We start from the raw sequence: 57,671 nt of genomic DNA on the forward strand, positions 1-57,671 counted from the left end.
ACGCTCCACCGTGCCCTGCGCCAGCTCGCGGCTGTCGCCGACGATCTGCGCAGTCTTGCCGGCACCCTCCTGCAGCTTGCCGATCATGCCGCGGATCTCGCGAGTCGACTCCTGGGTGCGGTTGGCCAGCGAGCGCACCTCGTCGGCGACCACCGCGAAGCCCCGGCCGAACTCGCCGGCACGCGCCGCCTCGATCGCGGCATTGAGCGCCAGCAGGTTGGTGCGCTCGGCGATGGAGTTGATCACCTCGATGATGCTCTCGATGGCCTGGCTGTCAGAGGCGACCTGCAACACCGCCTCGGTGGCCGACTCCAGCACCTGGGCCAGCTCGTGCATGGAGCTGGCGGTACCTTCGACCACGGTCTTGCCAGCATCCACTTCCTGGTCGGCCGCCTCGGAGGCCCGCGCGGCCGCGGCGGCGTAACCGGCGATCTCGTTGATCGCGGCCACCAGTTGCGACACGGCGCTGGCCATGTGCTGAGTATCGTCGCTCTGCTGCTGCATGCGCCCCTGGTTGGCGGCAGCGCCCTGGCTCATGCGGCTGGACGAGGCGACCAGGTCGGTCGCCACCTGGTTGACCTGGGCGATGATCTCGGTGAGGTGACGGTTGGTGGTGCCCAGCGCGCCCATCACGCTGTCCGGATGCTGGCTGCGTACGCTCTGGTCGATCTCGCCACGGGCCAGGCCACGCAGCAGTTGCGCCACTTCCTCGGGCTCGGCGCCCAGGGTCGAGCGAATGCTGCGGATGATCAGCAGCGAGGCGGCGACGCTGAGCAGCGCAGCCAGGGCCGCGGCCCAGAGCATCAAACCGGCAAAGCCCGAAGCGCTGTCACGCACGATGCCGATGTCGCGCACCACATCCTTTTCCTGCAGGTCGATGAAGGCGTTGATACTGCGCAGCCATTCCTTGTACGCCGGCGCGACCTGGGCCAGCAACAGCGCCTGAGCCTGCTCGAAGTCGCCCTTGTGGCGCAGCTCCAGCAACTGTGCGGTGGCGGCCTGGGCGGTACGCTCGATACCCTGGATCTGCTGCTGCAGGCGTTGCTCGTCAGCACCAGCCTTGGGCTCGCCGAGCATCTTGGCCAGCGGCACGGCGGAGGTCTGGTAGAAGTCGTCCAGGCGCTTGATGTCCTGGAGGAAGCCCGAAAGCTGGCCATCATCGTGGGTCAGCACGGCATCGCGGATGGCGATGGCGCGGTCATGCACGCTGCCGCGCAGGTTGATCGCATAGCGCTGCTTGACCGTGGTGTTGCCGCTGACCTCGGTGAGCAGCGCGTCGATCCCGCCCACCCGGTGCACGCCGATGGCGGTGATGACCAGCATCAACCCAACGACCAATGCAAACCCCAGCGCCAACCTCATGGTGATGCTGATTCCTCTGAACATGGTGTCCTCCCCCGAGTGCATAAAAGCTTTTTGCCATCATTTTTTGCATGCTTTATACCCAGAGAATGTGAAGCCTTCTAATCGCGTTGATTGATAACGACCATGAAATTAAATCATCAGGTCGGCTGCGTGACTGGCACGGGAAGTGGCCGGTTCAGCAGCAGCCCGACCACCACGGCGAACACCAGCGCGGCCACCCCGGCACTGGTCAGCACCGCTTCGAAACCGCCGACGAAGGCTTGGCGTGCCAGCGGCGCGAGGGTGTCGCGCAGACTCGGATCGACCACCGCCAGCGCCGCCGGCAGATCGCCCGCCGCGACCCGGGTCGCCATGTCGCCGACCTTGTCCAGTTGCCCCGGCGCCACGCCCGCCACCGCCTCACGCAACAACTGCGCACTGCGGCTGGCCAGAATCCCGCCCAGCACACCGATGGCCAGCACGATCGCGCCGAAGCGTGTGGTGGTGCTCAAGCCCGAGGCCATGCCGGTGCGCTCACGCGGTACGCAGGCCATGATGTTCTTCTGCGTATCGCCGTTGAGCAGCCCGGCCCCGGCGCCAAGCACCAGGCTGGCGAGGGCGAAGCGGGTATAACCGCCGTACGCGGCTGCGGCCGAACACAAGAGGTTGCCCAGCCCCACCAGCAGCAACCCCAGGGCGAACACGCGCGCCGAGCCGAGCCGTGCCGACAGGCGCATGCCCAGGCGGGGAGTCAGCAGCATCGCCAGGGCGAACGGCAGCATGCCTGCACCTGCGGCCAGCGCTGGCAGTTGCAGGCCGTTCTGCAGGTACAGCGGCAGCAAGGTCATCATCACCTGGGCGCAGGCGGCATAGGCGAACATGCCGAGCAGAGCGCCGATGAAGCGCCCGCTGCGCATCAGTTGCAGGTCGATCATCGGCCGCGACTGGTTGCGCTCGACCAACACGAAGAGGAAGAACAGGAACGCCGCGATCACCAGGCGCCCGAGGGTGGGGGCGCTGTCCCAGCCGACGCGGTTGGCATCGATCAGCGCCCAGATCAAGTAGCCCAACGCACCCGCGAAGGTCAGGCTGCCGAACGGGTCGAGGCGGGCGGCGGCGCTGTCACGCGATTCCTCGACACTGCGCCGGACCATGAACGCCAGCACCACCACCAGTGGCAGGTTGATGTAGAAGATCCAGCGCCAGCCCAAGGTGCTGGCGATCAAGCCGCCAAGCAGCGGTGCGAAGGTGATGGTCGCGCCCATGCAAGCCCCCCAGAACGCCCAGGCGCGCAGGCGCTCCTCGGGTTCGTGGAAGCGGTGACCGATGGCCGCCAGCGCGGCGGTGAGCAGCAGCGCCGCACCAAGGCCCTTGGCGGCCCGGGCCAGGTCGAGAAACATCAGTGTCGGCGCGGCGCCGCAGGCCAGCGAGGCCAGGCCGAACAGGCCCAGCCCCAGTTGCAGCATGCGCCGTCGGCCGAAACGATCGGCCAGGCTGCCGGCCGGGAGCAGGGCTGCGGCGAAGGCCAGCAGGTAGGCGCTGACCACCCATTCGATGTCGGCGAACGAGCCGGACAGGTCACGAGCGATGCTGGGCAGGCTGACCGCTACGATATTGGTGTCGAGGATGATCAGGGCGCACACCGCCGAGGCGGTGAACAGGGTGAAGCGGGCGGATGACATGACGGGGCTCTCGAAGGGGGTGATCTTCAGGGCCTCATCGCGGGGCGCAATGGCCCCCCGCCCCCCCCCCCCCCCCCCCCCCCCCCTTTGGGCCCCGGAACAGCCACCACAAGCCTGTCGGCCAAAATCGTTTCGCCGCAGGCTTTGCAGTGTTGCTACCACCCTACCCTCCCAGCGCCCAGCCCTTGTTAGCCAGGCGCCGCGTTGTCATTAGCCCGAAGCTAACGAACCACCACCGGCCTCCCGTCGTTCACGGCGCAACTCGCTGCCCAGCTCCCGCGCCAACGCCACAAAATTCACCGCCTGCGGCGACGGGTTGTCCTGCCGGCACAGCAGGGTAATCGGCGCCGCCAGCCGTGGCCGGGCATCGCGAATTGGCCGGTAGGCCACGCTGTGCTCATGAAACCCGCGCATCGAGGTCGGCACCACCGACACCCCAGCCCCTGCGGCCACCAGGCTGACGTTGGTCAGCATGCGCTCGACCTCGAACGCCACCTTCGGCTCGAACCCCGCATTGCGACAGGCCTGCAGCAAATTGGCGTACATCCCCGGCGCCCCCGGGCGGCGCACCAGGATGAACGGCTCGTCGGCCAGGTCCTTGAGGGCAATGGCCGCACCGCTGTCGAGCAGGCGATGGCCAACCGGCAGGGTCAGCACCAGTTCTTCGTTGAGCAACCGGTGATAGGCGATGCCGCGTGGGCGGTCGACCGGCGCGCGAAGGATGCCGATATCGACACTGTCGTCGCTCACCTCGTCGGTCAGTTCGCGGGCGTTGCCTTCGTGCAAGGCGATATCGACGTCCGGGTAGAGGTCGCGGTAGCGCCGGATGATGCGGGGGATCAATGGATGGGACGCCGCCGAGCTGGTGAAGCCGACCTTGAGGTTGCCTTCGATGCCCTTGGCCGTGCGCGCCGCCTTCTGCGCACCGTTCTCGACCCGTTGCAGGATGTCTAGGGCCTCTTGAAGGAAGACCTCGCCGCCAGCGGTAAGGTCGACACCCTTGGCATGGCGGATGAACAGGTCGAAGCCCAGCTCCTGTTCCAGTGCGCGGATCTGCTGGCTGAGTGGCGGTTGCTGCATGTTCAGCCGCGCGGCGGCACGGGTGAAGTGCTTTTCCTGAGCGACCATGACGAAGTAACGAAGGTGACGAAGTTCCATGCAGGCTCCGGGGGCGGGTGGCGAGGAGCATTGTGGCGCATGCGCAGTCCTCGCACCATTCACGCTAGAATCGGCAAACCGGAAAAAAACAAAAACTGCCGATGATCCGCAATCGCTCTCGCTCAGACCTTGCCCTGCTCCTGCTCGCCCTGCTGGCCGGTGCGCTGCTGGGTGTCTGGCAGCCGGACCTGGCGGTGCAGATGAAGCCGCTCAGTGACCTGTTCATTTCCATCATCGGCTTCTGTGCCCCGGTGGTGATGTTCATCCTGGTCTGCTCCAGCACCGCCGCCCTGAGCGACTACCGCGCCACCGCCCGCCTCGGCCTCAAGGCCATGGCTTACTGGCAACTGATGTCGTTGCTTTCGCTGCTGATTGGACTGGCGGTGGCTTTGCTGCTACGCCCTGGCGCAGGGTTGGAAAGCTCCAGCCATGTGTGGTCGGTGCCGCTGCTGGCCGGCGACGGTCCGATGCTCTCGCGCCTGCCGACCCTGCTGCTCGACTCGCTGGAAGAAAGCCCGATCCTCAAGGTGCTGCTGGCCGCACTGGTGTGTGGCCTGCTGCTGGGGCGCAGCGGCGAAACCGGCCGACGCCTGACCCGCCAGCTCGACCGGACCATGGCCTGGATGTTCCGCATCATGCGCCTGATCGTCAGCTTCGCGCCGCTGGCCGCGTTTGGTGCCATCGCCTTCATCATCGGCAAGTACGGCCTGGACGCCGCCATTCCCCTGGCCAAGTTCGTCGTTGCTGCCTACGCCGCGTGCCTGGCCTACCTGCTGCTGGTGCCGCTGCTGGTGATGCGTCTGCTCGGCTGTCGCCTGGCGCGGCTGGTGGGCTACATCAAGGAAGAATTGCTGCTGGTGATCTCGACCGGCTCGTCGGTGGCCGCCCTGCCGCGCCTGGTGGAAAAGCTCGAAGCGGCGGGTTGCGACAGCCAGACCCTGCGCCTGACCCTCACTGCCGGCTACAGCTTCAACCTCAATGGCTCGAGCCTGTACCTGATCGTCGCGGTGCTGTTTCTCGCACAGCTTGGGCATATCGACCTGACTCCCTCGCTGCTGGCGACCATCGTGCTGGTCAGCCTGTTCACCTCGCTCGGCTCGACCAGCGTGGCCGGCTCGGCCTTCGTCACCCTGGCTGCGACCCTGAGCGTGCTGGACATCGTGCCGCTGGAGAGCATCGGTTTGCTGATTGGCGTGGAGCGGCTGATGAAATGCCGGTCGGTGACCAATGTGGTGGGCAATTGCGTGGCGTGCCTGGCGATTGCCTGGTGGCACGGGAAGGTGGATCGAGGGCGGTTGCGCGAGGTGTTAGGCTAGGACAACTGTAGGAGCGGGCTTGTCGGGCGCCGAACCGCCGCGAACACCGGCACAGCCGGTGCCATGCATCGCGGTGTACTTTTCGCGGGCAAGCCCGCTCCCACAGGTGTGGACTGCCCCAGGAAGGTGGATCGCGGGCGGTTTGTAGGAGCGGGCTTGCCCGCGAAAAAAGCACCGCGGTGCATGGCACCGGCCTTGCCGGTGTTCGCAGCAGTGCGGCGCTCCGAATAGCCTGCTGGTTTTGCAGTCAAACCTGCTGGTTTCTGGCCACCTCAAGGTCGTTCAGCAAAGCCTTGGCCATCGCGCTGAGATACCTCAATGCCGTCAGGGCAGCAGGGGCGATGTCCTCGTCACTGCCCTGGCTCAGATCGCGCACGCAACCGAGCAGCAACGACACTTCGTCGAATGCCTGATCCACGGGAATACCGGGTTGTACGCGGAACATCCCGAGGGCCGTGGCGATGCCTGGCGTGGTGTTTTCATTCATGGACAAACCTCCATCACATCCGTTTGAGGGCGTGTTCGATCAAGGCCCGCGCTGTTTCGGCGGCATGCGCGGCGTTGGCGAGCATGTTCAGACCGGGAGCACCGGCCACGGAGCGACAGTGCTCGTCGAGGGTCTCGCTGACACCGCGCAACAGCTCGCTGGCGTGAGCCAGGGCGTCCGGGGGAATCAGGTCGGCGTGGATGGAGAAGTAGGGAGTATTGATGAGCTTGAGGCGGGGTGGATCGGGGACGATCTTTTTCATGGTGTTGCCCTGTGTTGAGTTGTCGAAAGCCGACTACTCCATCCCTCTCACAGGATAGGGTGGCAGCTGTGGTGGGGTGAGAGACCGGACCAACACAGAGCAAAAGCCGGCCAGGCATAAAGCCTGCCCACGCACAGCTGCCATGACAGCGTTACTCGGTGTTGTATAGCGGGCTCTCACACCCGGTCGCCATATGGGCGACCCGGGGAAGTTAGTCCCGATGCTTATCTTCAACAACAGAGAAACGGCTGCGTGACGCGTAGGATAATTCCCAAGCAACCTTGAACTGAAGGGATGCCGGCGAGATTCGGAATTTTCTGAGGTCGCTCGGCGGGGCGTCGAACCGCCCCGAATACCGGCACAGCCGGTGCCATACACCGTGGTGTACTTTTCGCGGGCAAGCCCGCTGCCAGATGGGTGGCAGCTGTTACGTGGGGTGAGAGACCGGTCCATAGAGATCAATCAGCCGGCCAGGCGTAAGCCTGCCCACGCACAGCTGCCATGACAGCGTTGAACTGCAAATAGATAGCGGGTTCTCACACCCTTCTGTTTCAAGGTGTTCGCATGTGATTGCGTGAGGGCTGACAGGTGCTTGCCAGAAGTTTTTCAGCGCCTGTGAGATCGAGCGCCGCCCACGCGGCGCTTCGCGGGCAAGCCCGCTCCTACAGTTTGTTTCGGGCCAGTTATGCCTGTGCCATAGGCGCGCGACCGCCTGGTGTGTACGACTCGGTAACGTGCCGTGCGCCAAAGGGGTCGCGCGAAAATGCCACAGGATTCATTGGCCCGAAACAAACTGTAGGAGCGGGCTTGCCCGCGAAGCGCCGCGCGGGCGGCGCTCGATCTCATAGGCGCTGAAAAGCTTTCGGCAAGCACCTGCCAGCCTCTACGCAAACATCTTGAAAGGCACGGCTCTCAAACCCGGTTCACCCTATGGCGACCCCGGGAAGTTAGTCCCGATGCTTATCTTCAACAACAGAGAAACGGCTGTGTGACGCGCAGGATAATTCCCAAGCAATCTTGCCCCCCCCCGCGAACACCGGCACAGCCGGTGCCATGCACCGCGGCGTGCTTTTCGCGGGCAAGCCCGCTCCCACAGGGGTCGGGCTGGCCTTTGGATTTTGAGCAGGCCAGTTTCTCCAAGGCGGCTTTACTGCCCCGCGAGCTTGTCGAACGCCTTGTCCAGCGCCACATCGGCATCCACCAGCTTCTGCCGGTGCAGCTTCATCCAGTCCTGGTCCGCCGCCAGGCGCTTGCCCGCTTCCATCAGCATGCGCCGCACTTCGTTCGGCTGTGGCCCGCCAGTGCCCTGGCGGCTCTCGACCATCGCCCGTGGCGACAGGCTGGCGCGGAAGGCGGCCTCGCTCAGCGGTAGCTGGTCGTCCTGCCATTTGTACTTCTTCGCCGCCTGGGTATAGAGCGCCTGGGCATCGGCGTAGGCGAAGTCCTTGGGCAGCGTGCCCTCGGCACGGGCCTTCTCGACGATCAGCGAGGCAAAGCTGTGGCCGATGCGGAACGGCACGTGGTGCTGGCGCTCCAGGGTGTCGGCCAGCTCCATCGACGTGGTCCAGTCTGCGTCCAGTTCCTCTTCGGCCCGAGCAGCGTTGATCTGCAGGGCATCGAGCACCAGGTCCATGCGCTCGAACATTTCGTTGGCCGACTTGAACAGCCCCAGGTCGTCGAACGCGGCCTTGTAGTCGGTCATACCGGTAGTGACGTTATGCGCTCGCACGGTGGTGGCGTTGGCCAAGCCGACCACATCGGAAGCCGACTCGCGGGTGCGCATCAGCAAGCCTGGATTGCGCTTCTGCGGCATGGCGCTGCTGGTGTAGGTCGAACCCTCGTCGAGCAGCAGCCACGGGCGGGTCTGGTGGTACTGGGTGTGGATATCGCCAATGATCGCGCCCACGCGAATGGCCGACGACGAGGCAATGCTCGCAGCCTCCAGCGGAATGTCGTAGGTCGACACCTGGCTGGCATCCAGCGAGTTCTCACGCAGGCCATCGAAGCCCAAGAGCGTTGCCAGGCGCTCGCGGTTGAGCGGGTAACCGGAATTGGCCAGCACCGCGGTGCCCATCGGGCTCAGGTTCAGGCGCGCATAGAGGTCGTGAATGCGCTGGGCATCGCGCTGGAACGACGCCTCATAGGCCAGCAGGTAGTGGGCGTAGCTGATCGGCATGGCCTGCACGCCGTTGGTGTAGGCCGGCACCAGAGTGTCGACGTTGACCGAGGCCAGCTTGAGCAGACGCTGGCGGGTGGCGTTCAGGGCGTCGCTGTAGTCCAGCACTTCGGCGCGCAGCGAGGCCAGGCGATAGGTGGCGTACATGTCCTGGCGGCTGCGCCCGGAGTGGATCAACGAAGCCTGCGGGCCAATCTTGTCGATCATCACCTGCTCGAGCTGCAACACATCGCTGGGGCGCTTGCCGTCGGGCTGCTTGGCCTGGTCGATGGCATAGCGCACGCCGCCGGCGATCACCTTGCCCTGGTCGGCTGGCACGATGCCCTGCTCGGTGAGCATGACGATGGAGGCCTTGTTGATGCGGTTCAGCCAGTCGAACTGGCTTTCCTGCTGGCCCCCCTTGAGCGCGGACTTGTCGACGGTGGCGCCGATCTTGCGCGCCTGCTCGGCGCATTCAGCGGTGGTCTTGCACGGCAGGTCGGCGGTGTTGGCGGCCTGGGCCGTGGCAGCGGCGAACAGGGCGTAGGCAATGGCCAGGTAGAGCGGGGTCTTTCTTGTTGTCATGGTTTCGGTTCCGCGAGTGTGTCGCTCAGGAGGGGCGAACATGGCGGGATGCTAGCGGCGGGTTTGGAAGATTAAAAATATATTAAAAATATCCAACCAATATCTCTCTAGTATGGAGAGCGGCAATGGCAACTTGATACTTTCAAGATATCAAGACACTCGATTCAAGATATTTTATCTCGGCAAAAACCGCTGCTAGGATCGGCGCCATAACTCCAATCAAACCGGCCGATCCCACACACTGCCACGGGATACGACCGGACCGCACGCTTACGAGGTGGTTACATGCCGCATCACGTTCTGCGCATACTCGCCCGCTCCCTGCTGCTCCTGACCGCCAGCCTGCTGGCCGTCCAGGCCGTCGCCGCCCCCCAGACCCTGCGCCTGGGCGACACTGCCCCCTACAACTTCCTTGCCTTCGCCAACAACGACCTGCAGCGTGCCAGCCTGCCCGTGCAGCGCGCCGTGGTGCTGCTGCATGGTGTGCGCCGCAACGCCGACGACTATTACGACAGCGGCGAAAAGCTGCTGGAAAACGCGGGTTTCAGCGCCAGCGACACCTTGCTGCTGGCGCCCAACTTCCTCACCCCCAGCGACCGCCGTGCCGGCGACGACATGCCGCTGTGGCCCAAGGACAAATGGATGCACGGCACCGAGTCGCAGAGCGGGCGCGCCGGTATCGCCGGTTTCACCGTGCTCGACGACCTTCTCGCCTACCTCGGCAACCGCCAGCATTTCCCTGCATTGAAGGAAATCGTGCTCATCGGTCACTCCGCCGGTGGTCAGTTGATGCAGCGCTACACCCTGCTCGGCGACGGCGACCAACGCCTGCGCGCCAGTGGCATCCAGGTGCGCTACGTGGTGTCGAGCCCCTCGTCCTACCTCTACCTGGACGACAACCGCGTGCAGGACGGCGCCTTCAAGCCGGTGCTCACGGTCATGTGCCCAAGCTACAACCAGTACCGCTATGGCCTGGAGCGGGCGCCGGCGTACTTCACCCGCCAGGGCCTGAACGCCACCCAGGTGTTCCAGCGCTATGCCGCACGCAACCTGACCTACATGGTCGGCGAGCTCGACAACAAACCGGACGACCGAGTGATGGACCGCGCCTGTGGCGCTGCCATGCAGGGCGATACCCGTGTCGAGCGCCAGCTCAACTACCTGCGCTACGAAGCCTTCCTCGCGCAGAAATGGCACATCCCCATCGACCACCTGCAATTCCAGGTCAGTAAGGTCGGCCATAACGCCGCCCGCCTGTTCGCCGCGAAAAGCGTTGCCAGGACCCTGTTCCCGACCCGCTGACGCCGTTCGCACTTCCTACAAAAACAACAAAAAGAATCTGCCATGACCCGGACTTATCTCGCCGCCTCCGTGCGCCGGGCGTTGCACCCGCGCGCCCTGACGTTCCTCACCGCCGCCGTGCTCGCCGGCCAGGCCCAGGGTGAAACCCTGCCCAGCGCCGGCTCACTGTTCGACACCAACCGCGACAGCTTGCGCCCGGCGCAGCGCAGCCAGCAGCCCCAAGGCAGCGTGCGCATCGAGGCCGAGGACGATCAGCGCCAGGCCCAAGGCAATAATCCGCCGGGCCCCTCGTTCAGCTTCAAGGTCACGGCCTTCAAGCTCACCGGCAACCGCGAGATCAGCGAATCGCGCCTGCAACAGGAATTGCAGAACGACCTCGGCCGCGAACTCCACCTCAACGGCTTGCGTGCCGCCGCCGACCGCATCACCGCGCTGTACCGCAGCCGCGGTTACCTGGTGGCCCGCGCCTACCTGCCGCCGCAGGAAATCGAAGGCGGCGTGGTCACCCTCGAGGTGCGTGAGGGCAAGGTCGGCACGGTGCGCACCGAGCCGGGGCCGGGTGTGCGCCTGAATGCCGGCATGCAGCAGCGTTTCGTCGACGCACTGCCCAGCGGCAGCGTGATTCGCGAGCAGGACATGGAGCGCGTACTGCTGCGCCTCTCCGATATTGCCGGTGTTTCCGTACGCGCGGTTCTGCAACCCTCGCGCCAGCCGGGCGCTGCCGATATCGTGCTGAAGTTGAGCGAGATGACTGCCTGGACCGGCCGGGTCAGTTTCGACAACTACGGCAACTACTACACCGGCAGCAACCGGATGAGCACCAACGTCAGCCTCAACGACGCCTTCGGCTTCGGCGAAAGCCTGTACTTCAACAACCAGGCCAGCTTCGAGGGCCTGGATATCAAGGGCGTGGGCATGCGCTTGCCGCTGGGTGCCAGCGGCATCAGCGTCGGCGCCAGCTACGCCGAGATGGACTACAGCATCGGCAAGGGCCTGAAGACCGCCAACGCCAGCGGCAGCGCCGAGGTTTCGGCACTGTTCGTCGATGCCTCGCTGCTGCGCAGCCGCGACGCCAACATCGGCCTGAACCTGGCCCAGGAACACCGTTACTTCGACGACGCCGCTGGCGCCTTCGAGGTGCGCAAGAGCGCCGTGTTCCGCGGCCTGACCCTGTACGGCGACTGGCGTGACGGCTGGGCCGGCAGCAACCGCTGGAGCCTGGGCTATGGCATCGGCCACCTGGACAAGAACACCCCGCTCGACGCCGCCCTCGACGCGCTGACCGCCGAGGCCGCCGGCACCTACCACAAGGGCACCCTGTCGTTCAGCCGCCTGCAGGCGCTCGGCGGCGGTTACTCGCTGTATGCCGCCATCAGCGGCCAGTGGGCCGACAAGAACCTCGACAGCTCGGAGAAATTCACCCTCGGCGGCCCCAACGGTGTGCGCGCCTACGGGGTCGGCGAAGCGGCCGGTGACGAAGGCCTGCTCGGCCGGGTCGAGCTGCGCAAGTACCTGGGCAACATCCATGGCGCCATCGCCGAAGGTGCGCTGTTCGCCGATGCGGGGCGGGTGAAGGTCAACAAGAAGCCCTGGGACGACAGCGAGAACAGCCTCAGCCGCCACGGCTACGGCGTGGGCCTGAACATCTATCACCGCGACCTGGTGATGAACGCCAGCCTGGCCTTCTCCAACGGCGACGACCCGACCAGCGACGAGCGCGACGCCAAGCGTTTCTGGCTCTCGGTCAGCGGCTCGCCGCAGGCCTTCGCGGGCCTGGCCAAAGACCTCGGCACCCGCGAGGACTTTCGTGACAAGAGCACCGAGCTGACCCTCTACGGCTCGCTGGGCCTGGTGCCCGAGTACGTCGATCGGCGCGACTCGACCCGCGCCGCCCCCGCCGACCAGAGCAAACTGGCCACGCCCAACGGGCGCAACATGAACAGCTACCTGCGTGCCCGCGACAACGTTTCCTATGTCGGTGCCCGTGCCGGTATCCCGATCAGCGACACCTCGCGCTTCCTGTGGCAGCTCGAATACGGCATCTCGGTCAACTACACGCTGTCGGGCGACGAAACCGCGCCCAAGTCGATTTCGCCCAACACCCGCCTGCGCAACTCCGCCGTGGCCTTCGACGACGACCGCTACGGCACCCTGCTCTACGGGGTCTGGGACATGCCGCTCAAGGAGAGCACCACCAGCCTCGATCCGTTCAACGGCAAGACCGCTGGCGCCTATTACAACATCATCGGCTCGCCGGGCTTCAACGTCAGCATGGCCAGCAACGTCAACGGCCCGGCCAGCAGGGCCGACAGCAGCGAAAGCTCCGATGCCGCGTTCAACCGGCGCCAGTCCGGCATGGTCGCCTGGTGGTCGCCGGAGTGGAACGGCCTGACGCTCAAGCTGGCCTACTCCAACAACGGCACCCGCGCCGCCGAAGACGTCGACAACGGCTACCTCTATGGCGGCAGCCTGACCTACCAGAACGGTGGCTTCACTGCGGTGGCTGCGGCCGAGCGCCATGTCGACTATTTCGGCATCGCCAGCCTTGGCCGCAACTCGCGTGGGGTCGGCAGCAACACCCATGTCACCGACGGCACCTCGTCCAACGACTACAGCTACCGCCTGGGCCTGGGCTACCAGATCGGCAATACCCAGCTGTCGCTGGTGGCCGACGAACTGCACTACGCCGAGGACGGCGTGGTGAACAACAGCCTCAACGTCAGCGACCTGTCCGATTACAAGCGCCGCGCCTACATGCTCGGCGTCAGCCACCGCCTCGGCGCCTGGCGCCTGCGTGCCAGCTACGCCCGCGCCCTGGCCGGCGATTGCAAGATGATCTCGGCGGCCGGTTATCAGTGCGACACCAGCGGCATGGGTGCACGCCAGTACGCCCTGGGCGTGGGTTATCGCCTGAGCCGCAACAGCGAGATTTTCGCCCACTACGTGCTGCTGCAGAACGAATCGCTGGCCAACTACAACTTCGCCGTGGTCGGCGCCTTTGCCGCCAGCGGCTACTCGCCGGGCGTGGGCACCACGATCAACGCCATCGGCACCGGCTTCAACTATTCGTTCTGAGGAGACGACCATGCACGCCACCCTTTCCCGTCGTCGCCAACGACCGACACTCAAACCCCTGGCCCTCGCGGTACTTTGCGCCGTGCACGGCCTGATGCCGCAGCACGCCATGGCGCTGGACGCAGGCGCCCTGCCAACGAACGGCCAGATCACCTCCGGCAGCGGCGGCATCAGCCAGGCCGGCAATGTGCTGGACGTGACCCAGAACAGCCAGCAGTTGATCGCCACCTGGGAGCGCTTCAACATCGGCAAGGACGCCCAGGTCAACTTCCACCAGCCCAACGCCTCGGCGGTCGCACTGAACCGGGTGACCGCCAGCGACGCCTCGCAGATCCTCGGCCAGCTCAACGCCAACGGCCAGGTGTACCTGATCAACCCCAGCGGCGTGCTGTTCGGCAACGGTGCATCGGTCAACGTCGGCGGCCTGGTCGCCAGTACCCTGGATATCAACGACGACGACTTCAAGGCCGGTCGCCTGCGCTTCCAGGGTGACGGCCAGCGCGGCGCGGTGATCAACCAGGGCACCCTGCGCGCCGCCGACGGTGGCAGCGTTGCCCTGCTCGGTGGCGAGGTGCGCAACGAAGGCGCGGTGATCGCGCGCATGGGCTCGGTGGTGCTCGGTGGTGGCGAGAAGATTACCCTCGACTACAACGGCGACGGCCTGATCAACCTGCAGGTCGATGAAGCTGCGGTCGGTGCCAGCGTCGCCAACCGCGGCCTGCTGCAGGCCGACGGCGGCACCGTGCTGATGAGCGCGCGCACCAGCGATGCAATGGTCGGCAGCGTGGTCAACAACGAAGGCGTGATCGAGGCGCGCAGCCTGCAACAGCGCAACGGCCGGATTGTCCTGGACGGCGGTGACAATGGCGTGGTCGCCAATAGCGGGGTGATCGACGCCTCCGGCCGTGGCGCAGGCGAGCATGGCGGCAACGTGACCCTGACCGGCGAATACGTCGGCCTGTTCGAGCAAGGCCGCATCGACACCTCCGGCAGCACCGGCGGCGGCACCGTACTGCTGGGCGGCGACTACCAGGGCAGCGGCCCGCTGCACCAGGCCACGGCGACCTACATGGGCGAGAATGCGCGTATCGAGGCCAACGCACTGGGCGACGGCGACGGTGGCAAGGTCATCCTCTGGTCGCGTGACAGCACCCGCTTCGAAGGGGTGATCAGCGCCACGGGCGCCGGCGCCGGCAAGGGCGGCCTGGTCGAGACCTCCGGCAACGCGCTGGACGTCACCGGCCTGGTCAACCTGGCCGCAGCGTCCGGCCAGGGCGGCACCTGGCTGCTCGATCCGTTCAACATCAACATCACCAGCGGCGCCAGCAATGGCACCTCCAGCAGCAGCCCGTTCACCCCCAACGCCGGGCGCAGCTCCAACCTCAGCTCGGCGACGCTCAACGCTTCGCTCAGCGAAGGCGCCAATATCATCGTGCAGACCTCTTCCGGGGCGGGCACCTCCGGTGACATCAACGTCCTGGACAACGTCAAGGCCCGAGGCAATGCCAGCCTGACGCTGATCGCCCACCGCAACGTCAACATGAACGGCACCAGCATCAGCAACGCCGACGGCAAGTCGCTGAACGTCTCGATGCTGTCGAACTTCAACAACAGCGGCAACGGCTCCATCGCCCTGAACAACGCCACCATCAACACCAACGGCGGCAAGCTCACCCTCGGCAGCGCGGCCGACCCGGTCAATGGCTACGCCAGCACCAACGTCAGCAACGGCACGGGCGTGGCCATCAGCAACGGCACGCGGATCACCACCAACGGTGGCGACATCAGCATCCGTGGTGCGACTTCGAGCACCCTGGCATCAGGCGCCAGCGCCACGGCGGTGAACATCTCCGGCAGTACCCTGGATGCCGGTGGCGGCAACATAAACATCATTGCCCGCCAGGCCAGCACCAGCGGCACAGGCGATGCCTTCATCCTCACCGGCGGCAGCAACCTGCTCACCGACGGCGCAGGTTCGATCGCCATCAGCGCCGACAACCTCGGCGGCGGCAACGGCGCGCGGGTGTTCAGCACCAGCAACAACATCGCCGCCCGCGGCGCGGGCAATGTCACCCTCAGCGGCAATGCCGTCTTAGGTTTCGGCGTGCTGGTCTGCTCCACCGCCGCAGGCTCCACGCAGAATCTTTCGGTGGGCAGCGGTACGCTTACGCTCAAGGGCAGCAGCGCCAGCAACCGCGGCCTGTATGTGGCCGCCTCCGGCACCGGCGCGGTCAACCTGCGCGGCGACAACGGCGGGCGCATCGTGCTCGGTGGCGACAGCGGCGGCAGCTATGGCACCGCGCTCAACGTCACGGGCGCCAGCGCTTCGATCAACCTGACCAGCGCTGGCGACATCACCGTCGAAGGCAATACCACTGGCGGCGGCACCCCGGCCCTGGCGCTGATCGCGGCGGGCAACGGCAACGCCAACACACCGGGCTCACGCATCAACATCGCCAGCAGCGCAGGCGACGTGCGGCTCAGAGCCGACAACGCGGTGATCAACACCGGCTCCGGCTCGTTCCGTGCGCTCTACCTGGATGCCAGCGGCGACTACTCGAACATCCGCGTCAACAGCGCCAGCGGCAACCTGGTGCTGGAAGGCACCAGCGCCTCGGGGCGCGGCGTCGACATCGCGCCATCCGGCCGTGGCGCCGCCATCGACCTGGGCAGCGACAGCGGCGATGTGCTGATCAGCGGCACCAGCAGCAACAGCTGGGGCGGCTACGGCATCTTCCTCAACTCCACGGGCAGCTCGCGCGGCGTAGCCATCACCACAGGGACTGGCAACATCACCCTGCGTGGCGACTCGGTCGGCACCTCCGATGCCATCGCCCTGGGCGGCAGCGGCACCGCCTCGACCAACCGCATCAGTTCCAACGGCGGCAACATCCTGCTCGACGGCCACTTCCACTCGCCCAACAACGACGAACTGGACCACGGTATCGCCCTGCTCAGCGTCACCAACATCATCCAGAACACCGGCTCCGGCAATGTCAGCCTGGTCGGCCGCGCTACCGCCGCAGGTGATGCCATCGACTTCTACAGCAGTGGCATCAACCGCCTGAGCGTCGAAAACGGCACCCTCAGCCTCGACGGCAGCGCGGTCGCTGCCCATGGCATCAGCATGCTCACCGGGCAGACCGACCTGCGCGCCACCGGCAGCGGCTCGATCAGCCTCCAGGGCTATTCGCAGCAGGCCAACGGCATCCACTTCTACCCCTCGAGCGCCAGCAGCTCGGTCACCATCGCCACCCAGGATGGCGCCATCAGCCTGAACGGGCGCAGCGACGGCGGCGCCAACGGCAACGGCGTGTTCCTGCGCACCGGGCCCAATGGTGTGATGATCCAGTCGGCAGGTGGCGATATCAGCCTGAGCGGCACCGGCAGCAACGGCGCCACCGGCATCACCTTCAACGGCTCGGGCAGCGGTGCCAACAGCCTGATCGCCGCTGGCCACGGCAACCTGACCCTTACCGCCCGCAGCGACAGTGGCCCGGCGCTGAACTTCGCCAGCGGGAGCAACCTGCTACAGGTCGACGACGGTGTGCTGCTGATCGATGCCGACAGCGACAGCGGCGCCTATATCGTCCACGACACCGACAGCACCACCCTCACCGCCAACGGCGGCGCGGTGGTGCAGCGCCTGGGCGGGCTGGTCAACGCCACGCTGCTCGAGCGCAGCAGCGCCGATGTGCGGGGCTACCAGCAAAAACAGATGGCCAACGCCAACTGGAGCCAGGTGCTCTACCCTGACTACCGGCAAACGCCGTTGCAGCCGCAGCTCGACCAGATCCACCTGGACCTGGCCCTGCTCGGCGACGACACGCTCGCGCAAGACTGAGGCCCGCCATGAACCAGACCCCGTTCGCGCTGGAGCACTTCGAACAGCTCTGCTACACGCGCCAGCACGAGGAGGCGGCGCGCGAGCTGGTGCGCCTGCTGCTGATCATCGACCGCCACTACGGCAAGCTGTCCGGGGAGTTCAGGCTGTCGGTGTCGCCGGCAGTGCCCGAGGACGAACTCGAAGCCCACGTGCTGACGCGCCTGACCTGCGCGATCAGCGCGCTGTTCAGCGATCCGCAGTTCCAGATCAGCCCCGGTGGCTTCGACCAGCTGATCAACTTCCAGCGCTGGCTGTCGGCGCTGTTCGCCGCCAGCGCCTTCATCAACGCCGACCACATCCTGCGCACCCTCAACCTGCACGGCCAGGGCAGCCAGCGCTTCGAAGTGGCGCCGGAACAACGGGTGAAGTTCTGCATCCTCTATTCGCCGGAGTCGCAGCTGCCGCTGGATGTGGAACTGTTGTGGACGCAGAACCCGCAACTGGCGATGGCGCTGTTCATGGCCCTGCTGTCGCCGCGCTTTCTCGGCACGCCTGCGGCGCACTCCAAGCGCGAGGCGCTGCTGGCCTGGCTGCCCGAACGGCTGGACAACCTCGACAGCCTCGATCAGTTGCCGCTGGCGATCATCCACGACGTGTACATGCACTGCAGCTACGCCGACCTGCCGCAGCGCCACCGCATCAAGCGTTCGATCTGCCGCCTGATCGAGCGCAAGCTGGACGCCGAAGGCATCGCCTCGCTGCCTGCGCCAGCCAACACGCGCCAAGGCAAGCCGCGCATGCTGGTAGTGCTGGAATGGTTTTCCGGTGCTCATTCGATCTACCGCACCCACTCGCGCACCCTGGAAGCGGCCCGTGAGCATTTCGAGCTGTGGGCAGTCGGCTATGCCAGCAATGTCGACGAACTGGGGCGCAAGGTGTTCGACCGCTTCATCGAACTCAAGGCCCCGGACGACCTGCTCGCCTGCGTGCGCCAGGTGCGCAGCCTCGCCGAACAAGCGCGCCCGCAGGTGCTGTACATGCCCAGTGTCGGCATGTTCCCGCTCACCCTGTTCGTCGCCAACCTGCGCCTGGCGCCGTTGCAGGTGGCCGCGCTCGGGCACCCGGCGACCACCGGCTCGCGGCATGTGGACTACATCAGCGTCGAGGAGGACTTCGTCGGCGACCCGGCGTGCTTCAGCGAGCGCCTGCTGCTGTTGCCCAGCGACGGCCAGCCGTACCGCCCCTCGGCGATCGAGGTCAGGCTCGGAGCCCGCGAACGCCTCGACAGCCCCGAGGTGGCCATTGCCGTGGCGGCCACCACCATGAAGCTCAACCCGAGATTTCTCCAGGCCTGCCAGCAGATCGTCGAGCGCAGCCGCGAGCGCCATGGCCGCCGCGTGCGCCTGCACTTTCTCATCGGCCAGGCGCAGGGGTTGCTCTATCCGCAGCTGCAGCGCCTGATCCGCCGCTATGTCCCGGATGCCGTAGTGCACCCACACCAGCCTTATGCGCAGTACCTGGACACCTTCGACCGTTGCGACCTGTTCCTCAGTCCGTTTCCGTTCGGCAACACCAACGGCATCATCGACGCCTTCACCTTGGGGTTGCCGGGGGTGTGCAAGACCGGGCCGGAGGTGTTCGAGCATATCGACGAGGGGTTGTTCAGGCGGGCGGGGTTGCCTGGGTGGACCATTACCGCGACGGTGGAGCAGTACATCGAGGCGGCAGTGCGCATGGTGAGCGAGCCGGCGCAGCGTGGCGCGCTGTATGCGCATCTGGGGAGGGGAAAGCCGTTACAGCGGTTGTTCGAGGGCAGGCCGGAGATTTTTGCCGAGCATTTGCTGGCGTTGCTGGCGTGCCGTAGCTGAGTGTTGTGGTGGCCTGACCGGCCCTTTCGCGGGCAAGCCCGCTCCCACATGAGCTGCCCCCCAAAAGTGGACGGGTGTCCAACATTTGAGGGGCTGCTCATAAACCTGTAGGGGCGGGCTTGCCCGCGAAAGCGCCAGTCAGATCATCCTCAAAGGCTAGGGAACGCGAACTGCGACGCCTCGTGGCTCTTGCGCTGCGGCCAGCGCTGGGTAATCGCCTTGCGTCGGGTATAGAAGCGCACGCCATCCGGCCCGTAGGCATGCAGGTCGCCAAACAGCGAGCGCTTCCAGCCACCAAAGCTGTGGTAGCTCACCGGCACCGGCAACGGCACGTTCACACCCACCATGCCTACTTCGATCTCGTCGCAGAACAGCCGCGCAGCTTCGCCATCGCGGGTGAAGATGCAGGTGCCATTGCCGTATTCGTGATCGTTGATCAGTTGCATGGCCTGCTCCAGGCTCTGCACGCGCACCACGCACAGCACCGGCCCGAAGATCTCCTCCTGGTAGATGCGCATCTGCGGTGTCACCCGGTCGAACAAGGTACCGCCAACGAAGTAACCGTTCTCGTTGCCCGCCACCGAGAAACCGCGACCATCGACCACCAGCTCGGCCCCTGCCGCGACACCGTCGTCGATATAGCCCAGCACCTTGTCGCGTGCGGCCGCCGTCACCAGAGGGCCCATGTCCAGGCCGCACTGGGTGCCGGCACCGATCTTCAGCGCCTTGATCTGCGGCTGCAGCTTGGCGATCAGCGCATCGGCGACCTGGTCGCCCACGCACACCGCCACCGAGATCGCCATGCAGCGCTCGCCGCACGAACCATAGGCCGCGCCCATCAGCGCGTTGACTGCATTGTCCAGCTCGGCATCGGGCATCAGCACCGCATGGTTCTTCGCCCCGCCCAACGCCTGCACGCGTTTGCCGCGCTTGGTGCCTTCGGCATAGATGTATTCGGCGATTGGCGTCGAGCCGACGAAGCTCAGGGCCTTGACTTCCGGTGCTTCGATCAGCGCATCCACCGCTTCCTTGTCACCATGCACCACGTTGAGGATGCCCTTGGGCAGGCCAGCCTCATGCAGCAGTTGGGCGATGAACAGGGTCGAGCTCGGATCGCGCTCCGAGGGTTTGAGGATGAAGGCGTTGCCGCAGACGATGGCCAGTGGGTACATCCACAGCGGCACCATCGCAGGGAAGTTGAACGGGGTAATCCCGGCCACCACGCCCAGGGGCTGGAAGTCGGACCAGGCGTCGATGTTCGGCCCGACGTTGCGGCTGTACTCGCCCTTGAGAATTTCGGGCGCAGCACAGGCGAACTCGACGTTCTCGATACCGCGCTTCAACTCGCCGGCGGCATCCTCGAGGGTCTTGCCGTGCTCTTCGCTGATCATCTGCGAAATACGCGCCTCGTTCTGCTCCAGCAATTGCTTGAAGCGGAACATCACCTGCGCGCGCTTGGCCGGGGGCGTGTTACGCCAGGCCGGGAACGCGGCCTTGGCCGAATCGATGGCCGCCTGCACGGTGGCACGGTTGGCCAGTTCGAGTTGATGGATGACCTGGCCGGTGGCGGGGTTGAACACCTCGGCAGTGCGCCCGCCGCTGGCGACCGACTCGCCGTGGATCAGATGCTTGATCGTCGCCATGACCTTACTCCTTGACTGCGGCCTGAACGGCGATTTCAACGAGGATGTTCTCGGCGGCAAGGTTGGCCTCGACGGTAGCGCGGGCTGGCAGTGCATCCTTCGGTACCCAGGCGTCCCAGGCAGCGTTCATTTCGGCGAAGTCCTGAACCGCATGCTTGAGCCACACCTGGGCGAAGAGGATGTGCGACTTGTCGGAACCGGCCTCGGCGAGCAGCTCGTCGATGCGCGCCAGCACCTGGGCGGTCTGGCCACGCACGTCCTGGGTACGGTCGGCCGGGACTTGGCCGGTGACATAGACGATGCCGTTGTGCACGAGGGCGTGGCTGAGGCGGTTGTTGTTGGGCTGGAAACGTTGGATGGACATGGTTGGCTCCTGGGGTTGGGCTGGTTTTTGGGCAAAGCGGTGCCGTGCAGGAGCGGATTCACCGCTCCCACAGGGCTTCACAGGGTTTTTCAGGTCAAAGGGCGCAGGCTGCGCACGGCACTGGCAATCGAACGCGCGGTGTTGATCACCTTCGGCGCCAGGTCCTTCCTGGCTTCCTCCAGGCTCCAGCGCCCCAGCGGCACGGCGACGTTGACAGCGCCCAGCGGGTAGCCATCGGCATTGACCACCGCCGCCGCCACGCTGATGTCACCGACGTAGTACTGCTCGCTGGCGAAGGCATGGCCGTCCTTGCGCGCATTGGCGATGATCTCGCGCAGGCGCTCGCGGTCGGTCACGGTGCTGGAGGTGTGCGCGATCAGCTGCGAGGCATCGAGGATGGCCTCGCTCTCGCGCTCCGGCAGCGCCGCCAGGTAGGCACGGCCGGCGGCGGTGCAGTACATCGGCAGGTGACGGCCCAGTGGCACGTGGATCGGGATCTGCTTGTGGCTGGGGAAGCGCGCCACATAGAGCATGTCCATGCCGCAGGGCTCGAGCAGGTTGCAGCTCTCGCCGGTGTCGCGGTTGAGCTCGTGCAGGTAGGGGTTGGCGCGCTCGACCAGCTCGCTGGTCTGCAGGTAGCCCGAGCCCAGGTCGAGCGAGCGCGGGGTCAGGCGATAGCGCTTGGTCACGGCATCCTTGGCCAGATAGCCGAGGGTTTCGAGGGTGTACACCGAGCGCTGCACCGTGCTCTTGTTCAGGCCCGTGGCTTCGGCCAGCTCGACCAGGTTCATGCTCGGCCGGCCACTGCGAAACGCAGTGACGACCGCCAGCCCCTTGGACAGGGCGGTGACGAACAGGGGCGATTCTTCAGCGGCGCTCATGGCGTTCGATCCTTTTTTGACAGCTCTGAGGGAGGCAACCCGGACGGCCGGCTCGGCCGCCGCGAAAGGATGCTCCCATTCACGGTTGTTCATTCGAAATGACTCAGCACGATGCCCGGCTCGACCACCGGACGCCCTTGTACGAAGCGCTCGACAGCGAAGGGTTTCATGCGTTCGTCCACCGTCCCTTCGACGATGGCCCTGGCCAGCAGCTCGCCGGCCGCCGGCGCCCCGGCATGGCCGTAGCACCAGCCGGCACTGACGAACAGCCCCGGCAAGGCGGGATGCGCCCCCAGCAATGGCCCGAAATCGGGCGAAATGTGGACCAGCCCGGCCCACTGGCGAAGGATACGCGCCTGGCCCAGTTGCGGGAACATCTCCATGTAGGCCTTGGCGGTCGCCGCCATCACCGGGACGTCGGCATTGAGGGTGTCCTGCGGGCGCTCGGCCACCTCGGCGCCGCCCACCACTTCGCCACGGGCGGTCTGGTGCATGTAGCAGAGCCGGTCGAGCAGGGCCACGGCCGGGCCGATCAGCGGGCGGGTCGGTTCCAGGGCCATGGCTTCGAGGCGCATCGGGTAACCCTCCAGCGGCACCCCGGCCATCTGCGCCAGGGCATTGCTGTTGGCGCCACCGGCCAGCACCACGACGTCGGCATCGATGCGTTGCTCCCCTACCCGCACGCCGCTGACGCGGCCCGCGCTGCGGTCGATGGCCGCGACCGGCGTGCGATAGCGCAGGGTCACGCCCAGGCGCTCGCAGGCCTTGTGATAGGCATGCATCGCCGCATGGTGCGGTGCCACGCCGCTGCCCGGCAGATGCAGGGCGGCGCTGACCCGTTCGTGGGCCAGGGCCGGCAGCACCCTGCGCAACTGTGCCGGGTCGAGCAGCTGCGAATCGATGCCGCATTCGCGGTGCACTTCGCGGGTACGGTGCAGCAGTTCGGCGGTGGCCGTGCGCTCGCCGATCATGCTGTAGCCGCGCATCGAGTACATGACGTTCTCGCCCAGGCGCCGCGACAGGCCATGCCAGAGCTGGTTGGAGTAGGCAAAGAAGCGCGTCCACTCCACCGAGCTGAAGGCACCACGGATCAGGGTGCCGTTGCGCCCCGACGCACCGCCCTGCCAGTAGCCGGCATCCAGCACGAGAATGTCGCGCACGCCGCGCTCGGCCAGGTTGAACGCCAGCGACAGGCCTTGGATGCCGGCGCCGACGATGAGGATGCTGCAGCGCTTGGGCAGCGGGGCTTTCAGGTTCATTGCAGAGGCTCCACGACGTCGCAAAGACCGGCGGCCTGGGCCACGGTCAGGGCCCGGCGCGGCGGGCGCAGGGTCGGTCGGGCCAGTTGCAGCAGGGGCACGCCGAGGCGCCCGGCGACGTAGGCTCGCAGCGAGTCCCAGCACGGTTGGCCCTGGCACGGGCCCATGCCGCAGGAGGTCAGGCGCTTGATCACCTCCAGGTCGTCGATGCCTTGCTCCAGCAATTCATCGACCTCGCGCCCGGATACGTCGAAGCACGGACACAGCAACACGGCAGCATCCTGTGCGGGCGCCAGCGCCGGGTCCGGTTCGGCGGCGCTGCCTGCGCGGCGTAGCGAAGAACGCGCACCGACCAGTTGCAGCCGCCCACTGGCCGAGGCCTGGAAGCTCAGGCTGTCGTCGAACAGCCCGGGGCCGGCCAGCACCAGCGCATCGCAGGGCTGCAGGCGCTCGAGTTGTACAGCCCTGACCCGGTTGTGCCCCACGACCCGCTGCAGCTCACTGACCTGGGCCACGGCCACCACCTGCACCCCCAACTGGCGCAGGCGGTTGGCCAAGGCCTGCTGTTGCCCGTCGCCAAGCACGACCACCGATTTGCCCGGCGCAATGCGGCGGTCGCTGGCCAGTGCCAGGGCCGTGCGCGCATCCATCACCCCGGGCAGCCAGGCACCGGCGACCAAGGTCGGCACCACCCTGCGCCCGGTGGCCAGGATCACCTCGCCGGCCTCCAGCGCCACGGCGCCGCGTGCAGAATCGATCGGTGCGCCGAGCAGCAGCCGACCTTCACGGTAGGCACCGAACACCTCCACCCCGAACAGGCAGCGCACGCGCGGATCGAGCGTCGGCAGCGCTGCACCGGCTTGCCGGGCATAGCGCGCGGGCGACTCGCCACGGGACACCAGCAGCACCTCGCGCCCCTCCTGCACAGCGCGGTTGGCCGCTGCGCAGCCAGCAGGCCCGGCACCGATCACCAACACCTCGGCTTGCAGCCGCTGGCCTGGCGGAGGTGGGCCGGCGAAGCCCTGGTCGGCGGGCTCGGCCACCCCGGCCAGGAACGCCAGCAACGCCTCCCAGTGCTGGAACAGTCGGCCGCCACTGGGCACCAGGTTGCTCTGTTCGAAACCGCCCTTGATCCAGCCGGACGGCACCAGCCGCGCCAGGCGCAGCAGGTCGAAGCGTGGGCTCGGCCAGCTGTTCTGCCGACTGACCTGCATGCCTTCGCGCACCAGGCACTGGTCCAGGCGCACGTTGGGTACGCCATCGACACGCGCCAGCACGCCCGTGGTGTAGAGCCCCGACAGGCCCATGGGCCGGTGCGCCTTGCGCGTCCAGGCCAAGTCGCGAATGCCGTTGGCCAGCAGTGCCTGGGCGACGCTGTCGCCAGCCAGGGCCTGCAGCCGGCGGCCATTCCAGCTGAAGCTCAGCGGCGCGCCACTGGCGCCTGGCAGGCGCAGGCTCATGACTCGCTCCGGCGCTGGGCGCGACGCTGCGCAGTGAGGCTGACCGCCAGCATGATGATCGACAACAGCGTCATCAAGGTGGCGACCACGGCGATCAGCGGATCGATCTCCGAACGCAGCGAGCTGAACATGCGCTTGGTCAGGGTGGCACTGTCGCCGCCGCTGATGAACAGCGAGATCACCGCCTCATCCAGCGACACGGCGAATGCCAGCATGGCCGCAGACACCACCGAGAAGCGGATCTGCGGCAGGGTCACGTCGAAGAATGCACGCAGGCGGCTGGCGCCAAGAATGCAGGCGGCGTGCTCCTGGGTCATGTCGTAGCTCTTGAGCCCGGCGCCGACGTTGATGATCACGTAGGGCAGTGCCAACAACGTGTGCGCCAGCACCAGCCCCGGAATGCTGTTGTTCAGGTCGAGCCGCGCATAGACGAAGAACAGGCCGATGGCGATGAAGATCGACGGTACGATCATCGGCGCCATCATCAACCCGCGCAGCACACCCAGGTAGCGTTGCTGGCTGTTGTGCAGGGCGTAGGCCGCCGCGGTGCCCAGGGTGGTGGCCAGGATCATGGTCAGGGTCGCGGTGATCAGCGAGATGCGCGTAGCGCTCTGCCACTCGATCGAGGCGAAATAGCTGAAGAACGGCTGCAGGCTCAGCGACTTGGGCGGAAAGCTCAGGTAGCGCGCATCCGACAGCGACATCGGCAGCACGATCAGGGTTGGCGTCAGCAGGAACACCATGATCGCCAGCACCAGCAAGTACAGCCAGGCGCGGCGGGCGGCCAGGCCCAGCCAGTGGTTCAGGGGTCGGTTCATGGCTTCACTCGCTGCGCCGGCCCAGGCCGGCGATCTTCTTGACGATAAACAGGATCAGCAGGGTGGCCACCAGCAGCACCACGCCCAGCGACGAGGCAGCGCCCCAGTTGGCGTACATCGACACATCGCTCTCGATGCGCATCGACAGCATCTGCACCTTGCCGCCACCGAGCAGCGCCGGGGTCACGTAGAAGCCCAGGCTGAGCACGAACACCAAGGTCGCGCCCGCAGCCAGGCCCGGCAGCGACAGCGGCAGGAACACATCGCGAAACGCCCGCACCGGCGATGCGCCGAAGGTCGAGGCCGCCTGCAGGTACAGCGGGTTGATGCTCTTCATCGCCGCATACAGCGGCAGCACCATGTACGGCAGCATGATGTGGGTCATGCCGATCACTGTGCCGGTGAGGTTGTGCACCAGCGCCAGCGGCGTGTCGACGATGCCCAGCGAGGTCAGCACGTCGTTGACCAGGCCGCGCCGCTGCAGCAGCACCAGCCAGGCGTAGGTGCGCACCAGCAGCGAGGTCCACAGCGAGATCAGCAGCAGCGCCATCGCCAGGCCCGCCAGGCGGCGCGGTGCGTGGACCATGAAGTAGGCGTAGGGATAGCCGAGCAACACGCAGACCACGGTGACGATCAGGGCGATCTTGAAGGTCTGGGTGAACGCCAGCACGTAGATCGGTTGCAGCAGGCGCGTGTAGTTCTCGGCGCTGAGGTTGCCATCGGCATCGAACAGCGACAGGCCGAACAGCCAGCCGATCGGCAGCACGAAGGTCACCAGCACCAGCAGCAGCGCCGGCAGCATCGGCGAGAGCAGGAACCAGCCGTGGCGCTTGCCCGCGCGTTGCAGGGCCTGGCCATGCAGCGCGCCTTGCAGGTTGAGCGCAGTCATGCCGAGTCCCCCACGATCAGGCTGTCCTGCGGGTGCAGGCCGAGCACCACGCGATCGCCACGCGTTGGCAGGCGGTCACCGGAGGAGCTGCGCGAGGGGCGGCGGATCGACACCTGCGTGCCCTCGCCCAGGTCCACTTGCAGCAACTGGCTTTCGCCCTGGTAGATGACGTCGTGGACCTGCCCACGGAACAGGTTCAGGCCCTGCTGGCCGTCATCGACGAAGCGCAGTTTCTCGGGGCGCAGGAGGATGCTCGGGTTGTTCAGGCAGCCTTCGCTGAACACCGCCTGCAACGGCTGGTCACGGAACCACGCCCTGCCCTCGCGCATGGCCACCGGCAGGAACGACGACTCGCCGACGAACTCGGCGATGAAGCGGTTGGCCGGGCGTTCATAGAGGCTCTCGGGGGTGTCGATCTGCTGGATCCGGCCTTGGCTCATCACCGCGATGCGGTCGGACATGGTCAGTGCCTCGCGCTGGTCGTGGGTGACGTAGACCACGGTCATGCCCAGGCGCTCGTGCAGGCGGCGGATCTCCAGCTGCATGGTTTCGCGCAGGCGTTTGTCCAGCGCCGACAGCGGCTCGTCCATCAGCAGGATCTTCGGCTCGAAGACGATCGCCCGGGCCAGGGCGATACGCTGGCGCTGACCACCGGACATCTCGTCGATGCGCCGCCCGACCAGCTTGTCCAGTTCGACCATCTCCAGCGCCTCGCCGACCCGCTTGCGGATCTCGTCACGGCTGTAGCCGCGCAGCTTCAGCGGGTAGGCGACGTTCTGGAACACGTTCATGTGCGGGAACAGTGCGTAGTTCTGGAACATCATGCCCAGGTCGCGCTTGTGCGGCGGCTCGAACACCATTTCCCGCCCGCCGAAGCGGATGCTGCCGGCGTCCGGGCGCACGAAGCCGGCCAGGGCCATCAGCAAGGTGGTCTTGCCCGAACCGGACGAGCCCAGCAGCGACAGGAACTCGCCGCTGCGAATGTTCAGGGAGACGTCGTCGAGCGCGGCAAAACTGCCGTAGGTCTTGGTGACATGCTCGATGTCGATGGAGGTCGAGAGCTTCGTATCTTCAGACATGGTCAGACTCGGGGCCGCAAGCGGCACGGAACACGGGTTATGACGCGGGCCAGCACGGCCCGCCTCGTCCTAGTGGGCGATGAACAACTCGAAACGCTGCTGCACCGCCTGCTGGTTCTGCACCCACCAATGCGGGTCGATCTTCGCCACCTTGGCAATGTTCTGCGGCGAGGTCGGCAGACGGCTGGCCTGCTCGGCGCTGATCAGGCCGATCTCGTAGGCGCGGCTGTTGACCGGCGCGTAGGGGATCAAGGTCGCCAGCGTCGCCTGGCTGGTCGGCTGCATGATCTGGTTGATCACGCGCATGGCCAGGTCCTTGTTCTGCGCACCGCGCGGCACGATCAGGCAGTCGTAGCTGAGGATGGCGCCATCGAAACTGTAGTCGACCGCATCGTCGGACTTGGCCACCTCGGCCACGCGCCCGTTCCAGATCGCCAGGAAGTCCACCTCGCGGCTGCGCAGCAATTGCGCCGAATCGGCACCGGCGCTCCACCAGTTGACGACCTGCGGCTTGATCCGCTCCAGGGCCTTGAACGCGCGGTCGATGTCCAGGGGATACAGCTGCGCCGGGGCCACGCCATCGCCGATCAGCGCGGCCTCCAGCGTTTGCCAGGGCTTGGTGTACATGGCCCGTGCGCCTTTGACGTTGGGGTCGAAGAACGCCTGCCAGGTCTGGGCCACCGGCTTGCCGGTGTCTTTGGCCCAGGCCACCACCGAGGCGTAGGCATGGCTGGCGATCCAGTTGTTGCCGACCACGGCCGGGTCGATGTCGCGGGTGTCGATCAGGCTTTTGTCCAGCGGCTCGGACAGCCCTTCTTTCTCGGCCTGCACGCAGTCGGTGATGCCTAGCTCGACCAGGTCCCACTTCGGTTTGCCCGACATCACCTGGGCGCGCACGGCGGCCAGGCCGTTCATGTTGTCTTCGCGGATGGCAATGTTCAGCGCCTTGGCGGCAGGTTCCAGGTACGCCTTGCGCTCGGCGTCCTGCAGGGCGCCACCCCAGCCGGCGAAGGTGATACCGCCGTCGGCATGTGCGGTGGCAGCGAACAGTGCGCTGGCCAGCAGGCTGAACGCAGCGCCTTTGATCATGTGTTTGTGCATGTGCTTTTCTCCAGGTGCGCGCCCGTTCGCAGCGGGCGCGGAAAGGTCGATCAGTTCTGGATGAACAGGTCGAAACGTTGCTGGAGTTCGGCCTGGCGACCTTGCCACCAGGCCGGGTCGAAGAAGGCCACCTTGTCGACGTTGGCAGGTGCCGTGGGCAGCTTGCTGGCCAGCTCCGCCGGGATGATGCCGGTGTCGAAGGCTTTGCTGTTGACCGGCGGATTGGGGATCAGCGTGGCAAGCATGGCCTGGCTTTGCGGCGACATGATCTGCGCGATCAGCTTCATGGCCTGGGCCTTGTTCGGCGCGCCCTTGGGCACTACTACGCAGTCATAGTCGAGCAGCGCCTTGTCGTAGGTGTAGTCCACCGGCTGGCCGGCCTTCTTCAGGTCTTCGACACGCGAGGCCCAGATGGCCAGGAAATCCACCTCATGGCTGCGCAGCAGCTGCGCCGAATCGGTGCCGCTGCTCCACCAGTTGACCACCTGCGGCTTGATCCGCTCGAGCACCTTGAAGGCGCGCTCGACGTCCAGCGGGTAAAGATCCTTGGGCGCCACGCCGTCGGCCAGCAGGGCCACTTCGAGCGTGGTGAACGGGTTGCGGTACAGGGCGCGCGGCCCCTTCACGGACGGATCGAAGAAGTCTTTCCAGGTCTGGGCCTTGGCGGCATCGCCGTCGGTGCTCCAGGCCAGGACCGTCGAATAGGCGTGGCTGGCGATCCAGTTCTTGCCGTAGAACCTGGGATCGACGCCCTCGGTCTTGATGACCGAGAAGTCCAGCGGCTCGGTCAGGCCTTCCTTCTCGGCCACCATGCAGTCGTTGGAGGCCAGCTCAACCACATCCCACTTGGGCTTGCCGGACATCACCTGGGCGCGTACCGCCGCCAGGCCGTCCATGTTGTCTTCCTTGACGGCGATGCCCAGGTTCTTCGCCGCGGGCTCCAGGTAGGCCTTGCGTTCGGCGTCCTGCAAGGCGCCACCCCAGCCGGCGAAGGTCACGCTTTCGGCCGCGTGGGCCTGCCAGGTGCACAGCCCCAGCAATACCGCCACGGTGCCTGCACGCCATTCGAATCGTTTCATGTTCAACCCCTGCATTTGTTGTAGTTAGACAGTTGGCGAAACGTCTGGACATCCAGTCCTGCAGTCATCCCTGCTTGTTGTTGTGTTCTTGTGTTCTTGTGTAGTTGCCCGGCCTCAGCCGATGTCGATCATGATGTGCCGCACGCTGGTGTAATCCTCCAGACCGTACAGGCTCAGGTCCTTGCCGTAGCCCGACTGGCGCAGCCCGCCATGGGGCATCTCGGTGGCCAGGGTCATGTGCTGGTTGACCCAGACACAACCGTACTGCAGTTGGCTGGCGGTGCGCATGGCCTTCTTCACATCGCGCGTCCATACCGAGGCCGACAGGCCGTATTCGCTTTCGTTGGCCCAGGTGAGCACCTGCTCTTCATCGTCGAACGCCGTGACCGACACCACCGGCCCGAACACTTCCTTCTGCACGATCTCGTCGTCCTGGCGCACACCGGCGATGACGGTCGGCTGGAAGAAGAAGCCCGGGCCATCGACAACCTTGCCGCCGACCAGCACTTCGCTGTGCGCCAGCGCCGCAGCACGCTCGACGAAGCCCTGCACGCGCTCTTGCTGGCGGCGGCTGATCAGCGGGCCGAAGTCGCTGGCCGGATCTTCCGGGTGCCCGGTACGCAGGGTCGAGACCTCGGCAGCCAGTTGTTCGAGGAACTGCTCGCGCACCGACTCGGCGACATACACGCGGCAGGCTGCGGTGCAGTCCTGCCCGGCGTTGTAGTAGCCGCCGGTACGCATCGTGCGCACTGCAGCCGGGATGTCGGCATCGGCGAACACCAGCACCGGCGCCTTGCCACCCAGCTCCAGGTGGGTACGCTTGAGGTTGCCGGCAGCGGCGCGGACCACGGCCTGCCCGGTGGCGATGTCACCGGTGACCGAGACCATGCGCACCTTGGGATGGGCGCTGAGCTGCGCGCCGAGGGTGGCACCGCGCCCGGAGAGAATGTTGACCACCCCGCGCGGGAAGATCTCGGCACACAGCCGCGCCAGGTACAGGGCGCTCAGTGGCGTCAGCTCGGACGGTTTGAACACCACGGTGTTGCCGGCGGCCAGGGCCGGGGCCAGCTTCCAGGCGGCCATCAGCAGCGGGTAGTTCCACGGCGCGATCAGCCCGACCACGCCGAGCGGGTCGCGACGGATCATGCTGGTGCTGCCGGCGACGTATTCACCGGCGGCGCTGCCCGGCAGGCAACGCGCAGCCCCGGCGAAGAAGCGGAACACATCAGCGACCGCCGGCACTTCGTGGCCAATCGCCTTTTGCAGCGGCTTGCCGCAGTTCTGGCTTTCCAGGGTGCCGAGCGCCTGGGCGTCGGCTTCGATGCGCTCGGCCAGCTTGAGCAGCAGGTAGCCGCGCTGGCGCGGTGGCGTGCGCGCCCAACCGGTGAAGGCACGCTCGGCGGCATCGACGGCGGCATCCAACTGGGCCGGCGAGGCATCGGCCAACACATGCAGCACACGCTCGTCGGCTGGCGCCAGGATCGGCGACTCGTCGCCCTGCCCGCGCACCAGCTCACCGTCGATAAGGTACTCGCTATAGATCATGACGCTCTCCAGTTAGACGGACGCGCGCTCGGCGTCCTTGAAGCGATACCAGGCGTAGGCCATGCGCTGGCCGACACGCAGGAAGGATTGGAACGGGAACGGCTTGGGCGCCTGGTGCAGGAACGGCACCGGTGTGGGCCGGGCTTCACCGCAGGCCATCTGCGCCAGGCGTTTGCCGGTCTGCAGCGAGAACGACACGCCACTGCCGGCATAGCCGCCGCCGGTGTAGGCATTGGCCACGCCCTGGATCGGGTAGCAGTGCGGCAGCGAGTTGTTGGTCACCGCGACCCAGCCGCCCCAGTTGTAATCCACGTCGATGCCCTGCAGCGCGGGGAACTTGCGACACAGCGCAGCCAGCAGGCGTTCGCGGTGCAGCGGGTTTTCCGCGTCGCGGCCATTCACCGCGCTGCGACCGCCGAAGAGAATGCGATCGTCCGGCAGGCGGCGGTAATAGAACAGCAGGTTGCGGGTGTCGAACATGCAGTCGGCACCCGGCAGGCTGGCCTGCTTCTCTGCGGCGCTCATCGGCCGGGTGACGATGATCTGCGAATGCACCGGCAGGATCCGCCCGGTCAGTGCCGGGTGCAGTTGCCGCGAGGTGTAGCCGTTGGTGGCAACCACCACCTTGCGCGCGGTGATCACTCCGCCTGGCGTGACCAGGCGATGGCCCTGCGCGCTGCTGGTCCAGGCGGTCACCGGCGAGCCGGTGTGCACTCGCGCGCCAGCCTCGCGGGCCATGCGCTGTACGCCCCAGGCCAGTTTCAGCGGATGCATGCTGAAACCGTCGGGCATGTGCAGTGCACCGAACGACTCGGCACCCGCGTGTACCGCCTGCAGGTCGGCGGCTTCGACGAAGCGGGCCGGGTAGTCGAGCAGGTCGTTGTACAGGCCCATTTCGCGCTTGAGCGACTCGACGTGAATGGCCTTGCTGGCAACCTTGTACACGCCATCCGGCTGCACGTCGCAGTCGATGTTGCCGTCGCGGATCAGGCCGCGGGTGGTGTCCAGCGCCTGGCGCATCTCGTTGAAGTACTGGCGCGCGGTGTCGGCGCCGTAGCGCTCGATCAGTGCAGCCAGCGGTACGCGGCCACCGGAAATGCGCGCGAAGCTGCCATTGCGTCCGCTGCAACCCCAGGCAGTCTGGTTCGCCTCCAGCACCACCGCCCGCACCCCGTGCTCGCGGGCCAGGTGCAGCGCGCAGCTGAGGCCGGTGTAGCCAGCACCGATGATCGCCACTTCGACGTCTTCGTTGCCACGCACCGGGCCATCGTCGGCGACCGGCGAGCCTGCGGTATCGGCCCAGTAGGACGGCGCATGGGGCTGGGCCCGGCCTGGGTTCGCATCAACCAATGGATCGTACAATTCAAGCCTCACGTATCGCTGTGCGATATTTATTGTTCGATTTAATGGTTAAGCTAATAGTGATTTTGATATTCGTCAATTGATTATTTGACGAGTGGTGATAGCTCCGGCGCACTTGCGGGAGCGGGCTGCCCGCGAAAAAGACATCGCGCTGCCTGGCACGGGCTATGCCCGTGTTCGCGGGCAAGCCCGCTCCTACAACGGTTGGGCTGGCGTTCAGATAGGGATCGAGTCGGTTTCGGGGGAGAGTCAGCGTGCGTCGAGGGCGTAGAACTCTTGCAGCTTGGCCTGCAGCAGCGCCTTGTCCGGCAGGCAGGTCTGGTACTCGGCGACGAGGGCCGGTGACAGGCTGCGGTTGAGCGCATACTCGACCACCTCGTCATGCTTGCTGGCGCACAGCAGTACGCCGATGGCGGGGTTTTCATGCGCCTTGCGCTCGTTGCGATCCAGCGCCTCGAGATAGAAATCCAGCTTGCCCATGTACTCGGGCTCGAAGCGCCCGACCTTCAGCTCCACCGCGACCAGGCAGTTGAGCCCGCGATGGAACAGCACCAGATCCACGGCAAAGTCACGCCCACCGACCTGCAGTGGATACTCCGAGCCAACGAAGCAGAAGTCACGGCCAAGCTCCACGAGAAAGTCCTTCAAGCGCTGCAGCAAGCCCTTGTGCAGATCGGCTTCGGCATGCCCCTGGGGCAGGTCGAGGAAGTCCAGCAGGTAGGCATCACGGAACACCGAGAGGGCTTGCGGGTGGGCCTGGGCAAGAGAGGCTGATGCCTTGAGCGGGTCGGCAACGCTGCGCTCGAACAGGGCGGCCTTCATCTGCCGCTCCAGTTCGCGACTCGACCACTTCTCCTGAATTGCCATGCGCAGGTAGAACTCGCGCTCTTCAGGGTGCCAGCCTTGGCTGAGAATCGTCAGGTTCTGGGTCCAGGGCAATTGTGTCAGCAGTGCTGACACTTTCTCCTCATGGCGATAGGTCTCGTAGAACTGGCGCATGCGGAAGAGGTTACGCCGCGTGAATCCACGCAACCCTGGCTGTGTACGCGCCAGGTGGGCGGCCAGTTGGCTGACCACGGCATCGCCCCATTCGGCATTCTCGATCTTGCGACTGATGTAGGCACCGACCTGCCAATACAGCTCGATGAGCTGCGTGTTGACGGCTTGCATGCAGCGTTGTCGTGCCGAGTGGATGAGGTTCACGACCTCATCGAAGCGCTCCTCCCTGGCGGGTGTGGCGTTGGTTGCGTGGTCATGTTGCTGTGGGTCTTTCATCGAAGGGTTCCTGGCATGGTTCGAAGCCAGGAAGCCTATCCAGGGGTGCATCCTAAAGATGTCGGACCGCTCCGAGGTCGCTGTGGTAAACGACAGAGGGGCGCCTGGTAAAAGCGCCCTTCGTCGTAACCCGTTACATACGCCCAGCCTAGGCTCTGCCTGAAATGTATCTGCACTCGCCCATACTGCGTTGAAACGGGGCTCGGAATGCTCATGTACTCCAGTACACTCCGCTTCCTCCCCCCGTTTCGCCTTGTCTGGCCTTCGTGCAGACACATTTCAGACAGACCCTAGCCCATCGAGCGCACCGCTACCTTGCGGCCATGCCCGCGCGTGGTGACGATGCCGAGGAACGAGATGAGGATTGCCAGGCTCAGCGTGGCGCTGACTTCCGCGCGGTGCTCCTCGGTATACATCATCACTGCCAGCGCGCAGCTGATGAACACGATCACTCCCCAGGTCAGCCAGGGGAACAACCACATGCGGAACTTCAGTTCCGTGCTCTCGCGCTCCAGGCGCCGGCGCATGCGCAACTGCGAGATGGCGATCACCAGGTACACCAACAGGGCGATGGCGCCAGAACTGGCGAGCAGGAACTCGAACACGCCCTTGGGGGCGAAGTAGTTGAGGATGGCGATGGCCGCCCCGATCAGCGTGCTGCCGAACACCGCCGCACGCGGCACGCCAACCTTCGAGGTGCGCTTGAGCATGGCCGGGGCGTCGCCGCGCTTGGCCAGCGAAAACATCATGCGCGAGGCGATGTAGATCGACGAGTTCATGCAACTGGTCACGGCGATCAGCACCACCAGGTCGACCATGAACGATGCGTTGGGGATGTTCATGATCTCCAGCGCCCGCTGGTACGAGCCCACCACCGCAAGCTGCGGATCGTTCCACGGCACCACAGAGATGATCACGAAGATCGACAGGATGTAGAAGGTGCTGATCCTCCAGATCACCGAGCGGGTGGCCTTGGCGATGTTGCGCGCCGGGTCGTTGGATTCGGAGGCGGCGATGGTCACTGCTTCCGTACCGATGAAGCTGAACATCACGGTGATGAAGGCGCCGATCACCGCCGACCAGCCCTTGGGCGCGAAGCCGCCGTGCTCGCTCATCAGTGTGCTCAGGCCACTGACTTCACGGTTGGGCAACCAGCCCATCAGCGCGGCGAAACCCAGGCCGATGAAGCCCAGGATCGCCGTAACTTTGAGGATCGCGAACCAGAACTCGAACTCGCCGTACTTGGCCACGCTGAACAGGTTGGTGCAGGCCAGCAGCAATACCGATGCGAGGGCAAAGATCCAGCTATCGACCTGCGGGAACCAGGCGTTGAGCACATGGCCTGCGGCCAACGCTTCGATGGGAATGACCAGCACCCAGAACCACCAGTACAACCAGCCGATGGTGTAGCCGGCCCAACGGCCGATGGCCTGGTCGGCGTAGGTGGAAAAGGATCCGGTGTCGGGATGGGCGACGGCCATTTCGCCGAGCATGCGCATGACCAGCACGACCAGCGTGCCGGCGACGAAATAGGAGAGGATGGTGGCGGGCCCGGCAGCCGCGATGGCGTGTCCGGAGCCGACGAAAAGTCCTGCACCGATGATGCCGGCGATGGACAGCATCGTTACATGACGTGGCTTGAAACCTTGTGCAAGGTTGCCATCAGTTCCCACGGTGTTCATTGATCTTGTTCTCTTTTTGCTGACACAAGGAAGGACGGGCAGGCGTAGGCGAAAGCTAACTCCTTTCTGGACAATGAGTTGCACGCGGCTCAAGTGATTTTATTGACGTTGTTCACGGGTTGGGCGAGCGGCGGCGTCGAGGTCGGCTTCATTCAAACAGCGCGGGTGCGGGGCAAATTGTTCCAGCGCGCCATGAAGCTGTTCGATCACGACACCGGGACTTGCGAAGACGGGTCAAATCGATGCTATCCACCGCGAAGGTTTTTTCGCGGGCAAGCCCGCTCCCACAGGAATTGGGCTGGACCTTCAGATCTCGAGCAAGACAGTTACTACTGGTCGCGACGGTGATCCCAGTAGTAGTTCACCACCGCGAAGATCACGATCACCGACACCACGCACAGCCCTATCTGCAGATTGCTCATGCCATCCTCCGCGCCATGCGCTTGAGCCCCAGTACCATTCCCGCCCCCAGCAGCATCATCGCCAGCACCAGCAACGAATAGGACGCCCACCACGGCACCCCGGCCGTCATCATGCTGAACTCGGACATCCCGCCGATGCTGGCGATCAGGTTCAGCGGCAGGAACACCACGTTGATCAGGGTGAGCTTGCGCAAGGTTTCGTTCATCGCGTTGTTGGCCAGGTTGCCGCGCGCGTCCATCAGCCCGGCGAACACCATCGAGTAGATCTCGGCCTGTTTGTGGCACTGGGTGTTCTCGATGACCAGGTCGTCGATCAGCGCCAGCGCAGCGGCGTCGAAATGCTGCTTCTCGCCGTGGCTGCGCAGGCGGGCAAGCACTGCGCCGTTGCTGTGGATGGCGTTGATGTAGTGGATCAGGCTCTCGCTGAGATTGAACATCTGCATCAGGTGACGGTTTTCCAGCGACTGCTCGAAGCGCTGCTGCAACTCGCGCCCAACCAGCTTGATCACCTTCAGGTGGCCAAGGTAGTGGTGCAGGTTGTCGAGCAGGATGCCCAGCAGCACATCCAGCGGGCGCTCGAGCGCATGGCGATTGCCCAGGCCGTCCAGGGGCGAGCTGTCCGGGGCGATCAGTACCAGGCGACGGTCATCCAGCAACAGGCCGAAGGAGGACACCTGAAAGGCGAAGCTGTCACCACCGGAGTAGTTCTGTGGGCGCTTCCAGATCAGGAACAGGCCGTCGCGATGCGCCTCGATGCGCGACACCTCGTCCGGGTCCAGCGCCGAGGCCAGGGCGTGGGCATCCAGGTGGAACCATGCCTGCAGCAGTTCGCGCTCGGCGCTGTCGGGGTCGACGAACAGCAGCACCTCGCTGTCCAGCCCGTCACCTTCGCGCAACTGGCCGTGGGCCAGGGTATAGCAGGTGATCATGCTCAATCCTCGTTACCAGGCCTGGCCGCGGCGCTTCTGCTCCAGGCGGCGGATGAACTCTTCGAGTACCAGGGTGTAGAGATCTTCGTGCAGGTAGGCGTCTTCGATGCCGGCATCCAGGTTGGGGTTGTCGTTGACCTCGATGACCACCACGCGCTCGCCCACCTGCTTGAGGTCCACCCCGTACAGCCCGTCACCGATCAGGTTGGCGGCCTTGACCGCCAACTCCACCACCGCCCGTGGCGCTTCGTGCACGGCCAGGGTGCGGCATTCGCCGTTGACCTCGTCGCGCTTGGCCTGGTGGTTGAAGATCTGCCAGTGGCCCTTGGACATGAAGTACTGGCAGGCAAAGATCGGCTTGCGGTTGAGCACGCCGATACGCCAGTCGTATTCGGTGTAAAGGTACTCCTGGGCCAGCAGCAGCACCGAGTGCTCGAACAGCTCGCTGGTCGCCTCGAGCAGCTCGGCCTGGTCCTTGACCTTGATCACCCCCCGGGAAAAACAACCGTCAGGAATCTTCAGCACCAATGGGAAACCGAGGCGCTCGCCGACCCGCTCCAGGTCCTGCGGGTTGTCGCGGTAGAGAATCTCGCTGGCCGGCATGGCCAGGCGGTTGCTGCGCAGCAGGTCGGTCAGGTAGACCTTGTTGGTGCAACGCAGGATCGATGCCGGATCGTCCATCACCACCAACCCTTCGCTTTCGGCCTTCTTGGCGAAACGGTAGGTGTGGTTGTCGACGCTGGTGGTTTCACGGATCAGCAAGGCGTCGTATTCGGCCAGGCGCGCATAGTCCTTGCGCTCGATCAGCTCGACATCGATACCCAAGCGGTGGCCGGCCTTGACGAACTGCTCCAGCGCCTTGGCATTGGACGGTGGCAGGGCCTCGTCGGGGTCATGCAGGATGGCCAGGTCGTAGCGCGCCATCCGCCGTGAGCGTGGCTGGCGCCAGATCCTGCGGCTGAAACCGTCCAGGGCGTTGGCGAACTGGTCCTGCTGGTTTTCCCGCAACTTGTGCAACGCCCCGGCCTTGACCCCGGCGATGTGCCAGGAAGTGGTCTTGCGAAACTCCACCAGCAGGATCGGGCAGGGAAACGCCTCGAACAACTGCCGAGCGATGTCCTGCAGCGGTTCCAGATCGGTTCGACCGAAATACAGGCTCAAGGTGAAACCTTCGGTTTCGCCATAAGGGTGATTGACCAACGCACTTTCCAGGCGGCCTGCCATCTCATCCAGCGCCAACCCATATAACGACTTGCGCGTCAGTTCGCTGATACTTTTTACAGACGGAATGACATGATGACCCCGGGCCTCGGCCAATAAAGAACAATAATAACCATGACCCAGATACTTATAGTTTCGGCACAAGTTTATAACTTGCACCCGTTGACCCGGCGAAGGATCTGGCGATTGTTCGAGGTATTCCTGAGCGGTCATCATATCTTCGCTTGGAAGGTACGAAGCCCAGTCTTCACGGCGCTCCACGATAATCATCAATTGACTTGACTTGGGGGTGCCCGTCGGCGGATAACTCGCAGCGTGCACGCCGGATAACGCACTTTCCTCGGAGCCGGTCGATAAGGTTTCTTGAAACGAAGACATTGCCTGAAGCCCTGTGTTTGGGACACACGCTTCTATTAAGCACGATGTTTTTCGAATGTCTCGTTTCATTACGCAACTTTTACGGCGGCCCCATGCAAATCGAATTTCGCCTGGCAACACTTGAAGACCTGCCGGCCTTGCTGGCCCTCGAGAACCAGTGCTTCGTCTCGGACCGGCTCAACGCCCGCAGCCTGCGCTGGATGATTGCCCACGCCAACGCCAGCTTGCTGGTGGCACAGCGCGATGGGCAATTGATGGGCTACGCGCTGCTGCTGTTCCATCGCAACACCTCGCTGGCGCGGCTGTACTCCATCGCCATCGCCCCAGCGGCGCGCGGTGAAGGGCTTGGTGCGCGACTGCTGGAGCGTGCCGAGCGCTGCGCACTGGAGCACGATCGCGCCTACCTGCGCCTGGAGGTGCGCGTCGATAACCCGCGCGCCATCGCACTGTATGAACGCCACGGCTACCGACGCTTCGCCCAGGTCGAGGACTACTACGAGGACCACGTCAGCGCCCTGCGTTACGAGAAGCGCATCCTCCAACGCGCGGCCAGCGAGGCACGCGCGGTGCCCTATTACGCGCAGACCACCGACTTCACCTGTGGCCCGGCGTGCCTGTTGATGGCCATGGCCGCGCTGCGCCCGCAGTTGCAACCGACACGCCAGGAAGAGGTGCGGCTGTGGCGTGAGGCAACCACCGTGTTCATGACCTCAGGCCACGGCGGTTGCAGCCCGCACGGGCTGGCTCTGACCGCCTGGCGCCGTGGTTTTCGCGTGCACCTGCAACTGAGCAACGACGGCCCGCTGTTTCTCGATGGCGTGCGCCAGGCCAACAAGAAAGAGGTGATGCGCCTGGTGCACGAGGATTTCTGCATGCAACTGCAGGGCACCGACGTGCAACTCGGCTACGGCCCGCTCGACCTGCCGTCACTGCTGGCCGAGGGCGGCCTGGCACTGGTGCTGATCAGCAACTACCGCCTGACCGGCAGCAAGGCGCCGCACTGGGTGCTGGTGACTGGCTGCAATGCCGACTTCGTCTACCTGCACGATCCGGACACCGACCACGGCCGGCACCGGTTGGCGCTGGACTGCCAGCACCTGCCGGTGAGCCATGGCGAGTTCCAGCGCATGAGCCTGTTCGGTGGGCGCAAGGTGCGGGCGGCGGTGGTGCTGTTCGAGCGGGGGATAACGTCTGCGTAAAGGGCGCTGGGGCGCGGTGATTGGCAGCGGTTTGCTGGCACCAATCACTGCGCGATCCTTTTCACGGGCAAGCCTGCACACAGGCGGGTCAATCGCCTCAACGCACCAGGCAAGGCCGTTTGTTGTCGAAGGTCCACCCCGGCACCAGGAACTGCATCGCCACGCTGTCATCCCGCGCGCCAAGGCCCATGTTGCGGTAGCACTCATGGGCTTTCATCAACTGGTCTTCATCCAGTTCGACGCCCAACCCCGGCCGCGTCGGCACCCGTACATGGCCGTCGACGATACGCAGCGGCTCGCGGGTCAGACGCTGGCCGTCCTGCCAGATCCAGTGGGTGTCGATTGCGGTGATCTCGCCCGGCGCGGCAGCCGCCGCCTGGGTGAACATGGCCAGCGAAATATCGAAGTGGTTGTTGGAGTGCGAACCCCAGGTCAGGCCCCAGTCATGGCACATCTGCGCCACCCGCACCGAGCCCTGCAAGGTCCAGAAATGCGGGTCGGCCAACGGGATGTCCACCGACTGCGACTGGATGGCGTGGCCCATCTGCCGCCAGTCGGTGGCGATCATGTTGGTGGCGGTGGGCAGGCCGGTGGCGCGGCGGAACTCAGCCATCACTTCGCGGCCGGAATAACTATTCTCCGCGCCGCACGGATCCTCGGCGTAGGCCAGCACATCGTGCTTGTCGCGGCACAGGGCAATGGCCTCCTTCAACGACCAGGCACCGTTGGGGTCGAGGGTGATGCGCGCTTCGGGGAAACGTTCGGCCAGGGCAGTGACAGCCTCCATCTCTTCCTCGCCACGCAGCACGCCCCCCTTGAGCTTGAAGTCGTTGAAGCCGTAGCGGGCCTTGGCGGCCTCGGCCAGGCGCACCACCGCCTCGGGCGTCAGGGCTTGCTCGTGGCGCAAGCGTAGCCAGTCGTCATCGGCCTCGGCTTCGTTGCGGTAGGCCAGATCGGTGCGGGTACGGTCGCCGATGTAGAACAGGTAGCCGAGCATCTTCACTGACTCGCGCTGCTGGCCTTCACCCAGCAGCGCTGCCATCGGCACGTTCAGGTGCTGGCCGAGCAGGTCGAGCAGGGCCGACTCGATGGCGGTCACTGCATGCACGGTGATACGCAGGTCGAAGGTCTGCAGCCCGCGCCCGCCAGCATCGCGGTTGGCGAAGGTCTGGCGCATGGCATTGAGCACGCGCTGGTAATGGCCGATCGGCTGGCCGACCACCAGGCTGCGGCTGTCTTCGAGGGTCTGGCGGATGTTCTCGCCGCCAGGCACTTCGCCCAGGCCGGTGTTGCCGGCGCTGTCGCGCAGCACCACGATGTTGCGGGTGAAGAACGGGCCGTGGGCGCCACTCAGGTTGAGCAGCATGCTGTCGTGGCCGGCGACCGGAATCACGCGCAGGTCGGTGATCACCGGGGTCGAGGAGTGAGGCGTCGTCTGCATGGTCATTGTCCTTGTCTGGCAGGCGTTCAATGGGATTGGCCCAGGGCCGATGAGGCCTTGAGGTCAGGGACAGGGGCACCCTTGACACGGGTGCGGACGAAGAACACGGCGATGGCGGCCAGCACCGAGGTCACCGCCAGGCCATACAGCCCGCCCTGGATCGAGCCGGTCTGCTGCTCGAGCAGGCCGAAGGTGGTGGGCGCAACGAAGCCGCCAAGGTTGCCCACCGAGTTGATCAGTGCGATCACCGCCGCAGCGATGCGCGCATCCAGGTACCCCTGCGGAATCGGCCAGAACAGCGACGAGGCGGCCTTGAAGCCGATGGCGGCGAAGCACACCGAAACGAAGGCGAACACCGGCCCGCCCGTGGTCGACATGAACATGCCGATGGCGGCCACCACCAGCGCGGCGGCGACCCAGGCCTGCTGGAATCTCCAGCGTGCGGCCCCGGCGGCGAACGCGTACATCGCCAGGATCGAGATCAGCCAGGGGATCGAGTTGAAGAAGCCGACCTGCAGGTCGCTCAGCTCGCCCATGCGCTTGATGATGCTCGGCAGCCAGAAGGTCGCGGCATAGATGGTCAGCTGAATGCAGAAGTAGATCAGGCAGAACAGCAGGATCTGACGGTCCTTGAGCAAGCGCCAGGCCGAGGTCTTGATCACCCCGCCCGCCTCTCGCTCGCGTTGCTCGCGGTCAATGGCCTCGACCAGTGCATGCTGCTCGGCCTGGCTTAGCCACTTGGCATCCTGCGGGCGGGAGTCGAGCCAGAAGAACACGAAGAAGCACAGGATCACCGAGGCCATGCCCTCGATGAACAGCATCCATTGCCAACCGTGCAGGCCCATGCCCTGGATCTGCATCAGCGCACCGGCCAATGGCCCGGAGATCAGCGAGGCCAGGGCCGAGCCGCTGAGGAAGATGGCGATCGCCTTGCCACGTTCAGCAGCGGGCAGCCAGCGGGTGAAGTAGTAGATCACCCCAGGGAAGAAGCCAGCTTCGGCGACCCCGAGCAGAAAACGCAGCACGTAGAACTGGGTCTCGTTCTGCACGAAGGCCATGGCGGTGGCGACCAGGCCCCAGGTGAACATGATGCGGGTCAGCCACAGACGCGCACCGACCCGTTGCAGCAGCATGTTCGACGGCACCTCGAACAACGCATAGCCAATGAAGAACAGACCGGCACCGAAACCATAGGCGGCGGCGCTGATGCCCAGGTCGCTTTCAAGGTGTGGGCGGACGAAGCCGATATTGACGCGGTCCAGGTAGTTGACCACGAACATGATGACGAACAGCGGCAGGACATGGCGCTTGACCTTGGCCACGGCGCTGGCCAGCGCATCGCCGCCGGACAAGGCGGACGCAGGGGGGGTGTCGTTCACGGGATATCTCCCAGTCATTGTTTTTATTGAGGGTGCTGGCGGTAGACGAGGCAGTTGTCTGACATCCAGGTGGAAATGAGCATATTCCCGGCGGAGTTGTACGACAAGTTGAAAATTGAGCGAAAAAAGCAAAATACAAGCGGTTAACTGGGTAAAAATCGGCGAAATGCTTTTATTAGGTCGATTACCCAAGGCAATTGGAGGGTGAATATCAGGATGAAAAAAAACTTTGTGGACAACTTGTCATACAAGTAATGTGAGGGCGTTCAGCCGAGTCCTTTCGCTGAACACGTCGCAGCGGCGAACCGCCGCTTCCACAGGTATTACTTCGAGCCCACGCCATGCCCCGCACCCACAGCCGCGCCCACGACCTGGTCTCGAGCCTCACCCAGCAATTGCTGCTGGGCACTTTCAAGCCGGGCGACAAGCTGCCCTCGGAAAACACCTTGGTGCGCGAGTATGGCGTCAGCCGCACCGTGGTCCGCGAAGCGCTGTCGAAGCTGCAGGCTGCGGGCCTGGTGCAGGCACGTCACGGGATCGGTACGTTCGTCATCGAGCGCCAGGCCCGTTCCGGCCTGCGCGTAGGCCCCGAGAACGCGGCCAGCGTGCGCGACCTGCTGGAGCTGCGCATCGGCCTGGAGGGCCAGGCCGCCGCGCTGGCAGCCCTGCGCCGCAACGACCGGCAACTGGCGCAGATGCGCCAGGCCCTGGACGACTACCAGGACCTGGCCGCCGCCGGTGACAGCTGCATCGAAGCCGACCGGCGCTTCCACCTGCTGATCGCCGAGGCCACCGGCAACCTGTATTTCAGCGAGATGATGGCGCAACTGGGTGATGGCCTGATCCCGCGCAAGCGCATGGCCCAGGCCGAGCGCGCCGGGGCCAACCTGGCGGGGCATGCTTATCTGGCCAACCTGGAACACGAGGCGATTCTCAACGCCATCCGCCGACAGGACCCGGACGCGGCCAGGGCAGCGATCTGCCTGCACTTGTCCAACAGCCGTGATCGCCTGCTACCCGACTGAGCCGCGTGCAGCGGGCAAAAAAAATCGCGGAACCGGCGCCCTCCCCCTGGTGCGCAGTTACAGGGGAAAGGCCATCCAGCCCGCGATCAAGCCCACTCGCGTATCAATCCTTCTTGCGATACCCCTCGACGATCGCCGAGAAATCCTTGCCGCCCTCGCCTCGCAAGCTCATGGCCTGGTACAGCTGCTGCGCCACAGCGCCGAGGATCACCGGCTGGTGCGCCTGGCGCGCGGCCTCGGTCGCCAGGCCCAGGTCCTTGAGCATCAGTTCCGCACCGAAACCACCGGTGTAACCGCGCGATGCCGGGGCGGTCTCGATCACGCCCGGCCAGGGGTTGTAGGTATCCGAACTCCAGCAACGCCCCGTCGAGCTGTTGATGATGCCGGCCAGCACCTGGGTGTCGATCCCCAGCGCGTTGCCCAGGGCCATCGCCTCGGACACGCCGATCATCGAGATGCCCAGCAGCAGGTTGTTGCAGATCTTGGCGATCTGCCCAGTGCCGACCTCACCGCAGTGCACGATGTTGCGCCCCATCTGTTCGAGCACCGGCTTGAGCGTGGCGAACAGTTCGGCGCTGGCGCCGACCATGAAGGTCAGGGTGCCGGCCGCCGCGCCGCCGGTGCCACCGGACACCGGCGCATCACCCAGGTCGATGCCCTTGGCCGCCGCGGCCTTGGACACGTCGCGGGCGGTCTGCGGGTCGATGGTGCTGCAGTCCACCGCCGGCGTGCCGAGGCGAATGCCGGCAAGCACGCCGTCCTCGCTCAGGTACACGCCGCGCACATGGGCCGCAGCCGGCAGCATGGTGATCACCAGCTCGCTGTTGGCGGCGGCATCCTTGGGCGAGGTGCTGATCTGCCCGCCCAGTTCGGCAAGCTCGGCCAGCACGGTCTTGTTCAGGTCGAACAGGTTGAGCTGATGCCCGGCCTTGATCAGGTTGCGGGCCATGGGCGCGCCCATGTTGCCCAGACCGATGAATGCAATGCGCATGGCAGTCTCCTTAGCGCAGGCTGATGGTGGTGTTCACACCGTCGTTGACGCTGTCGTCGTCGAACCAGCGGGCGGTGACGGTCTTGGTCTGAGTGTAGAACTGCACCACCTGCTTGCCGTACGGGCCGAGGTCGCCGAGCTTGGAGCCGCGCGAACCGGTGAAGCTGAAGAACGGCACCGGCACCGGAATCGGGATGTTGATGCCGACCTGGCCGATGTCGATCTCGCTCTGGAACTTGCGCGCTGCCGCGCCGCTCTGGGTGAACAGGCCGGTGCCATTGCCGAACGGGTTGGCGTTGACCAGGGCGATGGCCTCGTCGAGGGTATCGACCTCGAGGGTGACCAGCACCGGGCCGAAGATTTCCTGGGTGTAGATCTGCATGTCGGTCTTCACCCCGGAGAACAGGGTCGGGCCGACGAAATTGCCCTGCTCGTACCCCGGCACCTTCACGTCGCGGCCATCCAGCTCGAGCTTGGCGCCTTCCTTGATGCCGCTTTCGATCAGCCCCAGCACACGCTCCTTGGCCCGCTTGGAAACCACCGGCCCGACATCGGTGCCCGGCTCGCTGCCGGCATTGACCTTGAGCTTGCTTGCCGCCGCCTTGATATCCGGCAGCCATTCACGCGCCTTGCCCACCAGCACCGCCACCGACGTGGCCATGCAGCGCTGGCCTGCCGCACCAAAGGCTGCGCCGACCAGGGCGTTGATGGTCTGGGTGCGGTTGGCGTCGGGCAGTACCACGGCGTGGTTCTTGGCGCCCATCATCGACTGCACGCGCTTGCCGTGCTGGCTGCCCAGGTTGTAGACATGGGTGCCCACCTCGGTGGAGCCAACGAAGGAGATCGCCTTGATGTCCGGGTGGGTGCAGAGCGCATCGACCACCTGCTTGCCGCCGTGCACCACGTTGAGCACACCGGCCGGCACGCCGGCTTCGAGCGCCAGCTCGACCAGCATCATGGTCGACAGCGGGTCCTGCTCGGAGGGCTTGAGCACGAAGGTGTTGCCGCAGACGATGGCCATCGGGAACATCCACAGCGGGATCATCGCCGGGAAGTTGAACGGGGTGATGCCGGCGCACACGCCGATGGGCTGGCGCAGGGTGTAGGTGTCGACGCCCCCGGCGACGTTCTCGGCGAACTCGCCCATCTGCAGGGTGCCGATGGACGCGGCATGCTCGACCACTTCCAGGCCACGGAAGATATCGCCTTCTGCATCGGCCAGGGTCTTGCCTTGCTCGGCGCTCAGGGTCGCGGCGATGCGCTTGCTGTGCTCGCGGATCAACGCCTGCAACTTGAGCATGATGCGCATGCGCGCGCCGATCGGCGTGTCACGCCAGGTCTTGAAGGCTCGTTCGCCAGCAGCGACTGCCGCGGCGACTTCCTCGGGGGTGGCGAAGGGAACGCGCGCCAGTACCTGCTGGGTGGCCGGGTTGACGATGTCGCGCCATTCGGTGGTCTTGGACTCGACCCATTGGCCGTCGATCAGCAGCTTGACCTGCTCGACCTGGGTGTGGGGCGTGTGGGGTGCGTTCATCTGCGCTCTCCTTGGAATTATTGTCGGAACGAAGACGCCTACGCCGCAGCGAACGGGGTGGCGTGCAGGGGCTGAGTTCGAGTATAGATGTGCAAACATCCAACAAGAATGCACAAAAAAACCGGATCAACATGCAAAAAGACCTGACCTCCCTCAGCGCGCTGAACTGGGACGACCTCAAGTTCTTTCTTGAGGTAGCGCGCACCCGCAAGGCCAGCAGTGCAGCCAAACGCCTGGCCGTGGACTACACCACGGTGTCGCGGCGCATCAGCTCGCTGGAAGGGGCGATGGGTACCTTGCTGTTCGAGAAATCGCGAACCAACGGTTTCGTGCTCACCGCCGAAGGCCAGCGCCTGCTGGGCTATGCCGAGTCGATCGAAAGCACCCTGCACATGGCCTGCGAGCAGGTGTCGGGCTCGGGCGTTGCGCTGTCGGGGCACATACGCATGGGGTGCACCGAGGGCTTCGGCAGCTTCTTCGTCACCCCACAGTTGAGCCGCTTCGTCGACACCTGGCCGGCGATCTCGGTGGACATTCTGCCGCTGCCGCACTTCATCAGCCTGTCCAAGCGCGAAGCTGACATCGTCATCGCCCTGGAGCGCCCCGAGCATGGGCCCTACGTGTGCTGCAAGCTGTGCGACTACCGCCTGCGCCTCTATGCGACCCGTGAGTACCTCGACCACCACGAACCGATCCGCCAGGTCGCCGACCTGGTGCGCCATCCGTTCATCAGCTACGTGGACGACCTGGCATTCAGTTCCGAGCTGCTGTACCTGGCCAACCTGATCCCCAACGCCAGCGCCCACCTGCGCAGCACCAGCGTGATCGCGCAGTACACCGCTGCCCTGCAGGGGCGCGGGCTGGCGATCCTGCCCTGCTTCCTGGCGGCGCAGGACGAACGGCTGGTGACGGTGCTACCGCAGGAGGTGGAGGTGACGCGGCAGTTCTGGATGTACTGCCGAGAGGACCTGCGCAAGTTGAAACGGATCACCTTGCTCTGGGATTACATCCGCGATGTGACCGAGGCGAATGCGCCGCTGTTGATGGGGCAGACACGGGAAATGGTGTTTGCGCAGGATTGAGGCGGATGGCACCGGTGCCCTTCCCCCATTCCTCAGTTCGAGGCCACCACGATCGACACCCGCCGATTCTCGGTACGCCCGGCACTGGTGCGGTTGTCCGCCACCGGCTGACTGCTGCCCAACCCGCGCGTCTCGATGTTGTGCGGCTGCATGCCGACGTTGATCAACGCCTTGGCCACACTCTGGGCCCGACGCTCGGAGAGCTGCTGGTTATAGGCCGCCTTGCCCGAGGCATCGGCATGGCCATCGACGCGTACATGCTCGATACCCACCGACAGCAATGCCTTGCCGATCCGTTCGACAATCGCCTGGCTCTGGCCGTTGAGTCCGTCCAGGTCACTGCCGAACAGTACCTTGCCCGACAGGTCGAACGCCCAGCCCTCGTCGCTTGGGGTAAATCCTTCGCGCTTGAGCACGGCAATCTGTTCAGGGCTCAGCCCGCTGGGCGGCACGGTCTGGCAGCCGGTCAAGGCCAACACCGCCAGCAACATGGCCAGCAAGGGAAAACGCAGTCGGGAAAAGGGGTGTTTCACGGTTCAGCTCCTGTTGTTCATATCCGTGGCTCAGCGTTCCGTCTGGGCCACTTGCCAATGGCCGCGCCGATTGCGCTTGGCCTGGTACATCGCCGCATCGGCGGCATTGAGCAGACTGGCCGAATCCTGGCCATCGTCTGGGTAATAGGCGATGCCGACACTCAGCGAGGTGCTGACGCGCTGGCCATCGTCCAGCAGGATCGGCAGCCTCATGCTGGCGACGATCTTCTCGGCGATGCGCTGGGCATCCTCGCGCGAATGAAGGGGGGTCAGCAGTACCGCGAATTCGTCACCGCCAAGGCGCGCCACCAGGTCGTGCTCGCGCAACTGCGCACGCACGCGGCTGGCGATATTGATCAGCACCTCGTCGCCAACGGCATGGCCAAGGTTGTCATTGATTTGCTTGAAGTGGTCACTGTCGAGGAACAGCAGCGCCAGATGGTCCTGCTGCCGGGCGGCGTTGCGCAGGCAACGGTTGAGGCGCCCTTCGAAGAAGGCGCGATTGGGCAGGCCGGTGAGGCTGTCATGGCTGGCTTGGTGCGCGAGGGTCTCGTTCTCGCTCTGCAAATGGCTCTGCCAGACTTCCAGCTCGTCGAGCAGGGCGTTGAAGTCGTTGCCCAGCTCATTGAGCTCGGCAATTCGCGCCTCGGGCACGCGCCGGTCGAAGCTGCGCTCGCGCCGCGCCGCATGGGCGACGCTGGCCAGGCCCCGCAGAGGACGGACGATATCGCCGAACAGCCGGCGCGAAAGGTGGATGGCGACTGCGGCGCTGAGCAAGCTGCAAAAGAGGATGCCCGCCAGGCCGCTGAGCAGGAAACGCAGCAGGCTGCCGCCCTGGCCCAGCAGCTCGATGTGCCCGACCGTGCGCTGCTGACGGACGATCGGCAGGTGGATGGCCTCCCCCAGCAAGGCCTTGGCCACCTGGCGCTGCAGTGGTGCCAGCAAGCCCGTGTCATCGCGTTGCCAGTGCGCCAGCAGCTCTCCCTGGCTGTCGAAGACCTTGGCATCTGCCACCTCTTCGGTGGCGGCAATCACCGCCAGGGCTTCACTGGCCGCCCCGCTGTCGTCGAACACCACCGCCGCCTCCACGGTATAACTGATCGAGCGGGCGATCAGGTGCAGGTTGTGATTGGCATAGACGCGCAATGCCGCTACCCCGAGCACGGTCAGGGACACGCCCACGAGTCCGACGGCGATCAGCGCGACACCCAGGTGTCCTCGCCCCAGCACCGACCGCAAGGTCGGCCGCTTCCTGCGCTTGCCGGTGAGTTTCATGGTTGCGCCGCCCTGCGCCGCGACAATTGCAGCACGCTGGGGTGGATGCGCACGCCACTGCGCGCCACCGAGTCGAGGTTCACATCGAAGCTGACCTGTTCGTCATCGACGTGCAGGCAGAACAGGCTGCCGACGGTGCACGGGTCATCGGCCTCGCTGATGCTCAGGACCGGATGCCCGACCAGGGCCTGGAACAGGCGGTCACGCTGTCCGGCGTCGAGCTTGCCGATGTACACCGCGTCGCAGGCGCCGGAAACGCCCGAATCGCCGACCAGCAGGCGACGCACCTGCAGGGGCTGGCCGGCATTCTGCACATTGCCCTTGATCAGGTCGTCGGCATATTCGGTGGGGCCAACCAGGCACAGGCGCAGCGGCGAAGGATCAGCAGGCCAGCGGGCATAGCTGAAGATACCCAGCACGACCTGGGTCACCGCTTTGGCGCGTTGCTGCACCTGGGCTGCAGTGGCAGGGAGGTCCGCCCAGGCAGGTGAGGCGAACAGCGACAGGGCGGCAATCACTAGCGAAAGCACACAGCCCGTCACTCGCCCCCTGGGCGAGACAACCACTGTCATGTGGGAAATCTCTCAAATTAGATTCAGATAACCCGCACGATAGCATAAGGCCGCAGTGCCAAGGTATTGACGAATGTCACCCTTGGTCGAGCATTAGGCCAGAAATCCGACGCACCTTGCGCTCGACAGCCTCCTCAAAGACCCCCCCCCGTGGTTCCACCAGGCTGAAGCAGTGCTTGGCACGGGTGATGCCGGTGTACACCAGTTCCTTGGTCAGCACGGGATTGAGCGCATCAGGCAACACCAGCGCGGTATGGCTGAACTCCGAGCCCTGGGACTTGTGTACGGTCATGGCGAACACCGTTTCCACTTCATTGAGGCGACTGGGCAACACGAAGCGCACCCCGCCCGAGCCGTCGTTACGCGGGAAGGCGACCCTCAGCAATGGCTCGCCATTCTCGTCGGGCAGGCGCAGGGCGATGCCGATATCACCGTTCATCAGGCCGAGGCCGTAGTCATTGCGCGTGACCAGCACCGGACGGCCCTCGTACCAGGGCTGGCGGGTGTCGATCAGCCCAGCGTTGTGCAGCACCCGCGCCACACGCTCGTTCAGCCCTTCCACCCCCCAGGGCCCTTTGCGCACCGCGCACAGCAGCTGGAAGCTTTCGAAGCTGTTGAGCACCAGGGCAGCCCATTGCTCCCACACCGGGGCATCGGCGGAGGTGCCGGGCGCCGGCCGATGGCGACCGATACTGCGCAGATAGTGGCGATACCCCTGCGGGCCGTCCTCACCGCGGCCCAGGCCGTCCAGCAGCAGACGATCGAAGGCGCGGTCATGCTCGCCGCGCAGGGACAGGCCGAACACATCCTCAGGCGGCATGCTCAGCAGATCCCGCGCCTGGCGGGCTTGCTGCAGGTTGACCAGGCGCGCCAACTGGCCAATGCCACTGCCTTCGCCGAAACGCCGGGAGTAACGCAACATCACCACCTGCTGGGCCAGCGCATGCTGGTGCGCATCACCTGGCTGCAGACCGCTGCCCTGCAGCGACTGACCACCGACCTGCTCGAGCCAGGCCTGGGTGGCGGGCGTGTAACGCCCCTCTTCGGCATACCGACACAGGTCGCCGAGCACCGCGCCGGCCTCCACCGAGGCCAACTGGTCCTTGTCGCCCAGCAGCACCAGGCGAGCCTGCGCTGGCAAGGCATCAAGCAGGTTGGCCATCATTTCCAGATCGATCATCGACGCTTCATCGACCACCAGCACGTCCAGCGGCAGTGGGTTACCGGCGTGATGCCGAAAATGCCGCGAACCGGGGCGACTGCCCAGCAGGCGGTGTACCGTGCTCACTTCGGTAGGAATCTGCGCCCGCACCTCGGCGCTGACCCGCAAACGCTCGACCTGTTGGCCGATGGATTCGGTCAGGCGCGCAGCAGCCTTGCCGGTGGGTGCCGCCAGGCGGATGCGCAAGGGCCTGCCCTGCTCCACCGCCGGCCCTTGGAGCAAGGCCAGCAAGCGTACGACCGTGGTGGTCTTGCCGGTGCCCGGGCCACCGGTGATGATGCTGAACGCGGCACGCGTCGCCAGGGCACAGGCGAGCTTCTGCCAGTCCACCTGACCGGCCGGGGCGCCGTCCTCGAACAACTGCGCCAGGCGCGCGGGCAGGTCGGCGGGAATCGACTCGTCTGCCACGATGCGTTGCTGCAGCGACCGGTCGATACGCCGTTCATAGCTCCAGTAACGGCGCAGGTACAGACGCTGACCGCTGAGTACCAGAGGCCGCGCGTCCTGGCCCTCGGCATCGCCCAACGCCACCAGCCGACTGGCCGCGATGCGCTGGCGCCAGGTGCTCGGTTCGAGCGTGGCGAGCAACTGCGACGGCAACAGCAAAGGCCCCGCCAGCGCATCGCCCTCTGGCGGCAGCGACAAGGCGAAATCGGGCTCGGCCAGGGTCTGCTCGAGGTCGAGGCAGACATGCCCATGCCCCAACTGGTGACTGGCCAGCGCCGCAGCCAGCAACAGCAAGGGATCGCTGCCCGCCTCACGCTCCTCGAGGAAGCTGACGAATGCCCGGTCCAGCGCACGCAACCAACCGCGTTCGACCCAACGGTCGAGCAGGGCCAGCAGGTCCTGGCTGTGTTTCAACGGCGCAAGGGCCGCCAGGTGCTCGGCCTGCAACGGTGTCGGCAACAGGTCATCGAGGGTGCGGCTCATGGTGCGGCTCCAGCAAACAAGTCCTGCTGCTCGGGCGCACAGGCGCCCCGAAACAACGCATCGAGCTGCTCAATCAGCTCACGTGGCGGCCGGGCGAAATACAGGCCATGGCCGGCGCTGCCGATACCGCGCAGGAAGATGAACAGGGCACCGCCCACGTGGCGGTCGTAGTCGTAGTCGGGCAGCCGTGCGCGCAACTGGCGATGCAGGGCCAGCAGGTAGAGCACGTACTGCAAGTCGTAGCGGTGGTCGAGGATCGCCTGTTCCATGGCCAGGGCACTGTAGGCGCTGCCATCGGGGCCGAGCCAGTTGGACTTGTAATCGGCCACGTAGTAGCGCCCGTCCAGCTCGAACGCCAGGTCGATGAAGCCCTTGAACATGCCATTTAGCTGGGTCGCCAGCGCTGCCGGTCGCGCGGCGCCACCGTGGGTGTGGCGGACGACGAGCTGATCGAGGCGCAGCACGTCGACCTGATGGCTGGCGAACCAGAACTCCATCTCGATCTGGTACTGCTGAAGCTGCGCCAGGGTCAGGACCGGGCCATCCGACGAAAGCGGCATGGCCTGCGTCAGCAACTGCTGCAGCCAGGGCACCAAGGTCGGGATCCAGCCGGTCCAGTCGCGGCGGTTGCAGCGTTGGCCGACAGTGCGTTCGATCAACGCAGGCTGGCTGACCACGTCGGCAAACCCTTCACGCCCGGCCCACTCGAGCAGGCCGTGAAGGAAGGTGCCGGGGTTCGGCCCGCGAGGGAAGCGGTGGATATCGCCGTTTTCCGCCGGGACTTCACGCAGCCGCTGTGCGTCGACGTTCTCATCGTCGAGCAATTGCTGGGCCTGGGAGCTGTCGGCGCCGAGACTCTGGTCGCCGACGCGCAAGGCACTGTAGGAGGCGATCCACCACTGCTCTGCCGCGGCGCGGCGCGGCTTGCGTGCAGGCAGGTGTTCAGCGCCGTCCTGCGGCGCGCGATAACACTGTTCGTCAGCGTCGGGCAGCGGTGTACAGACAATGGGCGCATCCTCGGCACACAGCGCCTGCAGCCAATCGGCCAACTGCACGGAAGCCGCCAATGGGGCGCCGCCGCCCAGCAGGTAACCCAAACCCGAGCGGTGCAATTGCGAGGTTTTCTGGCTGCCGCGCTTGAGGTCGGCAACACCCAGCCAGCAGGCATGTTGGGCGCGGGTCAGGGCCACGTAGAGCAGGCGCAGGTCTTCGGCCAGACGCTCATCGTCGGCCAGTGCGATCTGCTCGTCGGTGGGGGTGAGCGTCAGCAGCACCTGGCCATCGTCGTCGTGCCAGGCCAATGGCAGGCGCTGGCCATCCACCGGTTTGCTGGTGCAGATGAACGGCAGATAGACCAGCGGGTACTCCAGGCCCTTGGATTTGTGGATGGTCACGACCTTGACCAGTTGCTCGTCGCTCTCCAGGCGCAGGATCTGCTCTTCACCGGCCTGCCCGGCGTTGGCCAGGTGCTCGGCCAGGTGACGGATCAGGGCCTGCTCGCCATCGAGCTCGCCGGCCGCCTGTTGCAGCAGTTCGGCCAGGTGCAGCAGGTTGGTCAGCACACGTTCGCCATCGGCGCGAGCGATCAACGTGCGTGGCAGCTGGAAGTCATGCAGCAGGCGGCGCAGCATGGGCAGCACGCCCTGGCGCTGCCAGGTGTCGCGGTACAGACGAAAACGCATCACCCAGTCTTCCCAGACCCGCTCGTCCTGGTTAAGCCGCTCCAGTTCGAGCAACGGCAGGTCCAGCGTCAGGCTGGCCAGAGCGGCCTTGAGCAGGCGCTCGGCATCAGGCTCGGCGCAGGCCTTGAGCCAGGCCAGCAGGTCGTGGGCTTCCTGGGCAGCAAAGACCGAATCCTTGTCCGACAGATAGACACTGCGTACCCCACGGGCAGCCAGCTCGGCACGGACCAACTGCGCCTCGCGGCCGTCGCGCACCAGGATGGCGATGTCCGAAGGCAGGCAGCCGCGCACTTCGCCCTGCGCATTGGCAAACCCCGTCACACCTCGTTGGCCGCCGTTGAGCAGGGCAACGATATGGCTGGCGCAGCTGGCGGCCAGTTGCTGACGATACAGTGTGTTGGCAACCGGTTCGTCACTGTGCAACTGCCAGCAATGCAGGGCGGCACAGGGCTGGCCGTCGATCAGCAGGCGCTCGCTGCGGCCCTTGGCATGAACTTCGATGAACGGCAGCGGGTTGTCGTTGGCCTCGCGGAACAGAAACGCGCCCTTGCCTTCGGGGCGTTGCTCGGCCAGCAGGAACACGCGGTTGACCGCCTCGACCATGGCCTGGCTGGAGCGGTAGTTGGTGTCCAGGCTGTGCAGGCGCCCTGCCGTGGCACGGCGGGCACCGAGGTAGGTGAAGATATCGGCGCCGCGGAAGGCGTAGATCGCCTGCTTGGGATCGCCGATCATGAACAGGCCGGTTTCCGGGCGGTTTTCGGCGATCCGGTAGATGCGCTCGAAAATGCCGTACTGCACCGGATCGGTGTCCTGGAACTCGTCGATCAAGGCCACGGGGAACTGCTCGCGGATCAGCGCGGCAAGGCGCTCGCCGGCCTCACTACGCAGCGCTTGCTCGAGGCGCAACAGCATATCGTCGAAGCCCATTTCGGCGCGCCGGCGCTTCTCCACTTCGAAACGCGCCGCCACCCACGCGGCAGCATGTTCCAGCACCGCCGAATCGGGGCCAGGCAGCCCCTGCAACGTTTCGCGCAGTGTCTCCATGGCGTGCAATGCCGGATGCTCCGGTGGCTCGCCCGACTTCCAGGCCTCGGCCATGCCTGCAGGCGTCAGGCGGGTGAAGCCGGTGCCCAGGTCGAGGTCCATGGCCTGCTCATCACCCGCCCAGGCGCGCAGTTTGTCGAACCAGGGGTCGAAGAAACGCGCCTGCAACTTGCGACCATCGGCCTGCTTGGCGGCCACCGCCGCGCGGCAGATTTCGTGCAGCTCGTCGGCCCACTGGGCCCAGGGAGCCTTGAGCGCGCCCAGTTGCGCCTGGCGTCGCTGCAGGGCGGATTCGATCAGCGCCTGTGGATCGGCACCGTCTTCTTCCCTGCTGACGCGGCCGAACAGCGGGCGGATGCGCGGTAGCAACGCGTCCGGACTCACCCAATGGCTGCGCACCCAGGCCAGCGCTTCGCCCTGCATGCCGTAGCAGAAGCGCCGCCAGTAATCGCGCATGACCTGGCTGAGCAGCTCGCTGTGATCGGTCTCCAGGCTCTGGGTGAAAAGGCTGCCGCTGTCGAAGGCATGCTCGCGCAGCATGCGCTGGCACCAGCCGTGAATGGTCGAGACCGCCGCTTCGTCCATCCACTGCACTGCGACCTCCAGGCGACTGGCACAACGGCCCCAGTGCTCCTGTGGATAATCGTCGCGCAGCAGGTGCAGCAAGGGGTCGGCGTCGTCCAACTCCCCCCTGAAGAAACGTGCAGCCTCGGCCAGGCGCGCGCGAATCCGCTCGCGCAGCTCCTTGGTCGCAGCGTCGGTGAAGGTCACGACGAGAATCTGCGGCGGCAGCAGTTCGCGGGCAAAGCCTTGCTCGCCGCCGTGGCCGAGGATCAGGCGCAGGTAGAGCGCCGAGATGGTGAAAGTCTTGCCGGTGCCGGCACTGGCTTCGATCAGCTGGCTGCCGTGCAGGGGAAAGCTCAGGGCCAGGGGACGGGCCTGGGTCATGCGGCGGTCTCCGGATTGCCTTGGGTCTGCCATGCGGCGGCAAACAGGGGTCGGTAGAGGGATTCGCACCAGCCTTCGAAGGTCTCGTCGGCCGTGAGCGCAGCAAAGTCGCGGAACTGACGCATCAGTGCAAGGCTCTCGCTGCGCTCGCCGAAGCTGTTCTGGCCGTCGCCTTCATAGGCGCGCTCGGCGGCAGCCTGGGCTTTGTCCGGGTCTGGCTGGGCCAGCCAGGCGAAAGCAGTCTTGGGCGCTACCGGCAGGGGCGCATTCATTGCTGCCTGGCGCGCCACCAGCAGATCGGCAAGCAGATCACCTGCCTGTGCCGAGGGCATCGGTGCGAGCAGCAAGGTGCGGTCACTGGCGACCAGGGCCGTATGCAATGGATAACCGGCAGCGCAGGCCGCCAAATGCATGACCCACGCCGGAATCAGCCGATGCCATTTGAGACTGTTGCGCCCGGCACCCAGGCTGTTGGGCACGGTGGTGATGCTCAGAAGGCTCTGTTCATCATCCTGATAGACGCGCCCAAGCCAACCTTCCAGGCGCAGCGGGCCGCGCTCGAAGTGCAGCGGCAAAGCGCCCTCTACCACGGTGTGCCAGCGCTGCAACAGCTGGCGATGACGCTGCAGCAGGTCTGGCAAGGGCTGGATCAATTCCGCCTGCAGCGACTCGCCGAAGCCCGCCAATGGCAGCAGCCCGCATGCCTGCAGGCGTCGGGCCTGGGTACGCAGCGCCTGTTCGGCGTCGTCGGGTGCGGCCAATGCAGCGCCCAGCAGGCGCTCGCTGAGGCTGTAGCGTTGCAGGGCATCGAGCACGAAAGGCTCCTCGTCCGGGGTTGGCGCCTCCAGCGCTTCGAAGAACACCTTCAGGCGCTGGCTGAAGAAATGCCGGACCGGATGGCGGAGAAAATCCTGCAGTTGCGTCAGATTCAGTGGCTCATCGCTGTCGTAGGGCGGCAACGCCTGATCGACCTCCGAGGCCGGCTCGACGGGCTGATGCAAGACCTGCCATTCGTGGGCGTAGCTGAACAGTGCGCTGCCCTTCTGGAAGTAGCGCTGGCTGAAGGGTTGCAGGGGATGCTCCTGGGTCAGGGCATGCAACAACTGCTGGCCGGGGTCATCACGCTGGCCTTGCTGGGCACCGGCCAGCTGCCAACCGGCGGCAAGATGGTCGCGCAACTGGCCGACCAGCACCGAGGCGGGGCGTTCGCTGTTGTCGCGAATACTGCGTCCGACCCAACTCACATAGAGTTGGTCGCGGGCAGACAGCAGCGCCTCGAGCAGCAGGTAGCGGTCATCTTCGCGGCGCGAACGATCGCCAGGACGGTAATCGCTGGCCATCAGATCGAAGTCCAACGGCGGCTGGGCGCGAGGATAGTCGCCGTCGTTCATGCCCAGCAGGCAGACTACGCGGAATGGGATGGCGCGCATGGGCATCAAGGTGCAGAAGTTCACCGAGCCGGCCAGGAAACGCTGGGACAGCTTGCCCTGGTCCAGCCCCGACAGCCAGGCCTCGCGCACGACCGTGAGCGGCAATGGATCGTGCAGGCCAACGGTCTCGCAGGTTTCCAGCCAGGTATCACGCAGGTCCTGCAACTGCACCAGCAGCAGCTCGTCGTGCTCCTCCTCGGCGAGGAAGAACACCTGCAACAGCGCATGCAGGCGCGCCCCCCACACCACGGGGCTGGCCGGCTCGGCGAGGGTCTGGAACGCCACGTCCAGGGCATCGAGCAGGGCCACCAGCGGGCCGATAAGGGCCGCGTCGAGGCCACCGATCTCGTCATAGGGCTCAATGCCGTCACAGGCCTCGCCGACACCTACGGCGTAACCCAGCAGCATCCGGCGCAGGCCGAACCGCCAACTGTTCTGCTCCAGGCCTTCGGGCAACCCGAGGCGGGCACGTTGTTCACCGCTCAGGCCCCAACGGATGCCGGCCCCCTCGATCCAGCGGTGCAGGGTCGGCAGGTCACTCTCCTTGATCCCGAAGCGGGCGCGCACGGCGGGGACATCGAGCAGGTCGAGGATCTCACTCACGGCGAAACGGCTGTCGGGGAGCTTGAGCAGATGCTCCAGGGCGATCAGCAGTGGATCGCGGCCGCGCTGGCCCTGGTCGGTGAGGGTGAAGGGGATGTAGCGCGGATCATGACGGTCGAGTTGGCCGAAGACAGCGCGGATATGCGGGGCGTAGTCATCGATGGCCGGAAGCATGACGATGACATCGCGCGGCCGCAGGGTCGGATCGCTGCTGAAGCGCGCAAGCAACTGGTCATGGAGGATCTCCACTTCGCGCTGCGGACTATGGGCGATGTGGAAACGTACCGAACGGTCGCGGTTGGGATCGATGGCAGGCCAGGCCTCACGGGTTTCA

Annotated in this window: 40 protein-coding genes and 1 pseudogene (2 of these 41 cut by a window edge); 8 read left to right on the top strand and 33 right to left on the bottom strand. The window is 65.5% G+C overall.

Annotated features, from left to right (window positions below):
* The 4 genes and pseudogenes from IAE40_RS26055 to IAE40_RS09065 form a co-directional block, all read right to left on the bottom strand.
* Positions 1-804, bottom strand: partial view of a methyl-accepting chemotaxis protein gene (locus IAE40_RS26055; RefSeq protein WP_371926312.1) — the 5' portion only. It extends 258 nt beyond the left edge of the window; the window shows 804 of its 1,062 coding nt (coding positions 1-804); it begins with the start codon at positions 802-804; the stop codon falls past the left edge of the window.
* 66 nt (positions 805-870) lie between these two features.
* A pseudogene (locus IAE40_RS26060) lies at positions 871-1,407 on the bottom strand (MCP four helix bundle domain-containing protein); the annotation flags it as partial.
* Positions 1,408-1,502: 95 nt separating this feature from the next.
* Positions 1,503-3,026, bottom strand: a complete 1,524-nt coding sequence (locus IAE40_RS09060; RefSeq protein ID WP_200603055.1) for an MFS transporter — start codon at positions 3,024-3,026, stop codon at positions 1,503-1,505.
* Between the two features lie 210 nt (positions 3,027-3,236).
* Positions 3,237-4,184, bottom strand: coding sequence for a LysR substrate-binding domain-containing protein (locus tag IAE40_RS09065; protein ID WP_200603056.1), 948 nt, complete (start codon positions 4,182-4,184; stop codon positions 3,237-3,239).
* A gap of 101 nt (positions 4,185-4,285) precedes the next feature.
* Between IAE40_RS09065 and IAE40_RS09070 the strand changes: the two genes are divergently transcribed.
* The gene (locus tag IAE40_RS09070) at positions 4,286-5,500 is read left to right on the top strand and encodes a cation:dicarboxylate symporter family transporter (RefSeq protein WP_200603057.1); all 1,215 of its coding nucleotides are present in this window, start codon (positions 4,286-4,288) and stop codon (positions 5,498-5,500) included.
* Between the two features lie 247 nt (positions 5,501-5,747).
* On the opposite strand, the gene IAE40_RS09075 is transcribed toward IAE40_RS09070, so the two are convergent.
* The 3 genes from IAE40_RS09075 to IAE40_RS09085 form a co-directional block, all read right to left on the bottom strand.
* Positions 5,748-5,987: a DUF3077 domain-containing protein gene (locus IAE40_RS09075; protein WP_065861877.1), complete on the bottom strand. Its 240-nt coding sequence runs from the start codon at positions 5,985-5,987 to the stop codon at positions 5,748-5,750.
* Between the two features lie 13 nt (positions 5,988-6,000).
* On the bottom strand, positions 6,001-6,249 hold the full coding sequence (locus IAE40_RS09080; RefSeq protein ID WP_200603058.1) for a hypothetical protein: 249 nt from the start codon (positions 6,247-6,249) through the stop codon (positions 6,001-6,003).
* 1,147 nt (positions 6,250-7,396) lie between these two features.
* A complete protein-coding gene (locus IAE40_RS09085) occupies positions 7,397-8,989 on the bottom strand; it encodes an argininosuccinate lyase (RefSeq protein ID WP_200603059.1) in 1,593 nt (530 codons plus the stop codon).
* Positions 8,990-9,274: 285 nt separating this feature from the next.
* Between IAE40_RS09085 and IAE40_RS09090 the strand changes: the two genes are divergently transcribed.
* From IAE40_RS09090 to IAE40_RS09105, 4 genes are read left to right on the top strand one after another with little or no spacing between them, the layout of a single operon-like run.
* A complete protein-coding gene (locus IAE40_RS09090; protein WP_234465103.1) occupies positions 9,275-10,291 on the top strand; it encodes an alpha/beta fold hydrolase in 1,017 nt (338 codons plus the stop codon).
* Between the two features lie 42 nt (positions 10,292-10,333).
* Entirely contained in the window at positions 10,334-13,366 is a 3,033-nt protein-coding gene (locus IAE40_RS09095) for a porin (protein ID WP_200603060.1), read from the top strand.
* 10 nt (positions 13,367-13,376) lie between these two features.
* Positions 13,377-17,210, top strand: a complete 3,834-nt coding sequence (locus tag IAE40_RS09100; RefSeq protein ID WP_200603061.1) for a two-partner secretion domain-containing protein — start codon at positions 13,377-13,379, stop codon at positions 17,208-17,210.
* Between the two features lie 8 nt (positions 17,211-17,218).
* Entirely contained in the window at positions 17,219-19,060 is a 1,842-nt protein-coding gene (locus tag IAE40_RS09105; RefSeq protein ID WP_200603062.1) for a peptide transporter, read from the top strand.
* Positions 19,061-19,209: 149 nt separating this feature from the next.
* Here the strand turns inward: IAE40_RS09105 and IAE40_RS09110 are convergent, their stop codons facing one another.
* The 16 genes from IAE40_RS09110 to IAE40_RS09185 form a co-directional block, all read right to left on the bottom strand.
* Entirely contained in the window at positions 19,210-20,703 is a 1,494-nt protein-coding gene (locus IAE40_RS09110) for a CoA-acylating methylmalonate-semialdehyde dehydrogenase (RefSeq protein ID WP_200603063.1), read from the bottom strand.
* Positions 20,704-20,707: 4 nt separating this feature from the next.
* On the bottom strand, positions 20,708-21,067 hold the full coding sequence (locus IAE40_RS09115) for a RidA family protein (protein WP_054894294.1): 360 nt from the start codon (positions 21,065-21,067) through the stop codon (positions 20,708-20,710).
* 89 nt (positions 21,068-21,156) lie between these two features.
* Positions 21,157-21,948 carry an IclR family transcriptional regulator gene (locus IAE40_RS09120; protein ID WP_054894293.1) on the bottom strand — a complete coding sequence of 264 codons (792 nt, stop codon included), beginning with the start codon at positions 21,946-21,948 and terminating at the stop codon, positions 21,157-21,159.
* Between the two features lie 89 nt (positions 21,949-22,037).
* Entirely contained in the window at positions 22,038-23,207 is a 1,170-nt protein-coding gene (locus IAE40_RS09125; RefSeq protein ID WP_054894292.1) for an NAD(P)/FAD-dependent oxidoreductase, read from the bottom strand.
* Positions 23,204-24,667 carry a 2Fe-2S iron-sulfur cluster-binding protein gene (locus IAE40_RS09130; RefSeq protein ID WP_200603064.1) on the bottom strand — a complete coding sequence of 488 codons (1,464 nt, stop codon included), beginning with the start codon at positions 24,665-24,667 and terminating at the stop codon, positions 23,204-23,206. Before IAE40_RS09130 ends, IAE40_RS09125 begins: the two co-directional genes overlap by 4 nt.
* Positions 24,664-25,485 carry an ABC transporter permease gene (locus tag IAE40_RS09135; RefSeq protein WP_054894290.1) on the bottom strand — a complete coding sequence of 274 codons (822 nt, stop codon included), beginning with the start codon at positions 25,483-25,485 and terminating at the stop codon, positions 24,664-24,666. Before IAE40_RS09135 ends, IAE40_RS09130 begins: the two co-directional genes overlap by 4 nt.
* Positions 25,486-25,489: 4 nt before the next feature.
* Positions 25,490-26,374, bottom strand: coding sequence for an ABC transporter permease (locus IAE40_RS09140; RefSeq protein WP_153774146.1), 885 nt, complete (start codon positions 26,372-26,374; stop codon positions 25,490-25,492).
* Positions 26,371-27,453, bottom strand: coding sequence for an ABC transporter ATP-binding protein (locus tag IAE40_RS09145; protein ID WP_063546196.1), 1,083 nt, complete (start codon positions 27,451-27,453; stop codon positions 26,371-26,373). Before IAE40_RS09145 ends, IAE40_RS09140 begins: the two co-directional genes overlap by 4 nt.
* A gap of 69 nt (positions 27,454-27,522) precedes the next feature.
* The gene (locus IAE40_RS09150) at positions 27,523-28,554 is read right to left on the bottom strand and encodes an ABC transporter substrate-binding protein (protein WP_125931366.1); all 1,032 of its coding nucleotides are present in this window, start codon (positions 28,552-28,554) and stop codon (positions 27,523-27,525) included.
* 50 nt (positions 28,555-28,604) lie between these two features.
* Complete coding sequence (locus tag IAE40_RS09155; protein ID WP_197893275.1) at positions 28,605-29,633, bottom strand: ABC transporter substrate-binding protein; 1,029 nt, start codon at positions 29,631-29,633, stop codon at positions 28,605-28,607.
* A gap of 114 nt (positions 29,634-29,747) precedes the next feature.
* Positions 29,748-31,178: a gamma-aminobutyraldehyde dehydrogenase gene (locus IAE40_RS09160; protein ID WP_234465104.1), complete on the bottom strand. Its 1,431-nt coding sequence runs from the start codon at positions 31,176-31,178 to the stop codon at positions 29,748-29,750.
* A gap of 12 nt (positions 31,179-31,190) precedes the next feature.
* Positions 31,191-32,540 carry an NAD(P)/FAD-dependent oxidoreductase gene (locus tag IAE40_RS09165; protein ID WP_153774147.1) on the bottom strand — a complete coding sequence of 450 codons (1,350 nt, stop codon included), beginning with the start codon at positions 32,538-32,540 and terminating at the stop codon, positions 31,191-31,193.
* Positions 32,541-32,789: 249 nt separating this feature from the next.
* Entirely contained in the window at positions 32,790-33,815 is a 1,026-nt protein-coding gene (locus IAE40_RS09170; RefSeq protein ID WP_200603065.1) for a PDDEXK nuclease domain-containing protein, read from the bottom strand.
* Between the two features lie 290 nt (positions 33,816-34,105).
* Positions 34,106-35,497 (bottom strand): GABA permease, encoded by a 1,392-nt coding sequence (gene gabP / locus IAE40_RS09175; protein ID WP_112899226.1) that lies wholly within the window; start codon positions 35,495-35,497, stop codon positions 34,106-34,108.
* Between the two features lie 418 nt (positions 35,498-35,915).
* Complete coding sequence (locus tag IAE40_RS09180; protein WP_054894285.1) at positions 35,916-36,848, bottom strand: magnesium transporter CorA family protein; 933 nt, start codon at positions 36,846-36,848, stop codon at positions 35,916-35,918.
* A gap of 12 nt (positions 36,849-36,860) precedes the next feature.
* Positions 36,861-38,339, bottom strand: coding sequence for a RimK family protein (locus IAE40_RS09185; RefSeq protein ID WP_231100340.1), 1,479 nt, complete (start codon positions 38,337-38,339; stop codon positions 36,861-36,863).
* A gap of 200 nt (positions 38,340-38,539) precedes the next feature.
* On the opposite strand from IAE40_RS09185, the gene IAE40_RS09190 reads away from it, so the two are divergent.
* Entirely contained in the window at positions 38,540-39,646 is a 1,107-nt protein-coding gene (locus IAE40_RS09190) for a peptidase C39 family protein (RefSeq protein ID WP_200603066.1), read from the top strand.
* Between the two features lie 97 nt (positions 39,647-39,743).
* Here the strand turns inward: IAE40_RS09190 and gudD are convergent, their stop codons facing one another.
* Both gudD and IAE40_RS09200 read right to left on the bottom strand, forming a co-directional pair.
* Positions 39,744-41,093, bottom strand: a complete 1,350-nt coding sequence (gene gudD, locus IAE40_RS09195) for a glucarate dehydratase (RefSeq protein ID WP_197893271.1) — start codon at positions 41,091-41,093, stop codon at positions 39,744-39,746.
* A 20-nt stretch (positions 41,094-41,113) separates the two neighbouring features.
* Positions 41,114-42,466, bottom strand: coding sequence for an MFS transporter (locus tag IAE40_RS09200; RefSeq protein WP_153774153.1), 1,353 nt, complete (start codon positions 42,464-42,466; stop codon positions 41,114-41,116).
* 341 nt (positions 42,467-42,807) lie between these two features.
* Here IAE40_RS09200 and IAE40_RS09205 point away from each other — a divergent pair, with 341 nt between their 5' ends.
* Positions 42,808-43,491: a FadR/GntR family transcriptional regulator gene (locus IAE40_RS09205; protein ID WP_200603067.1), complete on the top strand. Its 684-nt coding sequence runs from the start codon at positions 42,808-42,810 to the stop codon at positions 43,489-43,491.
* A 103-nt stretch (positions 43,492-43,594) separates the two neighbouring features.
* Here the strand turns inward: IAE40_RS09205 and mmsB are convergent, their stop codons facing one another.
* Positions 43,595-44,482 (bottom strand): 3-hydroxyisobutyrate dehydrogenase, encoded by an 888-nt coding sequence (gene mmsB, locus IAE40_RS09210; protein WP_200603068.1) that lies wholly within the window; start codon positions 44,480-44,482, stop codon positions 43,595-43,597.
* Positions 44,483-44,492: 10 nt separating this feature from the next.
* Positions 44,493-46,016: a CoA-acylating methylmalonate-semialdehyde dehydrogenase gene (locus IAE40_RS09215; RefSeq protein WP_112899232.1), complete on the bottom strand. Its 1,524-nt coding sequence runs from the start codon at positions 46,014-46,016 to the stop codon at positions 44,493-44,495.
* A 131-nt stretch (positions 46,017-46,147) separates the two neighbouring features.
* Here IAE40_RS09215 and IAE40_RS09220 point away from each other — a divergent pair, with 131 nt between their 5' ends.
* Positions 46,148-47,098, top strand: coding sequence for a LysR family transcriptional regulator (locus IAE40_RS09220; protein WP_054894277.1), 951 nt, complete (start codon positions 46,148-46,150; stop codon positions 47,096-47,098).
* A gap of 32 nt (positions 47,099-47,130) precedes the next feature.
* Here the strand turns inward: IAE40_RS09220 and IAE40_RS09225 are convergent, their stop codons facing one another.
* The 6 genes from IAE40_RS09225 to recC all read right to left on the bottom strand — a co-directional run.
* Positions 47,131-47,589: an OmpA family protein gene (locus IAE40_RS09225; RefSeq protein ID WP_197893298.1), complete on the bottom strand. Its 459-nt coding sequence runs from the start codon at positions 47,587-47,589 to the stop codon at positions 47,131-47,133.
* Between the two features lie 72 nt (positions 47,590-47,661).
* The gene (locus tag IAE40_RS09230; RefSeq protein WP_153774156.1) at positions 47,662-48,906 is read right to left on the bottom strand and encodes a diguanylate cyclase domain-containing protein; all 1,245 of its coding nucleotides are present in this window, start codon (positions 48,904-48,906) and stop codon (positions 47,662-47,664) included.
* Positions 48,903-49,478, bottom strand: coding sequence for a YfiR family protein (locus tag IAE40_RS09235; protein ID WP_232233629.1), 576 nt, complete (start codon positions 49,476-49,478; stop codon positions 48,903-48,905). Before IAE40_RS09235 ends, IAE40_RS09230 begins: the two co-directional genes overlap by 4 nt.
* A 76-nt stretch (positions 49,479-49,554) precedes the next feature.
* Positions 49,555-51,630: an exodeoxyribonuclease V subunit alpha gene (recD, locus tag IAE40_RS09240; protein WP_200603069.1), complete on the bottom strand. Its 2,076-nt coding sequence runs from the start codon at positions 51,628-51,630 to the stop codon at positions 49,555-49,557.
* Positions 51,627-55,304 carry an exodeoxyribonuclease V subunit beta gene (recB, locus tag IAE40_RS09245; RefSeq protein WP_200603070.1) on the bottom strand — a complete coding sequence of 1,226 codons (3,678 nt, stop codon included), beginning with the start codon at positions 55,302-55,304 and terminating at the stop codon, positions 51,627-51,629. Before recB ends, recD begins: the two co-directional genes overlap by 4 nt.
* Positions 55,301-57,671, bottom strand: the 3' portion of a protein-coding gene (gene recC / locus IAE40_RS09250) for an exodeoxyribonuclease V subunit gamma (protein ID WP_200603071.1). Its footprint extends 1,112 nt past the window's final position; the window shows 2,371 of its 3,483 coding nt (coding positions 1,113-3,483); its start codon lies off the right edge, out of view; the stop codon is at positions 55,301-55,303. Before recC ends, recB begins: the two co-directional genes overlap by 4 nt.

This window comes from Pseudomonas sp. S44 (assembly GCF_016624805.1).
GTDB classification, from domain to species: domain Bacteria; phylum Pseudomonadota; class Gammaproteobacteria; order Pseudomonadales; family Pseudomonadaceae; genus Aquipseudomonas; species Aquipseudomonas machongensis.

Coding starts and splice junctions, on each gene's coding strand:
- IAE40_RS09060 (WP_200603055.1), bottom strand. CDS start 3,026: ATGTCATCCGCCCGCTTCACCCTGTTCACCGCCTCGGCGGTGTGCGCC.
- IAE40_RS09065 (WP_200603056.1), bottom strand. CDS start 4,184: ATGGAACTTCGTCACCTTCGTTACTTCGTCATGGTCGCTCAGGAAAAG.
- IAE40_RS09070 (WP_200603057.1), top strand. CDS start 4,286: ATGATCCGCAATCGCTCTCGCTCAGACCTTGCCCTGCTCCTGCTCGCC.
- IAE40_RS09075 (WP_065861877.1), bottom strand. CDS start 5,987: ATGAATGAAAACACCACGCCAGGCATCGCCACGGCCCTCGGGATGTTC.
- IAE40_RS09080 (WP_200603058.1), bottom strand. CDS start 6,249: ATGAAAAAGATCGTCCCCGATCCACCCCGCCTCAAGCTCATCAATACT.
- IAE40_RS09085 (WP_200603059.1), bottom strand. CDS start 8,989: ATGACAACAAGAAAGACCCCGCTCTACCTGGCCATTGCCTACGCCCTG.
- IAE40_RS09090 (WP_234465103.1), top strand. CDS start 9,275: ATGCCGCATCACGTTCTGCGCATACTCGCCCGCTCCCTGCTGCTCCTG.
- IAE40_RS09095 (WP_200603060.1), top strand. CDS start 10,334: ATGACCCGGACTTATCTCGCCGCCTCCGTGCGCCGGGCGTTGCACCCG.
- IAE40_RS09100 (WP_200603061.1), top strand. CDS start 13,377: ATGCACGCCACCCTTTCCCGTCGTCGCCAACGACCGACACTCAAACCC.
- IAE40_RS09105 (WP_200603062.1), top strand. CDS start 17,219: ATGAACCAGACCCCGTTCGCGCTGGAGCACTTCGAACAGCTCTGCTAC.
- IAE40_RS09110 (WP_200603063.1), bottom strand. CDS start 20,703: ATGGCGACGATCAAGCATCTGATCCACGGCGAGTCGGTCGCCAGCGGC.
- IAE40_RS09115 (WP_054894294.1), bottom strand. CDS start 21,067: ATGTCCATCCAACGTTTCCAGCCCAACAACAACCGCCTCAGCCACGCC.
- IAE40_RS09120 (WP_054894293.1), bottom strand. CDS start 21,948: ATGAGCGCCGCTGAAGAATCGCCCCTGTTCGTCACCGCCCTGTCCAAG.
- IAE40_RS09125 (WP_054894292.1), bottom strand. CDS start 23,207: ATGAACCTGAAAGCCCCGCTGCCCAAGCGCTGCAGCATCCTCATCGTC.
- IAE40_RS09130 (WP_200603064.1), bottom strand. CDS start 24,667: ATGAGCCTGCGCCTGCCAGGCGCCAGTGGCGCGCCGCTGAGCTTCAGC.
- IAE40_RS09135 (WP_054894290.1), bottom strand. CDS start 25,485: ATGAACCGACCCCTGAACCACTGGCTGGGCCTGGCCGCCCGCCGCGCC.
- IAE40_RS09140 (WP_153774146.1), bottom strand. CDS start 26,374: ATGACTGCGCTCAACCTGCAAGGCGCGCTGCATGGCCAGGCCCTGCAA.
- IAE40_RS09145 (WP_063546196.1), bottom strand. CDS start 27,453: ATGTCTGAAGATACGAAGCTCTCGACCTCCATCGACATCGAGCATGTC.
- IAE40_RS09150 (WP_125931366.1), bottom strand. CDS start 28,554: ATGCACAAACACATGATCAAAGGCGCTGCGTTCAGCCTGCTGGCCAGC.
- IAE40_RS09155 (WP_197893275.1), bottom strand. CDS start 29,633: ATGAAACGATTCGAATGGCGTGCAGGCACCGTGGCGGTATTGCTGGGG.
- IAE40_RS09160 (WP_234465104.1), bottom strand. CDS start 31,178: ATGATCTATAGCGAGTACCTTATCGACGGTGAGCTGGTGCGCGGGCAG.
- IAE40_RS09170 (WP_200603065.1), bottom strand. CDS start 33,815: ATGAAAGACCCACAGCAACATGACCACGCAACCAACGCCACACCCGCC.
- gabP (WP_112899226.1), bottom strand. CDS start 35,497: ATGAACACCGTGGGAACTGATGGCAACCTTGCACAAGGTTTCAAGCCA.
- IAE40_RS09180 (WP_054894285.1), bottom strand. CDS start 36,848: ATGATCACCTGCTATACCCTGGCCCACGGCCAGTTGCGCGAAGGTGAC.
- IAE40_RS09185 (WP_231100340.1), bottom strand. CDS start 38,339: ATGATTATCGTGGAGCGCCGTGAAGACTGGGCTTCGTACCTTCCAAGC.
- IAE40_RS09190 (WP_200603066.1), top strand. CDS start 38,540: ATGCAAATCGAATTTCGCCTGGCAACACTTGAAGACCTGCCGGCCTTG.
- gudD (WP_197893271.1), bottom strand. CDS start 41,093: ATGACCATGCAGACGACGCCTCACTCCTCGACCCCGGTGATCACCGAC.
- IAE40_RS09205 (WP_200603067.1), top strand. CDS start 42,808: ATGCCCCGCACCCACAGCCGCGCCCACGACCTGGTCTCGAGCCTCACC.
- mmsB (WP_200603068.1), bottom strand. CDS start 44,482: ATGCGCATTGCATTCATCGGTCTGGGCAACATGGGCGCGCCCATGGCC.
- IAE40_RS09215 (WP_112899232.1), bottom strand. CDS start 46,016: ATGAACGCACCCCACACGCCCCACACCCAGGTCGAGCAGGTCAAGCTG.
- IAE40_RS09220 (WP_054894277.1), top strand. CDS start 46,148: ATGCAAAAAGACCTGACCTCCCTCAGCGCGCTGAACTGGGACGACCTC.
- IAE40_RS09225 (WP_197893298.1), bottom strand. CDS start 47,589: ATGTTGCTGGCGGTGTTGGCCTTGACCGGCTGCCAGACCGTGCCGCCC.
- IAE40_RS09230 (WP_153774156.1), bottom strand. CDS start 48,906: ATGAAACTCACCGGCAAGCGCAGGAAGCGGCCGACCTTGCGGTCGGTG.
- IAE40_RS09235 (WP_232233629.1), bottom strand. CDS start 49,478: ATGACAGTGGTTGTCTCGCCCAGGGGGCGAGTGACGGGCTGTGTGCTT.
- recD (WP_200603069.1), bottom strand. CDS start 51,630: ATGAGCCGCACCCTCGATGACCTGTTGCCGACACCGTTGCAGGCCGAG.
- recB (WP_200603070.1), bottom strand. CDS start 55,304: ATGACCCAGGCCCGTCCCCTGGCCCTGAGCTTTCCCCTGCACGGCAGC.